The 57,671-nt window shown below is 71.0% G+C and carries 46 protein-coding genes and 2 tRNA genes (2 of these 48 only partly in view); 41 read left to right on the top strand and 7 right to left on the bottom strand.

The window, feature by feature from the left end:
• Nucleotides 1–760, bottom strand: partial view of a helix-turn-helix transcriptional regulator gene (locus AAFN69_RS06165; protein WP_347727241.1) — the 5' portion only. The gene continues 86 nt to the left of window position 1, outside the view; only the first 760 of its 846 coding nucleotides appear in the window; its start codon is at nucleotides 758–760; the stop codon falls past the left edge of the window.
• A gap of 152 nt (nucleotides 761–912) precedes the next feature.
• On the opposite strand from AAFN69_RS06165, the gene AAFN69_RS06160 reads away from it, so the two are divergent.
• From AAFN69_RS06160 to tgmC, 4 genes are all read left to right on the top strand, one after another.
• Nucleotides 913–1,317, top strand: a complete 405-nt coding sequence (locus AAFN69_RS06160; RefSeq protein WP_347727240.1) for an ATP-binding protein — start codon at nucleotides 913–915, stop codon at nucleotides 1,315–1,317.
• A 108-nt stretch (nucleotides 1,318–1,425) separates the two neighbouring features.
• The gene (gene tgmA / locus AAFN69_RS06155) at nucleotides 1,426–1,671 is read left to right on the top strand and encodes a putative ATP-grasp-modified RiPP (protein WP_347727239.1); all 246 of its coding nucleotides are present in this window, start codon (nucleotides 1,426–1,428) and stop codon (nucleotides 1,669–1,671) included.
• Nucleotides 1,671–2,654, top strand: coding sequence for an ATP-grasp ribosomal peptide maturase (gene tgmB / locus AAFN69_RS06150; protein ID WP_347727238.1), 984 nt, complete (start codon nucleotides 1,671–1,673; stop codon nucleotides 2,652–2,654). Before tgmA ends, tgmB begins: the two co-directional genes overlap by 1 nt.
• Nucleotides 2,644–3,762 (top strand): ATP-grasp peptide maturase system methyltransferase, encoded by a 1,119-nt coding sequence (gene tgmC, locus AAFN69_RS06145; protein WP_347727237.1) that lies wholly within the window; start codon nucleotides 2,644–2,646, stop codon nucleotides 3,760–3,762. Before tgmB ends, tgmC begins: the two co-directional genes overlap by 11 nt.
• Before the next feature lie 54 nt (nucleotides 3,763–3,816).
• Here the strand turns inward: tgmC and AAFN69_RS06140 are convergent, their stop codons facing one another.
• Entirely contained in the window at nucleotides 3,817–4,974 is a 1,158-nt protein-coding gene (locus tag AAFN69_RS06140; RefSeq protein ID WP_347727289.1) for a cation:proton antiporter, read from the bottom strand.
• Nucleotides 4,975–5,241: 267 nt separating this feature from the next.
• Here AAFN69_RS06140 and AAFN69_RS06135 point away from each other — a divergent pair, with 267 nt between their 5' ends.
• From AAFN69_RS06135 to AAFN69_RS06105, 7 genes are all read left to right on the top strand, one after another.
• Nucleotides 5,242–6,078 (top strand): ABC transporter ATP-binding protein, encoded by an 837-nt coding sequence (locus AAFN69_RS06135; RefSeq protein ID WP_347727236.1) that lies wholly within the window; start codon nucleotides 5,242–5,244, stop codon nucleotides 6,076–6,078.
• Nucleotides 6,078–8,516, top strand: a complete 2,439-nt coding sequence (locus AAFN69_RS06130; protein ID WP_347727235.1) for an FtsX-like permease family protein — start codon at nucleotides 6,078–6,080, stop codon at nucleotides 8,514–8,516. The genes AAFN69_RS06135 and AAFN69_RS06130 overlap by 1 nt, the downstream gene beginning before the upstream one ends.
• A gap of 274 nt (nucleotides 8,517–8,790) precedes the next feature.
• Nucleotides 8,791–9,126, top strand: coding sequence for a hypothetical protein (locus AAFN69_RS06125; protein WP_347727234.1), 336 nt, complete (start codon nucleotides 8,791–8,793; stop codon nucleotides 9,124–9,126).
• A gap of 626 nt (nucleotides 9,127–9,752) precedes the next feature.
• The gene (locus AAFN69_RS06120) at nucleotides 9,753–10,079 is read left to right on the top strand and encodes a hypothetical protein (RefSeq protein WP_347727233.1); all 327 of its coding nucleotides are present in this window, start codon (nucleotides 9,753–9,755) and stop codon (nucleotides 10,077–10,079) included.
• Nucleotides 10,080–10,169: 90 nt separating this feature from the next.
• Entirely contained in the window at nucleotides 10,170–10,502 is a 333-nt protein-coding gene (locus AAFN69_RS06115; protein WP_347727232.1) for a hypothetical protein, read from the top strand.
• A gap of 64 nt (nucleotides 10,503–10,566) precedes the next feature.
• Nucleotides 10,567–10,893: a hypothetical protein gene (locus AAFN69_RS06110; RefSeq protein WP_347727231.1), complete on the top strand. Its 327-nt coding sequence runs from the start codon at nucleotides 10,567–10,569 to the stop codon at nucleotides 10,891–10,893.
• Between the two features lie 93 nt (nucleotides 10,894–10,986).
• Nucleotides 10,987–11,445 carry an HD domain-containing protein gene (locus AAFN69_RS06105; RefSeq protein ID WP_347727230.1) on the top strand — a complete coding sequence of 153 codons (459 nt, stop codon included), beginning with the start codon at nucleotides 10,987–10,989 and terminating at the stop codon, nucleotides 11,443–11,445.
• Between the two features lie 116 nt (nucleotides 11,446–11,561).
• Here the strand turns inward: AAFN69_RS06105 and AAFN69_RS06100 are convergent, their stop codons facing one another.
• Both AAFN69_RS06100 and AAFN69_RS06095 read right to left on the bottom strand, forming a co-directional pair.
• Entirely contained in the window at nucleotides 11,562–12,884 is a 1,323-nt protein-coding gene (locus tag AAFN69_RS06100; RefSeq protein WP_347727229.1) for an acyltransferase family protein, read from the bottom strand.
• A 320-nt stretch (nucleotides 12,885–13,204) separates the two neighbouring features.
• Nucleotides 13,205–13,357 (bottom strand): hypothetical protein, encoded by a 153-nt coding sequence (locus tag AAFN69_RS06095; RefSeq protein WP_347727291.1) that lies wholly within the window; start codon nucleotides 13,355–13,357, stop codon nucleotides 13,205–13,207.
• Between AAFN69_RS06095 and AAFN69_RS06090 the strand changes: the two genes are divergently transcribed.
• Nucleotides 13,317–13,511 carry a hypothetical protein gene (locus AAFN69_RS06090; protein ID WP_347727228.1) on the top strand — a complete coding sequence of 65 codons (195 nt, stop codon included), beginning with the start codon at nucleotides 13,317–13,319 and terminating at the stop codon, nucleotides 13,509–13,511. The genes AAFN69_RS06095 and AAFN69_RS06090 overlap by 41 nt on opposite strands.
• Nucleotides 13,512–13,727: 216 nt before the next feature.
• Here AAFN69_RS06090 and AAFN69_RS06085 read toward each other — a convergent pair.
• Nucleotides 13,728–13,798 (bottom strand) — tRNA-Gly (locus tag AAFN69_RS06085).
• Nucleotides 13,799–13,990: 192 nt separating this feature from the next.
• Between AAFN69_RS06085 and AAFN69_RS06080 the strand changes: the two genes are divergently transcribed.
• The 5 genes from AAFN69_RS06080 to clpX all read left to right on the top strand — a co-directional run bounded on the left by AAFN69_RS06080 (nucleotide 13,991) and on the right by clpX (nucleotide 19,019).
• A tRNA-Pro gene (locus tag AAFN69_RS06080) sits at nucleotides 13,991–14,067 on the top strand.
• A 223-nt stretch (nucleotides 14,068–14,290) separates the two neighbouring features.
• On the top strand, nucleotides 14,291–15,706 hold the full coding sequence (tig, locus tag AAFN69_RS06075; RefSeq protein WP_347727227.1) for a trigger factor: 1,416 nt from the start codon (nucleotides 14,291–14,293) through the stop codon (nucleotides 15,704–15,706).
• Nucleotides 15,707–16,112: 406 nt separating this feature from the next.
• Nucleotides 16,113–16,718: an ATP-dependent Clp protease proteolytic subunit gene (locus AAFN69_RS06070; RefSeq protein ID WP_347727288.1), complete on the top strand. Its 606-nt coding sequence runs from the start codon at nucleotides 16,113–16,115 to the stop codon at nucleotides 16,716–16,718.
• A 169-nt stretch (nucleotides 16,719–16,887) separates the two neighbouring features.
• Entirely contained in the window at nucleotides 16,888–17,562 is a 675-nt protein-coding gene (locus AAFN69_RS06065) for an ATP-dependent Clp protease proteolytic subunit (protein ID WP_347727226.1), read from the top strand.
• Between the two features lie 173 nt (nucleotides 17,563–17,735).
• Nucleotides 17,736–19,019: an ATP-dependent Clp protease ATP-binding subunit ClpX gene (gene clpX / locus AAFN69_RS06060; RefSeq protein ID WP_347727225.1), complete on the top strand. Its 1,284-nt coding sequence runs from the start codon at nucleotides 17,736–17,738 to the stop codon at nucleotides 19,017–19,019.
• A gap of 77 nt (nucleotides 19,020–19,096) precedes the next feature.
• Here clpX and AAFN69_RS06055 read toward each other — a convergent pair whose 3' ends face one another.
• Complete coding sequence (locus AAFN69_RS06055; RefSeq protein ID WP_347727224.1) at nucleotides 19,097–20,158, bottom strand: hypothetical protein; 1,062 nt, start codon at nucleotides 20,156–20,158, stop codon at nucleotides 19,097–19,099.
• A 136-nt stretch (nucleotides 20,159–20,294) separates the two neighbouring features.
• Between AAFN69_RS06055 and AAFN69_RS06050 the strand changes: the two genes are divergently transcribed.
• The 20 genes from AAFN69_RS06050 (at nucleotide 20,295) to AAFN69_RS05955 (ending at nucleotide 51,625) form a co-directional block, all read left to right on the top strand.
• Nucleotides 20,295–22,916 (top strand): valine--tRNA ligase, encoded by a 2,622-nt coding sequence (locus tag AAFN69_RS06050; RefSeq protein ID WP_347727223.1) that lies wholly within the window; start codon nucleotides 20,295–20,297, stop codon nucleotides 22,914–22,916.
• A 189-nt stretch (nucleotides 22,917–23,105) separates the two neighbouring features.
• The gene (locus tag AAFN69_RS06045) at nucleotides 23,106–24,284 is read left to right on the top strand and encodes an ATP-binding protein (protein ID WP_347727222.1); all 1,179 of its coding nucleotides are present in this window, start codon (nucleotides 23,106–23,108) and stop codon (nucleotides 24,282–24,284) included.
• Nucleotides 24,285–24,524: 240 nt separating this feature from the next.
• Nucleotides 24,525–26,048, top strand: coding sequence for a folylpolyglutamate synthase/dihydrofolate synthase family protein (locus tag AAFN69_RS06040; RefSeq protein WP_347727221.1), 1,524 nt, complete (start codon nucleotides 24,525–24,527; stop codon nucleotides 26,046–26,048).
• A gap of 1 nt (nucleotide 26,049) precedes the next feature.
• Nucleotides 26,050–26,400, top strand: coding sequence for a DUF4233 domain-containing protein (locus AAFN69_RS06035; RefSeq protein ID WP_347727220.1), 351 nt, complete (start codon nucleotides 26,050–26,052; stop codon nucleotides 26,398–26,400).
• A gap of 113 nt (nucleotides 26,401–26,513) precedes the next feature.
• Nucleotides 26,514–26,927: a nucleoside-diphosphate kinase gene (gene ndk / locus AAFN69_RS06030; RefSeq protein ID WP_347727219.1), complete on the top strand. Its 414-nt coding sequence runs from the start codon at nucleotides 26,514–26,516 to the stop codon at nucleotides 26,925–26,927.
• Between the two features lie 252 nt (nucleotides 26,928–27,179).
• Nucleotides 27,180–28,199 carry a rod shape-determining protein gene (locus AAFN69_RS06025; RefSeq protein WP_347727287.1) on the top strand — a complete coding sequence of 340 codons (1,020 nt, stop codon included), beginning with the start codon at nucleotides 27,180–27,182 and terminating at the stop codon, nucleotides 28,197–28,199.
• A gap of 327 nt (nucleotides 28,200–28,526) precedes the next feature.
• Nucleotides 28,527–29,648, top strand: coding sequence for a rod shape-determining protein MreC (gene mreC / locus AAFN69_RS06020; protein WP_347727218.1), 1,122 nt, complete (start codon nucleotides 28,527–28,529; stop codon nucleotides 29,646–29,648).
• A gap of 13 nt (nucleotides 29,649–29,661) precedes the next feature.
• Nucleotides 29,662–30,330 (top strand): rod shape-determining protein MreD, encoded by a 669-nt coding sequence (gene mreD, locus AAFN69_RS06015; protein WP_347727217.1) that lies wholly within the window; start codon nucleotides 29,662–29,664, stop codon nucleotides 30,328–30,330.
• A gap of 40 nt (nucleotides 30,331–30,370) precedes the next feature.
• On the top strand, nucleotides 30,371–32,590 hold the full coding sequence (gene mrdA, locus AAFN69_RS06010) for a penicillin-binding protein 2 (protein ID WP_347727216.1): 2,220 nt from the start codon (nucleotides 30,371–30,373) through the stop codon (nucleotides 32,588–32,590).
• Between the two features lie 3 nt (nucleotides 32,591–32,593).
• Nucleotides 32,594–33,796 (top strand): rod shape-determining protein RodA, encoded by a 1,203-nt coding sequence (rodA, locus tag AAFN69_RS06005; RefSeq protein ID WP_347727215.1) that lies wholly within the window; start codon nucleotides 32,594–32,596, stop codon nucleotides 33,794–33,796.
• Between the two features lie 50 nt (nucleotides 33,797–33,846).
• Nucleotides 33,847–35,364: a CYTH and CHAD domain-containing protein gene (locus AAFN69_RS06000; RefSeq protein WP_347727214.1), complete on the top strand. Its 1,518-nt coding sequence runs from the start codon at nucleotides 33,847–33,849 to the stop codon at nucleotides 35,362–35,364.
• Between the two features lie 397 nt (nucleotides 35,365–35,761).
• A complete protein-coding gene (locus AAFN69_RS05995) occupies nucleotides 35,762–37,693 on the top strand; it encodes a TIGR03960 family B12-binding radical SAM protein (RefSeq protein WP_347727213.1) in 1,932 nt (643 codons plus the stop codon).
• 116 nt (nucleotides 37,694–37,809) lie between these two features.
• Nucleotides 37,810–38,871, top strand: coding sequence for a hypothetical protein (locus tag AAFN69_RS05990; protein ID WP_347727212.1), 1,062 nt, complete (start codon nucleotides 37,810–37,812; stop codon nucleotides 38,869–38,871).
• 138 nt (nucleotides 38,872–39,009) lie between these two features.
• Complete coding sequence (locus AAFN69_RS05985; RefSeq protein WP_347727211.1) at nucleotides 39,010–39,765, top strand: TIGR03936 family radical SAM-associated protein; 756 nt, start codon at nucleotides 39,010–39,012, stop codon at nucleotides 39,763–39,765.
• A 280-nt stretch (nucleotides 39,766–40,045) separates the two neighbouring features.
• Nucleotides 40,046–44,308, top strand: a complete 4,263-nt coding sequence (locus AAFN69_RS05980) for an Rne/Rng family ribonuclease (protein ID WP_347727210.1) — start codon at nucleotides 40,046–40,048, stop codon at nucleotides 44,306–44,308.
• Between the two features lie 378 nt (nucleotides 44,309–44,686).
• Complete coding sequence (locus tag AAFN69_RS05975; protein WP_347727209.1) at nucleotides 44,687–45,802, top strand: DegT/DnrJ/EryC1/StrS family aminotransferase; 1,116 nt, start codon at nucleotides 44,687–44,689, stop codon at nucleotides 45,800–45,802.
• Nucleotides 45,799–46,824, top strand: coding sequence for a Gfo/Idh/MocA family oxidoreductase (locus AAFN69_RS05970; protein WP_347727208.1), 1,026 nt, complete (start codon nucleotides 45,799–45,801; stop codon nucleotides 46,822–46,824). The genes AAFN69_RS05975 and AAFN69_RS05970 overlap by 4 nt, the downstream gene beginning before the upstream one ends.
• Before the next feature lie 281 nt (nucleotides 46,825–47,105).
• Entirely contained in the window at nucleotides 47,106–48,698 is a 1,593-nt protein-coding gene (locus AAFN69_RS05965) for a glycosyltransferase family 4 protein (protein WP_347727207.1), read from the top strand.
• A 1-nt stretch (nucleotide 48,699) separates the two neighbouring features.
• Nucleotides 48,700–50,337, top strand: coding sequence for a glycosyltransferase family 2 protein (locus tag AAFN69_RS05960; RefSeq protein WP_347727206.1), 1,638 nt, complete (start codon nucleotides 48,700–48,702; stop codon nucleotides 50,335–50,337).
• Nucleotides 50,338–50,341: 4 nt separating this feature from the next.
• Nucleotides 50,342–51,625 (top strand): nucleotide sugar dehydrogenase, encoded by a 1,284-nt coding sequence (locus tag AAFN69_RS05955; RefSeq protein WP_347727205.1) that lies wholly within the window; start codon nucleotides 50,342–50,344, stop codon nucleotides 51,623–51,625.
• A gap of 487 nt (nucleotides 51,626–52,112) precedes the next feature.
• Here AAFN69_RS05955 and AAFN69_RS05950 read toward each other — a convergent pair whose 3' ends face one another.
• Nucleotides 52,113–52,712: an acyltransferase gene (locus AAFN69_RS05950; RefSeq protein ID WP_347727204.1), complete on the bottom strand. Its 600-nt coding sequence runs from the start codon at nucleotides 52,710–52,712 to the stop codon at nucleotides 52,113–52,115.
• Nucleotides 52,713–52,990: 278 nt separating this feature from the next.
• Between AAFN69_RS05950 and rplU the strand changes: the two genes are divergently transcribed.
• The 4 genes from rplU to AAFN69_RS05930 all read left to right on the top strand — a co-directional run.
• Nucleotides 52,991–53,311: a 50S ribosomal protein L21 gene (gene rplU / locus AAFN69_RS05945; protein ID WP_347727203.1), complete on the top strand. Its 321-nt coding sequence runs from the start codon at nucleotides 52,991–52,993 to the stop codon at nucleotides 53,309–53,311.
• 14 nt (nucleotides 53,312–53,325) lie between these two features.
• The gene (gene rpmA / locus AAFN69_RS05940) at nucleotides 53,326–53,583 is read left to right on the top strand and encodes a 50S ribosomal protein L27 (RefSeq protein ID WP_347727202.1); all 258 of its coding nucleotides are present in this window, start codon (nucleotides 53,326–53,328) and stop codon (nucleotides 53,581–53,583) included.
• A 164-nt stretch (nucleotides 53,584–53,747) separates the two neighbouring features.
• The gene (gene obgE, locus AAFN69_RS05935) at nucleotides 53,748–55,187 is read left to right on the top strand and encodes a GTPase ObgE (RefSeq protein WP_347727201.1); all 1,440 of its coding nucleotides are present in this window, start codon (nucleotides 53,748–53,750) and stop codon (nucleotides 55,185–55,187) included.
• A 309-nt stretch (nucleotides 55,188–55,496) separates the two neighbouring features.
• Nucleotides 55,497–57,671 carry the 5' portion of a glycosyltransferase gene (locus AAFN69_RS05930; RefSeq protein ID WP_347727200.1) on the top strand. The gene runs 75 nt beyond the window's last position, so the window shows 2,175 of its 2,250 coding nt (coding positions 1–2,175); the start codon lies at nucleotides 55,497–55,499; its stop codon lies beyond the right edge, outside the window.

The following is a 57,671-nucleotide window of genomic DNA, read 5'->3' as shown; positions in this document are numbered from 1 at the left end:
AGAGCGCGGCGGCTTGCAGATGATCGTATCGGAGCGTGCCTTCTCTAATAGCGTCCGGATTGGCCGTCATATGCCCCTGGACGAAGTCCTCGGTATAGAGGATGTCCGGGTCGTCCGCGAACCGCAGAACGGTGAACTCGCCCATGAGCCCGGTGTGGGCACCAGCCTCGAAGGGCAGCACCTGAAGCTGCACCGACGGCAGATCCCGCAGACTCAACAAATGTGAGAGTTGATTCCGCATCACCTCCCTTCCACCGATCTCTTGATGGAGTACGGCCTCGCTCAGGATCACCCAGATCACTGGTGGATGCTCCCGGTGCAGGATCCGCTGCCTCTCCATCCTGGCCGCGACCTTGGCGTGCAACCCGTCCTTACCACGGGCTCCCAGCACCGCCCGTGCGTACTCCTCCGTCTGAAGCAGCCCGTAGACCAACTGCGGCTGGAATGAGGAGATGTACGTAGCCTTCGCTTCCATCTCCGCATATGGCTGGAACCAGGTCGGCAACTGGCTCCGCAGCACCAGCCCCACCAGCCGCGAGAAGTGCCCGTTGCCGCCCAGCGCGGCATCCGCGCGCTCCGAGAAGTCGCGGGTGGGCACCTTCTTCGCGGTCTCGATCTGCCCGACGAGGGACCCGGTGCAGAAGATGATGGATCCGAGCTGTGGCTGGCTGAGCTTGGCCTCGTCTCTCATCCGCCGTAATTCGGCGCCGTAGTAATCGAGCGGCGAAGCGCTCGGGTCCAGGTCCTTGAGGTGTTTCACGACTCACCCCCAACGGTGTCCAGGGTTCGCTGCTTATCGTCGCCAAGGCTAGTGACGAGGGTTCAAGCTGGGAGGGGAAACAACGAAGTTTTCCCGCCGCGCTGGGAGTTATCGTGCAATTGATCGATCCTGAATCCTCCACGATGTACCGGATGAGCCTGACCGCCGGAGACCATTCGGCGGGCCATGTCCGCCGGATCGTGCGCGCTTACCTGGAAGCGTGGCATCTCGAAGAAATGATCGATTCCATTCAATTGGGCACGACGGAACTCCTCGCGAATGTGGTCCGCCATGTTCCGGGCCGCCGCTGCGATTTCGCACTCCTCTGGCTCCCCTGGGGCGCCCGCGTCGAGGTGAGCGACGGAGCCGCCGCCATGCCCCGTATGCCCCAGCCGGCCGAGTTCGCGCCGCCGCAGGACACGGACGAGCTGGACGAGGGCGGACGCGGTCTGATCCTGATCGACGGCATCTCCAGGCGCTGGGGCGTCGTCCCTCTCAGCCCCCAGGGGAAGACCGTCTGGTTCGAGTGCGAGACCAAGCACACGGCACTTCCCTGAGGCGGCGATGTGCGGGTCCGGCTTTCGGCCGAATTCTCCGGTTTCCCCTCGTTCTCGCACTCGTTCCCACCACCCTGAGCTGTTCCAGCACGACTACTGGAGGAAGAGATGGCCGAAGGTTCCGCGATGCCCTGGGGGCTCACCAGGATGAGGCCCTTCCCTGAAGGTGAACCGACCGAGTGCACGACGGTCGTGCTCGACCCGGAGACGCAGATGGGCCGGTGGTTCGACGCCGACGGGGAGGCCGTTCCGGGCGAGGGCAAGCACAAGAAGCCCTCCACGTACCGGGAGACGAAACCCAGGACGAGCCTGGACGGCAACAGGGACGAGGGCCGCGATCAGGAGACCGACTGATGTCGGGCGATCCTGTGGTGTTGGTCGTCACCAAGCCGGACGACATCACTGCGGACCTGGTCGTCGGGGAGCTGAACGAGCGTGACGTTCCCGTGGCCCGCTTGGATCCCGGGGACTTCCCCGGTGCTCTGACACTGGCCGCCTGCCCGGACGCGAACGGCCTCGGCGGCACTGTGCGCACCTCTTCACGCGAGGTGGTTCTGGGCGAGGTGCGATCCGTGTACTGGCGTCGCCCGAACGCCTGCGCCGCGCCGGCTGGATTGTCCGAGCAGGACGCGCACTGGTGCGTGGAGCAGGGCCGGTACGGACTCGGAGGCGTCCTCGCGGCGCTTCCGGACGCGTTCTACGTCAATCATCCCTGGCGCAACCGGGATGCCGAGCACAAACCCGCCCAGCTCGCCGCTGCGGCGCGGAGCGGTCTGCGCGTACTCCCGACCCTGATCACCAACGACCCCGGAAAGGCCCGCCGATTCGCCTCGGAGTACGGGCCGGTGGTGTACAAGCCCGTGTGGAACAGCGACTACGCGGGTGCCGACGGACGCGGACTCACGGTGTGGGTCGAGGAGGTCACCCCGGAGGCCATGAGTGACGGTGGTATTGCCCTGACAGCTCATATGTTCCAGCGGAGGCTGAACAAAGCAGCCGATGTACGGCTGACGGCGGTCGGCGAGGAGCTGTTGGCCGTGCGTATCGACGGTGCGCCGGGACTTGACTGGCGTCAATATTATGAATCGCTGTCATACGCCGTGATCGACCCGCCTGCGGACGTGGTCAAGGGAGTCCGTGCTTACCTGGACGCCTTCGGGCTCACGTTCGGGGCATTCGACTTCGGCCTGGATTCCGACGGACGCTGGTGGTTCTACGAATGCAATCCGAACGGGCAATGGGCGTGGTTTCCGGACCCCATCACTCGGCGGATCGTCCACACCCTCGCCGATCGGCTGCAACACGGCTCTGAATCCGGGAAGTGCCATGACCACTGACACCGCACACCTCCGCCGGCGTCTCGCCGCGCGGTTCGGCCCGGAGTGGCGCGCGGCCGTGGAGGCCGTTCCCCGGGAGCTCTTCCTCGGCGCGGATGTCTTCCGGCCCGAGGAGGGCCGGTGGAATCCGGTGCGGCGGGCCGAGACCGGCGAGGAGACATGGTCGGCCCTGGCGTACTCCGACACGACCTGGGTGACTCAGGTGGACGGCGTACGGGCGGGAGATGCCCCGGGGCCGCTCGAAGGGCGGCCGACCTCCTCCTCCACGCTTCCCTCGCTGGTGGTCCGGACACTGGAGTTGTCCGGTGCGCGGCCGGGGGATGACGTCCTGGAGATCGGCACGGGCACCGGCTACTCCACCGCGATCCTCTGTCACCGGCTGGGGGACGAACACGTCACCTCCGTCGAGTACGACCCCGGTCTCGCGGCGGACGCCGCCGATCACCTGCGGGCGGCGGGGTGTGCGCCCACCCTCGTGGTCGGCGACGGGCTCCAGGGGCATGACAGGGGGCACGAGTACGACGCCCTGGTGGCCACCTGTTCCGTACGGTATGTCCCCCGGTCTTGGCTCTGGCAGGTCCGGGCGGGTGGTTCCATCACCACCACCATCAGCGGGTGGATGGTCGCCTCCGGGCTGATCCGGCTGGAAGTGGACGATGCGGGCGGGGCGTCCGGGCGCTTCGCCGCCGACCGCATTTCCTACATGCTCGCCCGGCCTCATGAGCGTCCGCCGCGTCCGCAGTTCCACCGGCTGCGCGGTGACACCCGCCGAAGCAGGGTCGACCCCGGAATTCTGGAGGAGTGGACGGCGCTTTTCGTCGCGCAACTCGCCGCGCCGTCCGCCGAATACTGGCTCGCGGGTGACGACGATGCGGTTCTCTCCGATGTCGCCACCGGGTCCCAGGCGTGGACGGAACGCATGGGCACCGGCTGGGTTGTCCATCAGCACGGGCCGCTCAGGCTCTGGGACCGGGTGGAGGAGGCCCTGCTGCTGTGGGAGGGGGCTGGATCGCCCGATCAGACGGCCTTCGGCATGACGGTGACCGACGAGAACCAGCGAGTGTGGATCGGTGATCAGTCCGGGCCGGGCTGGTCGCTGCCGGTCTGAGCCACGCATGCGGGCTGGTGACTCCCCCGGGGGAGTCACCAGCCCGTGCAGAGGTCACAGCCGCGCGGGCTCCGGTTTTCGCTCCGGGAGGATCCGGGCGAGCAGCTGCGAGCGGCCGGCGACCAGCGGGGCGAGGACGGCCAGGACCAGGACGTAACTGGCGATGAACGGGGAGAGCCGGTCGTCCAGGCCGGCCGCCGCCGCCATCGTCGCCAGGATGAGCGCGAACTCACCGCGCGCCAGCAGCGTGGTGGAGATGTTCGCGGCGGGGCCGGGGCCGAAGTCGTAGATACGGGCCGCCGCGAGTCCCGCCAGGACGTTCATCGCCAGGGTCACCGCGACGGCGGCGAGGACGGGCCACACCACGGTCGGCAGATCGCCGGGGTCGATCGAGAGGCCGAAGGCGAAGAAGAAGATCGCGCCGAAGGCGTCCCGGAGCGGATGGACGAGCTTCCGGATGCGGTCGCCCGAGGTCGTGCTCCCGAGCATCAGACCGACCATGAAGGCGCCGATCGCGTCGGCCACCCCGAACCATTCGGAGACACCCGCGAGGAATACGGCCGCGCCCAGGAATGAGATGACGAGAAGTTCATCGTCCCGGGTGTTGATGAGCCGGCCGATGACCCGGGTGCCGAAACGGGCGACGAGGGCGAGCAGCAGCAGGAAGCCGAATGCCTTTCCGCCGTCCATGACGGCGGCGGAGAGGCTGTCCGCGCCGGAGAGGATGGGCTGGAGCGCGGCGAGATAGAGGGCCAGGAAAATGTCCTCGACCACGATGATGCCGAGAATCGGCTTCGTCTCCGGATTGCCGATCCGGCCCAGATCGACCAGCACCTTGGTGACGATCGCCGACGACGAGATGCCGAGCACTCCGGCGAGTACCAGCGCCTCCGAGGTGCCCCAGCCCAGCGCGAAGCCGAAGCCGAGGCCGGCGCCGACATTGAGCAGCAGATAGGCGCCGCCCGCCAGGGCCATCTTCCGGCCGCCGGTCTTCAGGTCGTCGAGGTGGAATTCAAGGCCCAGATAGAAGAGGAGCAGGACGAGCCCGAGCGCGGAGAGCATCTCCAGCTCGTGCGGGTCGTCCACCAGGACGATCCCGGGGGTGTGGGGGCCGAGCAGGATCCCGGCCAGGATGAAGAGAGGGATGGTCGGCAGGCCGATCCGGCCCCCGACACGGGCGAGAAAGGCGGCGGCGAGAAACGCGCCGCCCATGGCTATGAGGGTGTCTGCGTGTCCGATGGGCTCGTCCTCCGTCAACGTCGTCAAGATGGCGTCAAGGAACCGTCAGTAATTAGTTTACCAAATGGTTGTCGTGCGCAACTATATAGGGGTGGCCCCGGGGTTCCGGTGGGGTTCTCCCCACCCCCGGTCCGCCAGCGGGCGCCATGGTCGCGATCACCGCCTCATCCGTACGTTTGAGCCACTGACCAGCGCTGATACCAGTGCGGGCACAAGGCGACACCGGCGGAGGAACACACCATGGGGCTGCGACGCGGCAAGCAGCGGATCGAGCACCGGACGTACGCGGACGGCACGTCCGCGTACCAGGGCGCTCGGGCTGCGGTCGAACTCCGGGGTGTACGACGTCAGTACGGCAAGGGCTCCGGCGCCGTCCACGCGCTGCGCGGCATCGATCTGAGCCTCCCGCACGGCAGCTTCACCGCCGTGATGGGACCGTCCGGCTCCGGCAAGTCGACCTTCCTCCAGTGCGCGGCCGGACTCGACCGGCCCACCGACGGCTCCGTCCGTCTCGGCGGCACCGAGATCACCGGGATGAGCGAGAACAAGCTCACCCTGCTGCGCCGCAGCCGGCTCGGCTTCGTCTTCCAGGCGTTCAATCTGCTGCCGTCGCTGACCGTCGAGCAGAATGTGCTGCTCCCGATGCGGCTGGCGGGCGAGCGGCCCGACCGCCGCCGGGCCGCCGAAGTCCTTGCCGAGGTCGGCCTCGGGGACAAGGGCGCCCGCCGTCCCTCCGAGCTCTCCGGCGGCCAGCAGCAGCGGGTCGCCCTCGCCCGCGCCCTGGTCACCCGGCCCGATGTGATCTTCGCGGACGAGCCGACCGGAGCGCTGGACACCACCACCGCGTCCGAGGTGCTCGCACTGCTGCGGTCCGCCGTGGACACCCTCGGCGCCACCGTGGTGATGGTCACCCATGACCCGGTCGCCGCGACCTACGCCGACCAGGTCCTCTTCCTCGCCGACGGATCCATCGCGGACAGCGCGGTGCGGGCCGACGCCCGGGAGATCGCGGCCCGGATGGCCGCCCTCACCGCCCCCACCCGGCAGCACTTCGCCGGAGCCGGAGCGGTCGCCTGATGCCCGCCAACGGCCTGGCGCGCGCCGCCGTCAAGTTCAAACCGTCCTCCTTCGCCGGTACCTTCGTCGCCCTCTTCATGACCGCGCTGATCGTCTCGGCCTGCGGCATCATGCTGGAGAGCGGACTGCGGGCCTCCGTCCCGCCCACCCGGTACGCGAACGCGCCGGTGGTCGCCGCCGCCGACCAGCAGATTCGTTTCACCACCGGCAGCGGCGAGGACCGGACCACCGAGTACATCCAGATCCCGGACAAGGCGCGGCTGGATGCCGGACTGGTCCGTACCGCCGCCGCCGTACCGGGCGCGGCAGCCGCGATTCCGGATGTCGGCTACCCCGTACGGGGGGAGAAGGGGCCGCTCACCGCACAGGGCTGGGGCTCGACCGCCTTCACCGGCGTCACGCTCACGGAAGGCACCGAGCCGGGCAGGGGCGAGGTCGTCCTCGGCGGCGGCGCCGCCGCGACCGGCGACCGGGTGAGTCTGGAAACCCCCGGCGGGAAGCGGGAATTCCAGGTCTCCGGCATCACCTCGGCGCCGGGTGCGTGGTTCGCCGACCGCGACGCCATCGCCCTCTCCGGCCACCCCGGCACCGTCGACGCCATCGCCGTGCTGCCCGCGAAGGGCACGGACACCGGCGAGCTCGCCTCGCGGGTCAACGCCGCGCTCGACGGCAAGGCCAAGGTCCGCACCGGCGACGACCGGGGCGGCATCGAGAACGCCGGCCTGGCGCGGGCGAAGGAGACGCTGATCGCGCTCGGCGGATCCTTCGGCGGAATCGCGACCATGGTCGCGGTCTTCACCGCCGCCGGCACCGTCGCGCTCTCCGTGGGTCTGCGCCGCCGTGACTTCGCCCTGCTCCGCGCGATCGGCGCCACCCCCGCCCAGATCCGGCGCACCATCACCACCGAAGCGCTGCTGATCGCCCCGCTCGCGAGTGCGCTGGGCACCCTGCCCGGCATCGGCCTCGCGGTCTGGTGGACCGGACAGCTGAAGGAGAAGGGCGCGGTCCCGGACGCGGTCGACCTGGCCGTCGGGCCCATCCCGCTCGCGGTCGCCGTCGTCACCGGAGTGCTCACCGCCGTACTCGCCGGACGGATGGCCGCCCGCCGGCCCGCGAGGATCAAACCGGGCGAGGCACTCGCCGACGCGGCCGTCGAGCGGATCGGCTTCGGCAAGGTCCGTACGCCCCTGGGCATCGCGGCCGTCGCCGGCGGCGCGGCGCTGGCCGGGGTCTCCGCGAACATGACGGGCCCCGACGCGGCCAACACCGCCTCCGGCGTGGTCATGTGCTTCATGCTCGCCGTCGCGCTGCTCGGTCCGCAGCTCGCCCGGTTCTGCGCCGGACTCTTCGGGCTGCCGCTGCGGGCCGCCGGTGCCGCCGCCTCGCTCGCCGCCGCCAACTCCCGCGCCAACGCCCGGCGGCTGGCCTCCGCGATCACACCCATCGTGCTCGCCATGTCCTTCTCCTGCGTACTGATCTTCCTGCACAGCAATGTGGACCGGGCGACCGAGCGGCAGCAGCGGGAGGGTCTCACCGCCGACCACATCGTCGGCGGGCCCGGCGGTCTCACGGCCGACGCGGCGCGCCGCGCGGCGGACGTCCCCGGGGTCTCGGCCGCCGTCTCGCTGATCCGCACCGGCGTCCTCGTACCGTCGAGCACGGGCCTTCAGCAGGCGTCCGCCCAGGGTGTGGACGGCGGCCCGGCGGCACTGGCGAAGGTGCAGGACCTCGGTGTGCGCGAGGGCTCCCTGGCCGGGCTGCGCACCGGCACGATCGCCCTCGACGCGTCCGTCGCCGACGCGGCCGGGGCCGGGGTGGGCGAGCGGATCGACATCCGTCTGCCGGACGGCGCGAAGGCGTCCCCCGAGGTCGTCGCGGTCTACGGCCGGGGTCTCGGACTGGCGGAGGTCACCCTGCCCGCCGCCGCGCTGAAGGGGCACATCAGCTCACCCTTCCCGCAGGAACTGCTGGTCAAGGCGGGCCCGGAGGCGGCCGGCGGGCTCGCGGCACTGGGCGCGGTCCAGGACCGGGACGGCCACGCCGCCGCACAGAGCGTGGACCGCGAGATCAACGCCTGGGGCAATCGCACCATGGCCGCCGTCCTCGGCGGATTCGCGGCCCTCGCCGCCGCCAACACGCTGGTGATGACGGTCCTGGACCGCCGCAGGGAGCTGGGAATGCTGCGGCTGATCGGCTCCACGCGCCGCCAGGTGCTGGGCATGATCCGCTGGGAGGCGCTGCTGGTCACCGGTGTGGGGGTGGTGCTGGGCACCGCCATCGCGCTGGCCACGCTGGTGCCGATGGTCCGGGGGATCACCGGAGGGGCCGTGCACATTCCGCCGGCGGTGTACGGATCGTTCGTCGCCGGAATCGTGGCCCTGGGGCTGACGGCCTCGCTCCTCCCGGCACGGGCGGCGATCCGGGCCGAACGGGTCTGAGGAGCCTGCCGGGGAGTGCGGGGGCGGGGGCGCGGATTCCGCGCCGCCGCCCCCCGCCGCTGTCTTCGCCGTCCGCCGTCCGCCGTGCAGACAGAAAGCGGATTCCATCGGCACACTGCCGAACGTGGCTTCGGGCCGCCGGGGGAGTGCACCGTGCTGCCCCGGGCCTCGCGCGCCCGCCCGGGTTCCGCCGCCGCCCACGCGGCCGGGGAGCCCCGGCCGGCCGGCCCGGCCTCCGCACCAGACGGCAATGAGAGCCCACTGAAGGAGAGTTGTGCCCACACCGAAGAAGATCTCCGCGTTAGCCGCGGTGGCGGTGCTCGGACTCGGCGGCCTCGCCGCCACGGCCGCCCCCGCCACGGCGGCTCCGGCGGGCCCGGAGCGGGTCCGGATCAGCTGTACCCCGCAGAACGTCGACGGATACACCGGTCAGACCCAGTGCACCAACCTGGGCACGGTTTCCGGCTACCGCGTCCGGGTGACCTGTCGACGCGTCAGCAACGGCACGCTCTTCACGATCTACGGGGCATGGCGCGTCGCGGGCTGGTCGGTCGCGGTCTGCTCCACGACCGGGGCGTCGACGGTCTGGAGCGTCGGCTCCGACTACTGACCGGACGCGCGGGACAGGAGAGGGAGCCGGGCGGTGCGCCCGGCTCCCTTCTCCGTGTCTCCTGCTCATCTGTGGGCCCCGCGCCGCACAAGAGGCCGGAGTGGCGCGGGGTGCCCAGCGGACATGCCGGGGAAACTCACACCCCGTATATCTCTTCGTGATCACCCTGTCGCGCGCGGTGGTGACTCACGGCCCCGGGCGCCGATGCGTTCCCGGCCGCGTATTTCCGGACACCCGCAGGGCCCCGCAGGGCCTCGATAGCCCCTCGCACGCCGCTGACCTGCGATGTGTGCCCGTGTTCCGAACGGGTGCAAGTGATAGGGAGACTTCGAGCGGACCCCGGGGCAGACTCTTTTCCATGGCCACGGGCCGCCCCGGGGGATCCGGAACTCTCCCCCGCCGGGCTGCTCGTGCACGGTGAGGACATACGCACGGCGGACACCCCTGCGGCGATCCCGCGGGTACTCCGACGCGCCCTTCACCCGATTCCCGGCAGGTGCCCGCCGACGGGCGACGCACCGGCCGCTCCCGTCACCTCCCTTCCCTCCCCGGGACGATCCACGGCAGCCCCCGGGGCTCCGCCACGCGCCTTCCCGCACAGCTCGCACCCGATCCCAAGGAGAGCCATGTCCGCGCTGAAGTCCCTGTCCTCGCTGGGCGCCACCGCCGCACTCATCCTCGGCGGCACCCTGGCCGTCACAGCCCCGGCCGCAGCCGCACCCGCCGCCCCGGAGCAGGTGCGGAGCAGCTGTACGACGAGCGTCGTCGGTGCCACGGGCCGTGTTCAGTGCACTCTCACCAGCCCGCACTCGGGCTACCGCGCCCGGGCGGTCTGCGGGACCCCCGGCGGCACCACGTACAACGAGTACGGCCCGGTCCGCAGCTCCGGCTGGTCCGTTGCCAACTGCTCCCCGAACACGGTCGTCAGCGTCCACCCCCAGCTGTTCGTCTAGCAATCGCCCGGGTCCCGCCCTCCGGACGGGCGGGACCCGCGCTCCATCCCCGCCCGCGCATCCCGTCCGTCTCCCTCCCGAAGGAGAGCCATGTCCGTACGGAAGACCCTGACCGCGATCGGTTCCACCGCCGCGCTCACCCTCGGCGGCCTCACCGTCGCGACGGCCCCCGCCATGGCCGCCCCCGCCGGCCCCGAACAGGTCCGGGCCACCTGCACCGCCGAGTACTGGGGCTTCGGCGGCCGGGCCAGGTGCACCAACGCCCCCGGCCAGAAGTGGCGCGTCAAGGTCGGCTGCACCAGCGCCGGCGGCGGCCCCGTGTCCACGATCTACGGCTCCTGGCGCACTTCCGGCTGGTCCGAGGCGATCTGCCACCCGTCCGGCGGCCGAGTCCCGGTCAGTGTCACCTACCAGCTCGAATAGAGCCTCTCCACCGGATAGAGCCTCTCCACCGGACCGCGGAACACCGAGCTCTCAGAGGAGAACGATGAAGACGGCACAAGCGATTTCCGGGCTGGGCCTGGCGGCGGTTCTCGCGCTCGGCGGTCTCACCGCCGGAGCGGGCACCGCGACGGCGGCACCCGGTGACGGTGCCCGGCTCGCGCCGGTGTGCCAGTCACAGGTCATCGGCGACACGTTACGTGTCAACTGCCTCAGCCTGACCCCGTACACGCAGTACCGGGTCCGCGTCGTGTGCACGACCCCCAGCGGCTCGTCCTTCGTCATATTCAGCCCCTGGCGTGGCCCGGGCGTGACCACCGTCTCGTGCGGCCCCGGGAACACTCCCGCCTCCTACTCCATCCAGTTCGCCTAGCGGACAGCCGTCCGGCGACGTCCCGGGCGCGTCCCCGCACACAGGGGACGCGCCCGGGGAGCCGGACGGCCGCCCCCGCCGTACAGTCGCCCTATGTCGCAGCTCATGACCCTCGCCGAGATCGAGGCGGTCGCCCGCCGGGCCCACGCGGGCCAGACCGACAAATCCGGACGGCCGTACGCGGAGCACATCGCCGCGGTCGCCGAGGGCGTACGCGCCCGGGGCGGCAGCTTCGAGCAGATCGCGGCGGGGTGGCTGCACGACGCGGTCGAGGACGACGCCCTCTCCCTGGAATGGCTCCAGACCGCCCCGCTGCCGCAGGCCGTGAAGGACATCGTCCTCGCCCTCACCCGGGGCGCGGACGAGGAGCTGGAGTCCTACACCCGCCGGATCCTGGCCACCCCGGGCGCGCTGCTGGTCAAGGAGTCCGATCTGGCGAGCAATACCGACCCCGCCCGGCTTTCCGTGCTCGACTCCGCCACCCGCGACCGCCTGACCGCGAAATACGCCCGCACCCGAACCCTCCTCGGCCTGCCCGAGCCCCCGTCCTGACTCTCCCGGCCCACCGGCCGCGCCGCGCGGTCCGGGCGGGGCCTTCCCCGCCGGCCGCCACCGGGCCGGTACGGGAAGGACGGCCACCGCCCCACCCGTACCCGCGCCCGGGCGGCTCAGCGCTTCGGGCCCAGTTCCGCCGCGTCGCGGCGGAAGGCCCATTCCATGTCCGGCTCCGTCGCCCAGCGCAGCGCCCGCCGCACCGGGGGAGTGCAGAGCACCGTCACCACAACGGCGGTGAAGAGGGTCAGCAGGATCAGCCCCGCCGGATCGCCCAGCCAGGTGTGCGTCTCGAAGAATCCGGCGTACTCCGCCGCCTGGAGCGGCAGGCCGTGCAGCAGATAGCCGCAGATGGTGCCGAGCCCCAGCACGGTGAACCAGGTCCGGCGGCGCGGCACCCACGCCAGGAATCCGGCCGTGAGCAGCAGCCCGACGCCGAAGAGCACCAGGGTCGCGGTCACGCCGGCCCACCAGGGGGCGTCGATCTCCTGTGCGCTGGTGGAGCGGAAGAACCAGTCCAGCCGGATCGCGGGCGCCGCCCAGTAGGCGAGCCCGAGCGCGCCGGCGAAGAGCGGCAGTGACAGCAGCCGGATCTCCCGCCGCCGTACGAGCTGGAAGTGCTCGGGACGGAGCACCAGGCCCAGGACGAAGAACGGCAGGAACTGGAGTACCCGCTGGAGATTGAGATCGTCCCCGATACCCGGCGTCATCGAGGCGAGCGCGGCGACCGCGAGCGCCACCGGCACCGGGTACCGGATCAGCCGCCACAGCGGGGTGGTCAGCCGCCAGATGAACAGCGCGGCGAGGAACCACGTCAGATAGAACGGATCGAGCAGGCTGATCGGCTGATCGGGGTTGGCGTCGTCGGCCCACCGCCGGAAGAGCGAGTACATGACCTCGAAGAGGACGTACGGCAGCGCGATGCCGGTGACCAGCCGTCTCAGCTGATGCGCGCGCCCGCTGTAACTCCGTGAGAAGTAACCGGAGATGATGATGAACGCGGGCATGTGGAAGGTGTAGACGACCATGTAGAGCGCCCGCGCGGCCCGGCTGTCCGCCATGACCGGCTCCCAGGCGTGCGCTATCGCCACCAGCACGATCGCCAGGTACTTCGCGTTGTCGAAGTACGCGTCCCGCCGGTCGTCCGCCGCCGCGGCACCGGGGGCGTTCCGCTCCGCCCCGGCCGCCGCGCGGGACTGCGGAGCCGAGGGCCGACCCGTGTCACCCGGTGTGGCGGCGGGCCCGGCATCCCGCGCCGGAGGACGAGCCGGAGCCGTCGGAGTCACCCGGCCCGGAGCCGTCCGTGTCTCCGGCGCCGCCGCCGGTGCTTTTGTCATTCGTGCCGCCGGGGCCGGCGGAGCTGTCGTGGTGGGGGTGAGGTCCGGCTCCCGCGCCTGGGGGCGCGGAGCCCTGCGATATCCATGCGGAGCGTGGAACATTCGAGGCACCCTAGCCGTGCGGATTGGAATTCGTAAAACCCGCTCCTATCCCCGTTTTCGCATCTCAAACCTCAGCAAACATGACTACTATGCCCCATTTAATCCCTCTTAAAGAGGGCATATCGCCACGCGATTGTGAGTGTGTGAATTACCCGGCCACTCGGGTTTGAATTTCTCGTGGCCGACGTGTGTCGGCATGGAAATGATCGAGCCGAATTCGATCCGGTATTTCACCCGCCCGAGCACCGCCGGGGCCGCCCGCGCTGCGCCGACGGCGGTTCCGGGCGCCCGGATGGCGGGATTCCGCCCTCGACGAACTGTCAGGAAGCGGCATGGAAGCGCTCGTTGGTGGCACGATGGTCTTGGGCAGGGGTGTGCAGGGTCGCACGATCCCCGGCCGGCTGGGTGAACCGACCGAGGATGTGATCAGTTGTGGCCATTTCACTGTCTGTGGTGGTGCTGTTGGGGATCATCCTTGTGATCATGATTCGCTCGGGGTCCATCAAGGGCGGCCCCGCCGTCGTCCCCATCCTCTTCGGTTTCTTCCTCGCCTCGTCGGGCATGGCACCGTCGATTCAGCGGTTCCTCAACTCGATAGCCGAGACGATCAACGACATCAGTTTCTGAGGCTCTTGAAGCCTCCGGGCGCTCCCCGCGAGCCCCGTCGCGGCCCGGCCGTCACACTCGTACGAGCGTGGCGGCCGGCGTGCGAGAAGGCACCGGTCGCGGACGGGCGCGGACGGCGTGCGGGCAGGGCATGGAAAAGACCCCGGGCCCGGCTCGAATGGCTGACCATCCGCACCGGACCCGGGGCCCTGAATTCACCGCGCCTGAATCGCGCAGAGCGGGCGACGGGAATCGAACCCGCGTAGCTAGTTTGGAAGACTAGTGCTCTACCATTGAGCTACGCCCGCGTGCACCACAGGTCGCGCGGCTGAGCGCCGACTGCGGTACGAGAAGCATCGTAGCGGGTCCCGGACGCGCGTCGCACACACCGCCCCCTCCGACCGCCCCGCCGTCGTGCCCGTGTGCGGCACTCCGCCGCCTGCGCCCCGAAATGCGGCAGCCGCAGCGCCACTGAACATGTACCCTACGTGTCGCACCGACGGGGTGTGGCGCAGCTTGGTAGCGCGTCCGCTTTGGGAGCGGAAGGTCGTCGGTTCGAATCCGGCCACCCCGACCACGATCGACTTCGCCCGCACAAGATCACATTGTGGGGCTCATCCGGCGTGCGGCTACTATGCAAGCTGCGTGCCCGTGTGTCCGACGAAGAGTCCGACCGGGCCGGCCGACTGAAGTCGGCCGGTCAAGAAGACCGACTGCCATGATCCGGGCCGATCAGCTGAGCCGCCGCTGGAGCGGCGGATGCGGCAAACCCAAGAATCAGCCATCAAGGAGACCGAACCGTGAAGAGCGCCGTGGAGACCCTGAACCCGACCCGGGTTCGGCTCACTGTCGAGGTGCCCTTCGAGGAGCTCAAGGACAGCCTCGACGCGGCGTACAAGAAGATCAACCAGCAGGTCACGGTGAAGGGCTTCCGCAAGGGCAAGATCCCGGCCCGAGTCATCGACCAGCGGTTCGGCCGCGGTGCGGTGCTGGAGGAGGCCGTCAACGACGCCCTCCCGAAGTTCTACACCGAGGCGGTCAACGAGGCGGACCTCAACCCGCTGGGCCAGCCGGAGGTGGACATCACGGAGCTGAAGGACGGCGAGACGCTGAACTTCACCGCCGAGGTCGACATCCGTCCGGCCATCGAGATCCCGGACTACTCCGGTATCGAGGTTGTCGTGGACGCCATCGAGGTCACCGACGAGGACGTCGAGAAGTCGGTCGAGCAGCTGCGCGAGCGCTTCGCCTCCACCTCCCCGGTCGAGCGGGCCGCGCAGGACGGCGATGTCGTCACGCTCGACCTGGAGGCCAAGGTCGAGGGCGAGGTGCTGGAGGACGGCGTCGCCGAGGGCGTCTCCTACACCATCGGCTCCGGCGAGCTGCTGGAAGGCATCGACGAGGCCGTGACCGGCCTGGAGGCCGGTGGCGAGGCCACCTTCACCTCTCAGCTCAAGGGCGGCTCCGCCGAGGGCAAGGACGCCGAGGTCACCGTGAAGGTCACCGCCGTCACCGCCCGTGAGCTCCCCGAGCTCGACGACGACTTCGCCCAGCTGGCGAGCCAGTTCGACACCCTTGAGGCGCTGAAGGCCGACAGCCGTGAGCGGCTGGCGAACATGAAGCAGTACGACCAGGCCACGCAGGCTCAGGAGCGCGTGCTGGAAGAGCTGCTGAAGCTGGTCGACGTCCCGATGCCCGAGAAGCTGCTCGCGGACGAGATCAACACCCGCAAGCACAACCTGGAGCACCACCAGCTCGGCCAGATGGGTCTCGACCTCGCGAAGTACCTGGAGATCCAGGGCAAGACCGAGGAAGAGTTCGACGCCGAGACCCGCGAAGCCGCGGTCAAGGGCATCAAGACCCAGTTCATCCTCGACGAGCTCGTCAACAAGGAGAAGCTGAACGTCAACCAGGAGGAGCTCACCGAGCACCTCATGCGGCGTGCGGCTTCCTCCAACATGAGCCCGGACCAGTTCGCGCAGGCCGTGGTCGAGGGCGGCCAGGTCCCGATGCTGGTCGGCGAGGTCGCGCGCGGCAAGGCGCTCGCCCTGGTCGTGGAGTCCGCGAAGGTCACGGACACCAACGGTGAGATCGTCGACCTGGACGAGGACGACGAGGAGGCCGCCGAGACGGTCGCCGAGGTCACCGACGCCGACGCCGGCGCCGAGCAGGCCGACGCCGCCGAGGACAAGGGCGAGGAGAAGGCGGGGGCCTGAAGCCCCGGCCCCACCTCCGGCCCGGCCTCCCGCTGAGCCCCGCCGCCGGCCGGCCCGACCCGCCGCACCGGTGAAGGACCCCGCACCCCCGTGGTGCCGCACTCAGGGCCCGGACGCGTCAAGCGTCCGGGCCCTGAGCCGTCCCGTGTGCGGGCCCTGAGCCGTCGCGCGGGCGGGGCCCCGGAGGTCCCCCGGGCGGGGCTCCGGAAACCGACCCGCACCCCGAGTAACCCCCGCCCCACACCTTGCGCTCCGAGCGAACAGTTCGGGAACCGGGATGGCGTTGTCCGACCTGCGCGTTAGGGTCCATGAATACGGGGGCAGGGGAGTACCCACCCCCGGGTACGAAGACGCTGAGACGGCAGGCAGCCGTCAGAGACGAGCAGGTGGATACGTGACGAATCTGATGCCTTACGCCGCCGGTGAGCCGTCCTTCGGTGGTGGCCTCGGCGACCAGGTCTACAGCCGGCTGCTCGGCGAGCGCATCATCTTCCTCGGTCAGCAGGTCGACGATGACATCGCCAACAAGATCACCGCACAGCTGCTGCTCCTTGCCGCCGACCCCGACAAGGACATCTACCTGTACATCAACAGCCCCGGTGGCTCGGTGACGGCCGGTATGGCGGTCTACGACACCATGCAGTACATCCCGAACGACGTGGTGACCATCGGCATGGGCATGGCGGCCTCGATGGGCCAGTTCCTGCTCACCGGCGGCGCCGTCGGCAAGCGCTTCGCGCTGCCCAACACCGACATCCTCATGCACCAGGGCTCGGCCGGGCTCGGCGGCACCGCCTCCGACATCAAGATCCAGGCCGAGTACCTGCTCCGCACGAAGCAGCGGATGGCGGAGATCACCGCCCGTCACTCCGGCCAGACCGTCGAGGCGATCATCCGCGACGGCGACCGCGACCGCTGGTTCACCTCCGAGGAGGCCAAGGACTACGGCCTCATCGACGAGATCATCACCGCCGCATCGGGCGTTCCGGGCGGCGGCGGCACCGGAGCCTGAGCCGCCGGGCGGCGGACCGCACCCGGCGCCGCCCGCCTCCGGCCCGTACCGGTCCCCCCGACCGGCCCGGCACCGGCCGCCACCCCTCCCAGCCACCCCAGCCCGCGGGGCACCCGCGCAGGCACCACCCGCGAACAGCCCCGCGATACGCCCGCAGAACGCCACCAGGATGGTGAACACCCACATGAGCAACTTCACCGCGAGCGGCCTCTACACCGGCCCGCAGCCGGACAACCGCTATGTCGTCCCGCGCTTCGTCGAGCGCACCTCCCAGGGTGTGCGCGAGTACGACCCGTACGCCAAGCTCTTCGAGGAGCGCGTGATCTTCCTCGGCGTGCAGATCGACGACGCCTCCGCCAACGACGTCATGGCACAGCTGCTGTGCCTGGAGTCGATGGACCCGGACCGGGACATCTCCATTTACATCAACAGCCCCGGTGGCTCCTTCACCGCGCTGACCGCGATCTACGACACCATGCAGTTCGTCAAGCCCGACATCCAGACGGTCTGCATGGGCCAGGCGGCCTCCGCCGCGGCCGTGCTGCTCGCCGCCGGCACCCCCGGCAAGCGGATGGCCCTGCCGCACGCGCGCGTCCTGATCCACCAGCCGTCCTCGCAGACCGGCCGCGAGCAGCTCTCCGACCTGGAGATCGCGGCCAAGGAGATCCTGCGGATGCGCGAGCAGCTGGAGGAGATGCTGGCCAGGCACTCCACCACCCCGCTGGAGAAGGTCCGCGACGACATCGAGCGCGACAAGATCCTCACCGCCGACGAGGCGCTGGCCTACGGTCTTGTCGACCAGATCGTCTCCACCCGCAAGAGCACGGCCGCTGCCGCGGCCTGACCGGTACGACAACCCTTGGCGCGGTGCCCCCGTTGGGCGCACGGCGAGCGGTGCACCACAATGGGAACCGCGCCAAGGGGGGCCCGAACGAGGGCCCCGGCAAGGTACCGTCGGATATGAGGCACCAGGAGTCGGCTGAACCAAGCCGCTCCCAGGCGAAGGGGAAGCACCTCGTGGCACGCATCGGTGATGGCGGCGACCTGCTCAAGTGCTCGTTCTGCGGAAAGAGCCAGAAGCAGGTGAAGAAGCTCATCGCAGGCCCCGGTGTGTACATCTGCGACGAGTGCATCGATCTCTGTAATGAGATCATCGAGGAGGAGCTGGCCGAGACCTCCGAGGTGCGGTGGGAGGAGCTCCCCAAACCGCGCGAGATCTATGAGTTCCTCGAGGGCTATGTCGTCGGGCAGGAGCCCGCGAAGAAAGCTCTCTCCGTGGCGGTCTACAACCACTACAAGCGCGTCCAGGCGGGGGAGAACGGCGGCGGCACCGGCCGCGACGACGGCATCGAGCTGTCGAAGTCGAACATCCTTCTCCTCGGCCCCACCGGCTCGGGCAAGACCCTGCTGGCGCAGACCCTGGCGCGGATGCTCAATGTGCCCTTCGCCATCGCCGACGCGACCGCGCTCACCGAGGCGGGCTATGTCGGCGAGGACGTCGAGAACATTCTCCTGAAGCTCATTCAGGCGGCCGACTACGACGTCAAGAAGGCCGAGACCGGCATCATCTACATCGACGAGATCGACAAGGTCGCCCGCAAGAGCGAGAACCCGTCGATCACCCGCGATGTCTCCGGCGAGGGCGTCCAGCAGGCCCTGCTGAAGATCCTGGAGGGCACCACCGCCTCCGTGCCGCCGCAGGGCGGACGGAAGCACCCGCACCAGGAGTTCATCCAGATCGACACCACCAATGTCCTCTTCATCGTGGGCGGCGCGTTCGCCGGCCTGGAGAAGATCATCGAGTCCCGCGCGGGCGCCAAGGGCATCGGCTTCGGCGCCACCATCCGCTCCAAGCGGGAGATCGAGGCCAGCGACCAGTTCCAGCAGGTCATGCCGGAGGACCTGGTGAAGTTCGGGATGATCCCCGAGTTCATCGGCCGTCTCCCCGTCATCACCTCGGTCCACAACCTCGACCGCGAGGCCCTGCTCCAGATCCTCGTCGAGCCGCGGAACGCCCTGGTCAAGCAGTACCAGCGGCTCTTCGAACTCGACGGTGTGGAGCTGGACTTCGACCGCCCGGCCCTGGAGGCCATCGCCGACCAGGCGATCCTGCGCGGCACCGGAGCCCGCGGGCTGCGCGCCATCATGGAGGAAGTCCTCCAGTCGGTGATGTACGAGGTCCCGTCCCGCAAGGACGTCGCCCGGGTCGTCATCACGGCGGACGTGGTCCGCAACAACGTCAACCCGACGCTGGTGCCCCGGATCGTGAAGAACGACGGACGGCACGAGAAGTCCGCGTAGCGGCGGGCCGTTGGAGACACACGAGATGAGGGGCGCCCCCGGCCGGGGGCGCCCCTCATCTCGTGCCGCTGTGAGTGTCAGACCTTCGTACGGGAGGTCTTGTAGAGCTTCGCGGCCAGTTCGGCCACCTTCTCCTGGCTGACGCCCTTGCCGTCGCCCTTGCCCATGATGGTCTTGAAGTCCATCGCCATCACGGCGGTGACGGTGCTGTAGTCGGCCCAGACGCAGATCGGGATCCGGAAGCTCTGCGGACCGGGGCCCTTCGGCTCCTTGGTCGAGCTGATCTTCGCGTCCTGGCACTTCAGCAGCGCGCCCTCGAACCCGGCCGGCTTGTAGTCCTTCGCCGAGCCGAGCAGTTCGAACTTGGTGTTGTCGTCGCTGCCGAGCGCCGCCTTCTCGGCGGTGTCGAAGAAGCCGTCGATGGTCTTCGCCGGGTCGTCGATCTCGCCCCAGAGCCCGTTGAACATCAGCATCTGCTGCGACATCGGGTCGGACGAGCTGCCGGACTGGTACTGGGCGCTGACCTCGTTCGGGTTCTTGACGCCGATCGCCTCGGCCTTCTTCGCGTCCTCGCCGGTCGACTTCTTCGACGCCGGCGCGGCGCCGTCCCGCTTGAAGTCGTCGACCGACTCCGCCGGGGTCAGCTTGTACCCCTTGGTCTCGGCCGCGACCGCGCCGTTGCCCTCGGAATCATCGGCGAGCAGGAAGAAGGCGCCACCGGCGATCAGCGCGAGGGCCACCACGGCGGCACCGATGATCAGACCGGTCTTCTTCTTGGGGCCGGGCGCCTGCGGCGGCACCTGGCCCGGCTGGCCGGGATAGCCGTAGCCGGGCTGCCCGCCCTGCGGCTGGGCGGCGTACGGGCCCGGCTGCTGTGCCTGGCTCCACTGGCCGGGCTGCTGGGCATAGGGGCCCGCCTGACCCGGCTGGGCCGGAGTCTGCTCGGGGCCGCCGTACGGTCCGGGCTGCTGCGGGTAGCCGTACCCGGGCTGCCCGGGCGCCGCCGCCGGGTCGGGCTGACCCGGATAGCCGTGGCCGGGCTGCGGGGCCTGCGGCGGCTGGCCGTAGGGACCCGGCTGACCATACGGTCCGGGCTGCTGAGGCTGTCCGTCGTACGGGCCCGGCTGGTTCTGGCTCATTCCTGGGTTCCCCTCCAGATGCTTGTGTGATGCCGACATCCTCACCCAGGGAGCCGATCACGCGGCGCCGGGGTCCCCAACCGTTACCGAACAATCCCGTTTCAGTACGGCCCCGTGACACCCCTAAACTGAGTCCGTGACCGAGAACGCTCAGACGCAGCCAGCCGCCAACCCCGAACTGCCGACCCAGTACGCACCGGCCCAGGTAGAGGGACCGCTGTACGAGCGCTGGGTGGAGCGGGGTTACTTCACGGCCGACGCGCGGAGCGAGAAGCCGCCGTACACCATCGTCATCCCGCCCCCGAATGTCACCGGCGCCCTCCACCTGGGCCACGCCTTCCAGGTGACCCTCATGGACGCCCTCACCCGCCGCAAGCGGATGCAGGGGTACGAGGCGCTCTGGCTCCCCGGGATGGACCACGCCGGTATCGCCACCCAGAACAAGGTCGAGCAGCAGCTCGCCGAGGAGGGCAAATCCCGCCACGACCTCGGCCGTGAGGCGTTCACCGAGCGGGTCTGGCAGTGGAAGGAGGAGTACGGCGGCCGGATCCTCGGCCAGCTCCGCCGCCTCGGCGCCGGTCTCGACTGGAGCCGTGAGCGCTTCACCATGGACGAGGGCCTCTCCCGCGCCGTCCAGACGATCTTCAAGAAGCTCTACGACGACGAGCTGATCTACCGCGCCGAGCGCATCATCAACTGGTGTCCCCGCTGTCTCACCGCGATCTCCGACATCGAGGTCGAGTACCAGGACGACAACGGCGAGCTGGTCTCCCTGAAGTACGGCGAGGGCGAGGACACGCTGGTCGTCGCCACCACCCGGGTCGAGACGATGCTCGGTGACACCGGTGTCGCCGTCCACCCCGACGACCCGCGCTATGCCCATCTCATCGGCAAGATGATCAAGCTCCCGCTGACCGACCGGATGATTCCCGTCGTCGCGGACACCCATGTCGACCCCGAGTTCGGCACCGGCGCGGTCAAGGTGACCCCCGCCCACGACCCCAATGACTTCGCCATCGGCCGGCGCCACGGCCTGGAGTCCCTGACGGTCATGGACGAGCGGGCCGTGATCACGGTCCCCGGCCCGTTCCAGGGGCTGGACCGCTTCGAGGCCCGGTCCGCGATCGTCGCCGCCCTGCGCGAGCAGGGCCGGGTCGTCGCCGAGAAGCGCCCGTACGTCCACTCGGTCGGCCACTGCTCCCGCTGCAAGACCACCATCGAGCCCCGGCAGTCCCTCCAGTGGTGGGTCAATGTCGACCCGCTGGCCAAGGCCGCCGGTGACGCCGTCCGCGACGGCCGCGTCGCCATCCACCCGGCCGACATGTCGAAGCGCTACTTCGACTGGGTCGACAACATGCACCAGTGGTGCATCTCCCGCCAGCTCTGGTGGGGCCACCGCATCCCCGTCTGGTACGGCCCGGACGGCGAGATGGTCTGCGTCGGCCCCGACGAGCAGCCGCCCGCCGGCGAGGGCTGGACCCAGGACCCCGATGTCCTGGACACCTGGTTCTCCTCCGGGCTCTGGCCCTTCTCCACTCTCGGATGGCCCGAGCGGACCCCGGACCTGGAGAAGTTCTACGCCACCGACGTCCTGGTCACCGGCCACGACATCATCTTTTTCTGGGTCGCCCGGATGATGATGTTCGGTCTCTACGCGATGGACGGCGAGGCGCCCTTCCACACCGTCGCGCTCACCGGACTCGTCCGTGACGAGACCGGCAAGAAGATGTCCAAGTCGAACCCGAATTCGGTGGACCCGCTGGACTGGATGGACGCGTACGGCTCCGACGCCGTCCGCTTCACCCTCGCCAAGGGCGCCAACCCGGGCGCGGACGTCCCGATCGGCGAGGACTGGGTCCAGGCGTCCCGCAACTTCGCCAACAAGCTGTGGAACGCCACCCGCTTCGCCCTGATGAACGGCGCCACGGTGGAGGGCGATCTGCCGCCCGCCGAGCAGCTCTCGGCGGCCGACCGGTGGATCCTGTCGCGGCTCAACAAGACCGTGGCCGAGGTCGACGCGTACTACGACGACTACCAGTTCGCCAAGCTGGCCGACAACCTCTACCACTTCGCGTGGGACGAGGTCTTCGACTGGTACGTCGAGCTCTCCAAGACGACCTACTTCGCGGGCGGCGAGCAGGCCAGGGTGTCGGCCCGGGTCCTCGGCGAGGTCCTGGACGTCACCCTGCGGCTGCTCCACCCGGTCGTCCCCTTCGTCACCGAGACGCTCTGGACCACGCTCACCGGCGGGGAGTCGCTGGTCATCGCCGACTGGCCGGGTGACAGCGGCTTCCGCGACGAGGCCGCCGAGCGGGAGATCGAGCTGGTCCAGCGGGTCGTGACCGAGGTCCGCCGCTTCCGCAGCGACCAGGGCCTCCAGCCGGGCCAGAAGGTCCCGGCCCGGCTCGGCCTGGAGGGCACGGCGCTCGCCCCGCACGAGGCCGCCATCCGCCAGCTGCTCCGCCTCCAGCCGGCGGGCGAGGGCTTCCACGCCACCGCCACCCTGCCGGTCGCCGGCTGCACGGTCGCGCTCGACCTCTCGGGCACCATCGACGTCGCGGCGGAGCGCAAGCGCCTCGCCAAGGACCTCGCCGCCGCCGAGAGCGAGCGCAAGCAGGCCGAGGCCAAGCTGGGCAATGAGGCATTCCTGGCGAAGGCCCCCGACCAGGTGGTGGAGAAGATCCGCACCCGGCTCGCCAAGGCCGGCGAGGACATCGCCCGGATCACCGGCCAGCTGGACGCCCTGCCGGAGGCGTGATCCCGGCGCGAAGGCGTGCGTGAGTGAGGCCCCGGGTGACCGCCCGGGGCCTCACCCGTGCGCGGCGCGGGGCGGGATCACGCCTCCGGCAGCCCCCCGGCCCGGGGCGGCTCGTCCGGAATCACCTGGTCGTGGCCTGAACCCGCCCCCCGGGGCGGCGCCGGAATCCGCCCCTGGATGATGGAAGTCATGCCGTTCCCCGCCGTCGCCCACGCCATCCGCCGCCGCCTCCGCGCGCCCGGCACGGCCGAGCGGGGGCAGGTGCGGTGGACCGCCTCGCCCCTGGCGGTGGACGCGATCACCGCCCTGAGCTGCTTCTCGCTCATGGTGCTCGACGTCCCCGGGCTGGCCGAGGCCGAGAACTCCCTCACCGGCCTCACCGCCACCCTGGTCCTGGCCGCCGGAGCCGCGACCCTCGTCGCCCGGCGGCACCTCCCCTGGATGCCCTATCTCGTCGCCCTGCTCTTCCTCGGCTGGCTGCACGAACTGACCCTCATACAGTTCGCGCTCTACTCCCTGGGCCGCTTCCGGGGCCGCTGGGCCGGGGTGCTGGCCACCCTCGGCTACCTCGCCGTCGCCTACGCCCTCTTCAACCTCCCGGGCTGGCCGGACCACCACTCGGGCTCGCTCAGCGTCTTCCTCGGCCTCGTCGTCCCGATCGGGGTGCTCGCCTCCGGCGTCGGCATCGCCGCGTACCGCCAGGACCTCGTCCGCGAACTGGAGCTCCGGCGTGCCGAGACCGCAGCGCTCCAGGCCGTCCAGGACGAGCGGACCTCGGTCGCCCGCGATGTGCACGACCTGGTCGGCCGGGAGCTCACCGTCCTGGCCGTGCGCGCCGAGGTCCTGGCGGTGCGCGCCCGGGGCACCGCCCACCACCAGGACTTCGCGGAGCTCGCCGACACCGCCCGCCGCGCCCACCACATGCTCAACGACACGATCGTGCACCGCGCCGACGAACGCACCGCGACCCCGGGCCTCGAAGGGCTGCCCGCGCTGGCCGCCGAGAGCGAACGGATGGGCAGCCCGGTCACCCTGGAGATCGCCGCCGCCGCGCGCGGCGTCTCCCCGCTGCGCCAGACGGCGGTCTACCGGGTCGTCCAGGAGTGTCTGACCAATGCGGCCAAACACGCGCCGGGGGAGCGGATCACCGTCACCATCGGCCTGGACGGCGCCCGGCTGCGGGTCTCCGCGCGCAACCGGCTGCCCTCCTCCGCCCCGTCCACCGCACCCGTCTCCAGCGGCACCGGCACCTTCTCCATGCGCGAACGGGTCCGCTCGATGGGCGGCACCCTGACCGCCGGAGCGGCGGACTGTGTGTACGAGGTGGTCGCCACCCTGCCCGCCGGCCGCCGGCCCCCACGCCGCTGACCTGCCACTCCCCGGCCGCACCCGCCGCCCGCGCGGCCCGGCGAGTCCGGCGATCGGCCGGAGCCCAGGTCGTTTCTTTCGGATCAGGCTGGGTGAGTGAGCGGGGTCTGGTGCCGTGGATCGCAAGGCGGAGGATTGAGCCACTGCGGAGCATTGGTGATTGACGACAACGCGGCGAGGCGCGGTGCCAGGGCACGCGAGCCCAGCAAGATCCGTAAGAGACGGCCTAGACTGGACCCCGTGAGTGAGCAGCCCCCGTACGACCCGGATGAGTCCGCCGACCCCGACGCGCGGTTCGACGAGATCGTCGACGCCGAGACCGACCGCGACCCCGACCTGGCGGTGATCGAGGCAGGGAGCCGGACACTGCGCGCCCGGGCCGGCGGTCCCGCCGGTGACGCCGTGCCCGCGCGGCCCGCCGACCCCGAGGTCGACGCCGCCCTGCGCGCCGTCGAGACCGAGCTGGCCGGCCGCTGGGGTGAGACCAAGCTGGAGCCCTCGGTCACCCGGATCGCCGCCCTGATGGACGTTCTGGGCGAGCCCCAGCGCGCCTATCCCTCGATCCACATCACCGGCACCAATGGCAAGACCTCCACGGCCCGCATGATCGAGGCCCTTCTCTCCGCCTTCGAGCTGCGCACCGGCCGCTACACCTCGCCGCATGTGCAGTCGATCACCGAGCGGATCAGCCTGGACGGCGCGCCGATCAGCGCCGAGGGCTTCATCTCCACCTATGAGGACATCAAGCCCTATGTGGAGATGGTGGACGCGGCACAGGAGTACCGCCTCTCCTTCTTCGAGGTGCTGACCGGCATGGCGTACGCCGCCTTCGCGGACGCGCCCGTCGATGTGGCCGTGGTCGAGGTCGGCATGGGCGGCACCTGGGACGCCACCAATGTGATCGACGCGTCGGTCGCCGTGGTCACCCCCATCTCGCTGGACCACACCGACCGGCTCGGCTCCACCCCCGCCGCCATCGCGGGGGAGAAGTCCGGTGTCGTCAAGCAGGACGCGACCGTGATCCTGGCCCAGCAGCCGGTGGACGCGGCGCAGATCATGCTGAAGAAGGCGGTCGAGGTCGACGCGACCGTGGCCCGGGAGGGCATGGAGTTCGGTGTCGTCTCCCGCGAGATCGCGGTCGGCGGCCAGCAGCTCACCCTGCGCGGGCTCGGCGGCGAGTACCCCGAGATCTTCCTTCCGCTGTACGGGGCCCACCAGGCTCATAACGCGGCGGTGGCGCTCGCGGCGGTCGAGGCGTTCTTCGGCATCGGCGCCGAGCACACCCGCACGCTCGACCCCGACACCGTGCGCAAGGCGTTCGCCCAGGTCTCCTCGCCGGGGCGGCTGGAGGTCGTGCGCCGTTCGCCCACCGTGGTGCTGGACGCGGCGCACAATCCGGCGGGCGCGCGGGCCACGGCGGACGCGGTCGCCGAGGCGTTCGGCTTCTCCCGGCTGATCGGGGTGGTCGGGGCCAGCGACGACAAGGATGTGCGCGGCCTGCTCGAAGCCTTCGAGCCGATCTTCGCCGAGGTGGTCGTCACCCGGAACTCCAGCCATCGCGCGATGGACGCGGACGCCCTCGCGGCGGTCGCGGTGGAGGTCTTCGGCGACGACCGCGTCGTGGTGGAACCCCGGCTGGACGAGGCGCTGGAGGCGGCGATCACCCTCGCCGAGGAGGAGTCGGAGTTCGCCGGCGCCGGTGTGCTGGTGACCGGCTCGGTGATCACGGTCGGCGAGGCCCGGCTGCTGCTGGGGAGGGGCTGAGATGCGTACGCTCTGCGCGTCCACACTGATCGGCGAGTTCTTTCTGCTGGGCTTCGCCGGGCTGGTCGCCATGAAGGACCCCGACCTCTCCATGACCCAGGTCTGGACGGTCTGCGGGGTGGCCATGGTGTTCTCCCTGCTGCTCTGCGGGATGCTCACCCGGCCGGGCGGGATCCAGCTCGGCTGGGTGCTCCAGGCCGGGCTGGTGCTGAGCGGTTTCGTGGTGCCGCTGATGTTCTTCCTGGGCGCCGTGTTCGCGGCGCTGTGGTGGGCGTCGGTCCACTACGGCCGCAAGGTCGACGCGGTGAAGGCGCGCTGGGAAGCCGCGCAGGAGGCGGAGCCCGCGCGGTAGGCGCGCCGTGCGCGGTGGTGCCCGGATTCCGGCCGGATCCGGGTGCCGCCCCCCGAATGGCCCCCTGTACCCTCGCCTCACCGCGTCCGTATGTCTGCAAGGAGCCGCACACCATGACCCAGCGCACCCTCGTCCTCCTCAAGCCCGACGCCGTGCAGCGCGGACTGGTCGGCGAGATCATCGGCCGGATCGAGGCCAAGGCGGGCTGGACGCTCTCCGCGCTGGAGCTGCGCACGCTGGACCAGGAGACCCTGGAGCAGCACTACGGCGAGCACAAGGGCAAGCCGTTCTACGAGCCGCTGGTCGCCTTCATGGCCTCCGGCCCGGTCGTCGCCCTGGTCGTCGAGGGCGAGCGGGTCATCGAGGGCGTACGGCAGCTGGCCGGCCCCACCGACCCGATCGCCGCCGCGCCCGGCTCCATCCGCGGTGATTTCGGCACCGTCGTCCGGGAGAACCTGATCCACGCGTCGGACTCCGAGGAGTCCGCCATTCGAGAGCTGAAGATTTTCTTTCCGGGACTTTCCTGATCGGGTGTCAGCCATACAGCGCTCATGACCTGGGGCGACCGAAGGAATTCGGTCGCCCTTCGGCATATGCGAACGCAATGCGGGAACGGATCGCAACGACACGACGTCACATTGAGAAGAGGTGGACCACCGCGCCGTCTCCGCGGAGGCGGCATTACGATGGAAGCCTCGCGCCACAGCACCCACTCGCCATCCTGAAAAGTCGTCAACGCTCGATTTGGGAAGGCCAGACGCATCCTCATGGGGTACAACATGTCGTTCATCGGCCGTGATATGGCTGTCGACCTCGGGACCGCCAACACGCTGGTGTACGTCAGGGGGAAGGGGATCGTTCTCAACGAACCGTCCGTCGTCGCCATCAACACCAACACCGGCGGTATTCTCGCGGTCGGCTCCGAGGCCAAGAAGATGATCGGCCGGACACCGGGCAACATCGTTGCCGTCCGGCCGCTGAAGGACGGCGTCATCGCCGACTTCGAGATCACCGAGCGGATGCTCCGCTACTTCATCCTCAAGATCCACAAGCGCCGCTATCTGGCCCGCCCCCGGGTGGTCGTCTGTGTGCCCTCCGGTATCACCGGGGTCGAGCGCCGTGCCGTCATCGAGGCGTCCACCCAGGCCGGCGCGCGCCAGGTGCACATCATCGAGGAGCCCATGGCGGCGGCCATCGGCTCCGGGCTCCCGGTTCACGAGGCCACCGGCAATATGGTCGTGGACATCGGTGGCGGCACCACCGAGGTCGCCGTCATCTCCCTCGGCGGAATCGTCACGGCACAGTCCATCCGGGTCGCCGGCGACGAACTGGACAACGCCATCATTCAGCACATCAAGAAGGAGTATTCGCTCCTTCTCGGCGAACGCACCGCGGAGAACATCAAGATCACCATTGGTTCCGCGTATGACATGGACCAGGACGAACACACCGAGATCCGCGGCCGTGACCTTGTCTCCGGACTGCCCAAGACCGTGGTCATCTCGGCCGCCGAAGTCCGCAAGGCGATCGAGGAGCCGGTCAATTCCATCGTGGATGCCGTCAAAACCACCCTCGACAAGTGCCCGCCGGAGCTCTCGGGCGATGTGATGGACCGGGGAATCGTGCTCACCGGCGGCGGCGCCCTGCTGCGCGGCCTCGACGAACGGCTGCGCCGCGAGACCGGGATGCCCATCCACATCGCCGAGAACCCGCTGGACTCGGTCGCGCTCGGCTCCGGCAAGTGCGTGGAGGAGTTCGAGGCGCTCCAGCAGGTCCTGGACGCCCAGCCGCGCCGCTAGCGCGCCCACGCGGTTCAGTGCCATGCGACACGGCCCCGCCCCCGCCGTCCGGGTCACTTCGGTCACCCGGCCGGCCGGGTGCGGTCGCGCACCGGCACCGGCTCCGCCTCACTCGTGTCCGTACCCGCACCCGTACCCGCGACGCCGTTTCCGGGACTCCGGTGATCTTCCCCGGGAGACGGCGCGTACGGTACGGGTGGGGCGGTCCGCCGCCCGGCGCGGGCACACCGCCGGCGACCTCCGCGGTCCGGGTGCCTGCCCTCCCGCGGGGAAGATCGTTGATATACAGACATCCCCATTCCTATGAGGAAGGCACGGCCGTCGCACGTGAGGGACACACGAGAGAGCCGGCTGCTCCTGGTGCTGCTGATCGCGATCGCGTTCGCGCTGATCACGGTGGACATCCGCGCGGGTGAGGACTCCCCGGTCGACGGTGCCCGGCAGGCTGCCGCCACGGTCTTCGGACCGGTCGAGAACGGCGTCGCGGCGGCGGTCGACCCCATCGGCAACGCCATCGGCGCGGTACGGGACTCGGGCGAGCGCCACGACCGCATCAGCGTGCTGGAGCGCGAGAACGCCGAACTCAAGGCCAGGCTCGGCAGCGACGACCGCACCCGCAGCCGCGCCCGCGAGCTGGACAAGATGCTCAGGACCGCCGGGGCCGGGCAGTACGGCATCAAGGGCGCCGAGGTCATCGCCATAGGAGCGGCCCAGGGCTTCTCCTGGACCGTCACCATCGACATCGGCTCCCGCGACGGCATCCGGCGCGACATGACGGTGCTCAACGGCGACGGACTCGTCGGCCGGGTCACCACCGTCGGCCCGCACACCGCCACCGTGCTGCTCGCCAACGACCCCGACTTCACCGTCGGCACCCGGATGGAGAAGAGCGACGAACTCGGCTTCGCCACCGGCCAGGGCGACCGCTCCCTCTCCGTCCAGCTCCTCAACGGCAAGGCGAAGGTGAAGAAAGGCGACCGGCTCGTCACCTTCGGCTCCCAGGCCAACCGGCCCTTCGTCCCCGGGGTCCCGATCGGCGAGGTCGTCCGCGTCGACCCGTCCGGCGGCGACCTCACCCGTACCGTCTACGTCCGCCCCTATGTCGGCTTCTCCAAGCTCGATGTGGTCGGCGTCGTCGTCCAGGCACCGCGCACCGACCCCCGGGACACCGTGCTGCCGCCCAAGCCCGCCGGGCCCAAGCCCACCCCGACCGTCACCGTCACCGTGAACCCGAGCGCCCCCGGCACCAACCCGGACGGCACCGAGGCACAGGGCGACAGCGGCACCCCGGTCCCGGACAGCGCCCGCTCCGGCGCCCCCCTGGCGCCCCTCCCGGGTCGCTCGCCGGCCGCCGCCGCGACCGGCGATCCGTCCCCGGACCCGGACACCGGCACACCCGACCCGGATGAACCGGACGACCCGGACGCCACCACCAACGAGCAGCGGTAGGGACTGACCCGTCATGCGTTTCAACCGGATGCTTCTCTCCACGACCCTCGTCGTGGTCGCCCTCGTCGTCCAGGTCTCCATCCTCGCCCGCCTCCAGCTCCCCGGCGCGGTCCCCGATCTGCTGCTGCTGACCGTCCTCGGACTGGCACTGGTGTACGGGCATGTCGCGGGCGCCTTCATCGGCTTCGGCGCCGGGCTCCTCGCCGACCTCGCCCCGCCCGCCGACCACGCGGCCGGACGGTACGCCCTGGTCCTCTGCGTGATCGGCTACCTCGCCGGTCTCGCCCGCCCCGAGAACGGCAAGCTCAAGTCCGCCACCGTCCCCATGCTGGTGGTCGTCGCGGCGGCCATCGGATCCACCCTGCTCTACGCGGGCGTCGGCGCCCTGGTCGGCGACACCGCCGCCCGCCATGTCGGCATCACCGGCCTGCTCTTCACCGCCGCCGTCTACGACCTGCTGCTCGCGCCCTTCACCGTGCCCTTCATCATGGCGCTCGCCCGCCGCTCGGAGAGCGACCCGGTCGCCGACAGCCAGAGCACCGGCTCGGGCGATGTCTCGTCCGGCTGGCTGGCCTCCGGCACCGGACTGCGGATCGGCACCCAGCGCGGCGGGCTGCGGATGCGGACGGCACGCTCCAGAGCCTCCAGGGCCGGACGGATCAAGGGCGTCAAGCGACTGTGACCGGGCGTCAAGCGACTGCGGCCGAGGGGGCGCGCACACCATGAGCAACATCCCCGAGACCGGGCGGACCCCCCGGGTCCAGATCCGGCTCGTCATCATTCAGGTACTGGTCTTCTCCCTTCTCCTCACCCTCGGCGGACGGCTCTGGTATCTCCAGATCCGCAACGGCGACGGATACACCGACGCGGCGAAGAACAACGGCGTCCAGCGCGTCGTGCAGCCCGCCGTCCGCGGCGCGATCCTCGACGCCCGCGGCGTACCGCTCGCCGACAACGAGACCCGGCTGGTCGTCTCCGCCTCCCGCACCGAGCTGATGAAGATGGAGGACGACGGCAAGGCCGTCCTCACCCGGCTCGCGGGCGTTCTCGGCATGGCACCCGACGAGGTCCGCAACAAGGTCCGGCTCTGCGACTCCAAGACCCCCCAGCCCTGCTGGAACGGCTCCCCGTACCAGCCGATCCCGGTCACCGACGAGGCCACCACCCAGCAGGCCCTCCAGATCCGCGAGCGCACCGAGGACTTCCCCGGCATCACCGCCGAGCCGACCGCCGTCCGCCGCTACGCCGCCCCCGGCAAGGCCAACACCGCCCAGGTCCTCGGCTATCTCTCGCCCGTCACCGACGCCGAGATCCAGAAGGCCAAGGACAGCGAGTCGCCCTACCTCCGCTCCGACCAGGTCGGCCGCTCCGGGCTGGAGCGCACCTACGACAAGGCGCTCCGCGGCAAGGCCGGCATCACCCGGTACGAGGTCGACAACCTCGGCCGGGTCATCGGCGAGGCCGACCACGACAAGGCCCAGCCCGGCGCCAACCTCGTCACCTCCATCGACGCCCGCGTCCAGGCGGTCGCCGAGTACGAGCTCCACGGGGCGATGAAGGAGGCCCGGAAGGTCTTCGACAAGAACACCGACCGGAACTACAAGGCCGACGCCGGCGCCGTCGTCGTCATGGAGAACAAGACCGGCCGGATCATCTCCATGGCCTCCCAGCCCACCTATGACCCCAATGCCTGGGTCGGCGGCATCTCCAGCAAGGACTACACCAAGCTCACCAGCAAGAAGTCCAACTTCCCGCTGCTGAACCGGGCCATCCAGGGCCAGGCCGCGCCCGGGTCCGTCTTCAAGGTCATCTCCTCGGCCGCCGCCGTCCGCGCCGGATACGAATTCGACGGCAACTACCCGTGCCCCTCCTCGCTCTCCTTCGGCGGCCGGGAGTTCAAGAACTTCGAGTCCCGCGGCTACGGCAGCATCACCCTCGGCCGCGCCCTGGAGGTCTCCTGCGACACCGTGTACTACGGCCTCGCCCACCGGGAGTGGCTGAAGGACGGCGGGATCACCCCCAAGAAGAAGCCCAAGGACTGGTTCTACAAGACCGCCCACCAGTTCGGTCTCGGCAAGGAGACCGGCGTCGACCTCCCCAACGAGGTCCCCGGCCGGATCCCCGACCGCCAGTGGAAGCAGAACTTCTGGGAGGACAACAAGGACTACTGGTGCAAGTCCGGCAAGCGTGACGGCTCGGAGATCCAGCGCATCGCCTACGAGAACTGCCTGGAGGGCAACCGGATGCGCGCCGGTGACTCCGTCAACTACTCCATCGGACAGGGCGACATCCTCGTCACCCCCATCCAGATGGCGACCATCTACGCCGCCATCGCCAACGGCGGCACCCTGTACAACCCGACCGTCGGCAAGGCCGTGATCAGCGCCGACGGCAAGAACATCGACGAGATCAAGCCGGAATCCCACGGCAGGCTCCCGATGGACAAGCGGACCAGGAACCAGATAGACGAAGCACTGGCGGGCGTCGCCACCGTCGGCTCGGCCGGCTGGCGCTTCGGCGGCTGGCCCCACGACCGCATCCCGATACACGCCAAGACCGGCACCGCCGAGGTCTACGGCAAGCAGACCACCTCGTGGTTCGCCTCGTACACCGGCGACTACACCATCGTGATGACGATCTCCCAGGGCGGTACGGGCTCCGGCGCCTCCGGACCGGCCGTGCGGAAGATCTACGAGGCCATGTACGGACTGGACGAGAAGGGCGGCCAGGACCTCAAGCGCGCGCTGCTGCCCAAGCCCCAGAAGGCCCTGCCGAAGATCGCCCCGGACGGCCAGATCGACGCCCCCGGGATCAAGCCCTACAAACCGCGCAAGCCGGCCGCCTCGCTCCAGCCGGTGAGCGCCGGCAGCCGCCCGGACGGCGTCCCGGCCGAACACCGGAACGACCAGCAGCTCGCGGTCGCACCCGCGCGGAGGGACTGACGCATGTCCGGCACCAATGGCTTCTCGGTCTCCGGCTACGGCCCCCGGCGCGACGGACTCTGGTCCACCCTCTCCGCCCGCGACTCCGTGGTCCGGCGTCTCGACTGGCCCCTGCTCCTGTCCGCGCTGGTCCTCTCCGGCATCGGCGCCCTGCTGGTCTGGTCCGCCACCCGCGGGCGCACCGAGCTCACCGGGGGAGACCCCTACAACTTCCTCTTCCGCCATCTGCTCAACACCGGCATCGGCGTCACCCTGATGATCGGCACCATCTGGCTCGGCCACCGCACCCTGCGCGGAGCCGTCCCGGTGCTCTACGGAATCTCCGTCCTCCTCATCGTGCTGGTGCTCACCCCGGTCGGCGCCACCATCAACGGCGCCCACGCCTGGATCGTCATCGGCGGCGGCTTCTCCATCCAGCCCTCCGAATTCGTGAAGATCACGATCATTCTGGGGATGGCGATGCTGCTCGCCGCCAGGGTCGACGCGGGCGACCAGCTCCACCCCGACCACCGCACCGTCGTCAAATCCCTCGGTATCGCCGTCCTGCCCATGGCCATCGTCATGCTGATGCCGGACCTCGGATCCGTCATGGTCATGGCCGTGATGGTGCTCGGCGTACTCCTGGCCTCCGGCGCCTCCAACCGCTGGGTGCTCGGCCTGATCGGCAGCGGAATCGCCGGAGCCTTCCTGGTCACCGCGCTCGGACTGCTCGACGAGTACCAGATCAACCGCTTCGCCGCCTTCGCCAACCCGGAACTCGACCCCGCGGGCGTCGGCTACAACACCAACCAGGCCCGGATCGCGATCGGCTCCGGCGGACTCACCGGCACCGGCCTCTTCAAGGGCTCCCAGACCACCGGACAGTTCGTCCCCGAACAGCAGACCGACTTCGTCTTCACCGTCGCCGGCGAGGAACTCGGCTTCGTCGGCGCCGGACTCATCCTCGTCCTGCTGGGCGTGGTCCTCTGGCGCGCCTGCCGGATCGCCCGCGAGACGACCGAGCTCTACGGCACCATCGTCGCCGCCGGAATCATCGCCTGGTTCGCCTTCCAGTCCTTCGAGAACATCGGCATGACCCTCGGCATCATGCCCGTCGCCGGACTGCCGCTGCCCTTCGTCTCCTACGGAGGATCCTCGATGTTCGCGGTCTGGGTCGCGGTCGGACTGCTCCAGTCCATCCGGGTCCAGCGGCCGATAACGGCATAGGAGCCGGTCAGGGGCTGCCGCCGGCCGCCCCGGCGGACTAGATTCGGTTCATGGCGGACACCAAACGAGAAATCGAGCGGAAGTACGAAGCCACCCCCGACACCCGGCTGCCGGATCTCTCCCGTGTAACCGGGGTATCGGCCGTCCTCGACCTGGGCACGGCCGAGCTGGACGCGGTCTACCACGACACGGCCGATCTGCGGCTCGCCGCGGCCTCCATCACCCTGCGGCGCCGCACCGGCGGCGGCGACGCCGGCTGGCACCTCAAGCTCCCCGTCGCCCCCGGTGTGCGCGACGAGATCACCGCGCCCCTCTCCGACAGCCTCCCGCGCGCCCTCGCCGCGCTCGTCCGGGCCCGCGTCCGGGGCGCCGGGATCGGCCCCGTCGTACGGCTCCGCTCCTCCCGCGCCGTCCACCATCTCGTGGACGCCGACGGCACCCTGCTGGCCGAGGTCAGCCGGGACGCCGTCCGCGCGGAACGCCTCACCGGCCCCGACCGGCCCACCGCGGCCTGGGACGAGATCGAGATCGAACTCGGCGACGACCGGGACCCGGCCTTTCTCGACCTGGTCGCCAGGAAATTCCGCAAAGCCGGGATCCAGCCCTCGGCCGCCCCCTCCAAACTGGCCCGCGCCCTCGCCGAAACCGGTCTGGAACCCCCCGTCCGCCCCACCCCCGAACCCCACGACGCGGGCGGCCACCTCCTCGCCTACCTCCGCGAACAGTCCGAGGCGCTGCTCTCCCACGACCCCGCCGTCCGCCGCGACCTGCCCGATTCCGTCCACCAGATGCGGGTGGCCACCCGCAGGCTGCGCAGCGCCTTCCGCTCCTACCGCAGGCTGCTCGACCGGTCCGTCACCGACCCGATCGGCGAGGAGCTGAAATGGCTCGCCGGGGAGCTGGGCGTCGCCCGCGACCAGGAAGTCCTCACCGAACGCCTCCGCGCCGGGCTCGACGCCCTGCCCCGCACCCTGCTCCTCGGCCCGGTCCGGGGCCGGCTCCGGATCTGGTCCGCCGCGCACGGCTCCGGCGCCCGCCGCAGGGCCCTCACCACCCTGGACAGCCGGCGCTACCGGGCCCTGCTGGACTCCCTGGACGCGCTCCTCGCCGACCCGCCCCTGCTGAAGCCCGCCGGCGCCCCCGCCGAGCGCGCCCTCCCCCGGGCGATCCGCAAGGACTTCGACCGCCTCGCCGCCCGGATCGACCACGCCCTCGCCCTCCCGCCGGGCCCGGACCGCGACCTCGCCATGCACGACGCCCGCAAGGCCGCCAAACGGGTGCGGTACGCGGGGGAGGCGGCCGTCCCCGCCCTGGGGAAGCCGGCGAAGCGCTTCGCCAGGCGGATGAAGTCCGTGCAGAGCCTGCTGGGCGACCACCAGGACAGTGTGGTCGCCCGTGACACGCTGCGGGACCTGGGCATCCAGTCGCATGCGGCGGGGGAGTCGGCCTTCACCTGGGGCCTGCTCCACGCCCGGGAACAGTCCGCGGCGGATGCGCGCGAGGCCGAACTCCCGGCGACGTGGTCCCGCGCCGCGGACCCCGCCCTGCGCGCGGCCCTGGGCGAGTAGCTTCGCCCTCTCCCCTGGCGGGGCGCGCGACCGTGCCGCCCCGCCGGGCGGTGGCTTTTCCCGGGCGGGGTGCGCAAACGTGCCGGTTTCACCCCGTCCTGTGGTGACCCTTCCCGCGAGGGTGCGCAAAATCAGCCCGTCCGGCGATTGAGGACATGCCCGCAGGGTGTGCGCGTAAGCCGTCGGAGCCGCGGCCGGGCGGCAGGGCGGAACCCTTCCGTTCCGTCCGGCGTGCTGACGCGCACGGCCTCCGGCCGTGTCCTCAATCGCCGGACGGGCTGGAATTCGGGCACCTCGCCCAGGCGAGGCGGGCCGGGGCACCCGTCCGTACCCTTCACCCGCCCGGAGGGCGTTACGCTGGAGAGTCACTCCCCTGCCAGCCCACGAAAGCCCCGAGATGCCTGCCGCTGAATCGGTCTTCCCACAGCTCGAAGCTCTGCTCCCGCATGTGCAGAAGCCCATCCAGTACGTCGGCGGTGAGCTCAACTCCACCGTCAAGCCCTGGGACGAGTGCGATGTCCGCTGGGCGCTGATGTACCCCGACGCGTACGAGGTCGGTCTCCCCAACCAGGGCGTCATGATCCTTTACGAGGTGCTCAACGAGCGCGAGGGCGTACTCGCCGAGCGCACCTACAGCGTCTGGCCCGACCTCGAGGAGCTGATGCGCGAGCACCGCGTACCGCAGTTCACCGTGGACAGCCACCGCCCCGTCGGCGCCTTCGACGTGTTCGGCCTGAGCTTCTCCACGGAGCTCGGCTACACCAACATGCTCACCGCACTGGATCTCGCCGGCATTCCCCTGGAGGCCCGCAACCGCACCGTCGACGACCCGATCGTCCTCGCGGGCGGCCACGCGGCCTTCAACCCGGAGCCCATCGCCGAATTCATCGACTGCGCGGTCATCGGCGACGGGGAGCAGGCCGTCCTCGACATGACCGAGATCATCCGCGCCTGGAAGGCGGAGGGCCGCCCCGGCGGCCGCGAGGAGGTGCTCTTCCGGCTGGCGCGGACCGGCGGCGTGTACGTCCCCGGCTTCTACGACGTGGAGTATCTGCCGGACGGCCGCATCGGCCGCGTCGTCCCCAACAGATCGGGCGTCCCGTGGCGGGTGTCGAAGCACACCGTCATGGACCTGGACGAGTGGCCCTACCCCAAGCAGCCCCTCGTCCCGCTCGCCGAGACCGTCCACGAGCGGATGTCCGTGGAGATCTTCCGCGGCTGCACCCGCGGCTGCCGTTTCTGCCAGGCCGGCATGATCACGCGTCCCGTACGGGAGCGAAGCATCACCGGCATCGGCGAGATGGTGGAGAAGGGCCTCAAGGCGACCGGCTTCGAGGAGGTCGGCCTGCTCTCGCTCTCCAGCGCCGACCACAGCGAGATCGGCGACATCGCCAAGGGCCTCGCGGACCGGTACGAAGAGGACAAGATCGGCCTCTCGCTGCCCTCCACCCGGGTCGACGCCTTCAATGTCGACCTGGCCAATGAGCTGACCCGCAACGGCCGCCGCTCCGGTCTCACCTTCGCCCCCGAGGGCGGCTCCGAGCGGATGCGCAAGGTCATCAACAAGATGGTCTCGGAGGAGGACCTGATCCGTACCGTCTCCACGGCGTACGGAAACGGCTGGCGGCAGGTGAAGCTGTACTTCATGTGCGGCCTGCCCACCGAGACCGATGACGATGTGCTCCAGATCGGTGACATGGCGGTCAATGTCATCGCCAAGGGCCGCGAGGTCTCCGGCTCCCAGGACATCCGCTGCACCGTCTCCATCGGCGGTTTCGTGCCCAAGCCGCACACCCCCTTCCAGTGGGCGCCGCAGCTCAGCGCGGAGGAGACGGACGCCCGGCTGGGCAAGCTCCGCGACAAGATCCGCGGCGACAAGAAGTACGGCCGCTCGATCGGCTTCCGCTACCACGACGGGAAGCCGGGCATCGTGGAGGGACTGCTCTCCCGCGGTGACCGCCGGGTCGGCGCCGTCATCCGCGCCGTCTACGAGGACGGCGGCCGGTTCGACGGCTGGCGCGAGCACTTCAGCTACGACCGCTGGATGAAGTGCGCCGAGCAGACCCTCCCCGACACCGGGGTGGACGTCGCCTGGTACACCACCCGCGAGCGCACCTACGAGGAAGTCCTGCCCTGGGACCACCTGGACTCCGGTCTGGACAAGGACTGGCTCTGGGAGGACTGGCAGGACGCCCTCGACGAGACCGAGGTCGAGGACTGCCGCTGGACGCCCTGCTTCGACTGCGGTGTCTGCCCTCAGCTCGACCTGGACATCCAGATCGGCCCGACGGGCAAGAAACTGCTCCCCCTGAGCGTCGTCAACAAGTAGCGGCACCCGCGCGGGCCCGGTCACCCGCGGAAAGGTGACCGGGCCCGCTCGCGTCCGGCCGGAAAACAGTGGCCGGATCTGGGATCCGTACAGATGTCCGAAGCGTCATGAGTGACATGGCCGATTCGCACAGCGCGGTACCCCCGTCCCCGCCCGCCCGGCGTGCCGACCCCGGCGGGCAGGGCGGGGGATGCCTCGCCGCCGCGGTCCGGATACCCGTACGCGTCGTGGTGCTGGTCATCGTCGTCCCCGTACGGATCGTCTGGGATCTCCTCGCGGTCGCGGGCCGGGCGCTCGGCCGCGTACTGCTGCGACCGCTGGGCCGCGCCGCGGGATGGGCGTACGAACAGCTCCTCGTCCCCGTCGGCCGCGCCCTGATGTGGACGCTCCGCGTCACCGCGAAGCTGATCCTGGTCTGGCCGTGGGCCGGCCTCTGGCGCCATCTGCTGGTGCCCCTGTGGACCCACGGTGTGGTCCTGCTCTCCTGGACCCACCGGCATCTCCTCGCCCCGTGCGGCCGGGGGATCGCCCGGCTCGCCGGGAACGCCCTGCTCCCCGTCCTGCGGTACCTCCTCGTCATCCCGTCCGTCTGGTTCCTCCGGCAGGTCCTCGTCCCGCTCCAGCGGGGCTTCACCCGGCTGATGGAGCGGCTCTTCGACGTGCTGTGGGCCGGACTGAGCTGGTCCGCCGTCAATCTGCTGTGGAAGCCCGCCGCATGGGTCGTGCGGCAGGTCCTCGCCCCGCCCCTGAGACTGCTCTGGCGGTACGTCCTCAAACCCCTCGGCCGGGAGACCCTGGACGCCCTCGAGGTGACCTGGCGCATCGCGGGGAAGCTCTCCCACGCCCTCGCCGCCGCGCTCGCGTGGCTCCTGCTGCGCCCCGCCCGGTGGTTCTACCGGAACATCTGCACCCCCGTCGGGCACATCGTCCGCGATCAGCTGTGGCGGCCCGCGAAACAGGCCGCGATCGAAGCGGGCCGGGCCGGCCGCTCCGCACTGCGGGCGGCCCGCGAAACCGTCCGCCGGGCACTGCGGACGGCCCCGTGGCGACCGGGCGGCGAGCCCGCCGGCTCCCCGCCCGTGGAACCGGCGGCGCGCGCGGAGCGTACTCTGGGTAGTACAACGACTGTCCCCGGCGCGACGGCCGGGCCCGAGATCTCCCTCCGGAAGCGGGGCTGAGCCGGGCAGGCCCGCACGGGGCACCCCGCGTTTCGCATAGTCAGACAGCCAGAGGGCAGGCGCGTGCGCGCCGCCCCGCACCGAGGAGAAGAACCACTGGGCAAGCGACAGCCCGAAGGCCCGCCGCCCGCACCCGCGGTGCAGCGCATCCGACTGCGCTACACCAAGCGCGGCCGCCTCCGGTTCACCAGCCACCGTGACTTCCAGCGCGCCTTCGAGCGGGCGCTGCGCCGCGCCGATGTGCCCATGGCGTACTCGGCGGGCTTCACCCCGCACCCGAAGGTGTCGTACGCCAATGCCGCACCCACCGGCACGGGCAGCGAGGCCGAGTATCTGGAGATCGCCCTCACGGCCCACCGCGACCCCGCCGAGCTGCGCGACCTGCTCAATGAGTCACTGCCGGACGGGCTCGACATCACCGACGCCGTGGAGGCCCGCACCACGGGACTCGCCGACCGGCTGACCGCTTCCGTCTGGGAGCTCAGGCTCGACAAGGTCGAGAGCGAGGACGCGGAGAAAGCCGCCGCCGCCTTCCTCGCGGCCGAGACCGTCGACGTCCAGCGCAGGACGAAGAACGGCATGCGCACCTTCGACTCGCGTGGAGCCGTGGTGGAGCTCCGGGTGCTTCCGCCGCAGCCTGATAGGCCCGGGGCGGGCCCCTGTGCGATACTGCGCCTGGTTGTTCGGCACGTAACGCCTGCCGTGCGACCCGACGACGTCCTGTCCGGTCTCCGCGCTGTGGCCGACCTGGCGCCGCCGGTCCCCGCAGCGGTGACCAGGCTGGCGCAGGGGCTCTTCGACGAGGAGTCCGGCACGGTGACCGACCCGCTCGCGCTCGACCGCGAGGCAGTTCCGGCCGCTGCACCCACAGCCGCCGGTACGCCTTCCCCCTAGCTCAGCCAGGGGAAACCCCGCGACGGCGCCGGATGGTCCCGCCGCGCTCACAGGCAGTCGTTGCAGCGCAGCCCTGGCACTCGGGAGCCACCTGGGTCGGGCCGCGCCCAACCACACAAGACTTTCGCCAGGCCGTGCGTACATCGCGTACGGAACCGGCGAGCCAGACACCAGAGCTCCCGTGCGGCGGCCGCGCCCCGGACAGCGGGCCCGCACATCAGCGGGCCAGGCTGGACCGTGAGCGCGTACGCCCGGGAGCGTGACGGGAGAACCGCCCGCAATGCACGCGTCCACTGAACCCGGTACGTCCGGGGACATCCCCGCAGAGAACACCTCCCCCAGCGACACCCTGCCGCCGCGCCGCCGCCGCAGGGCCGCGTCGCGTCCGGCCGGTCCGCCGGGCGGGGCCGTCCAGGCCGCCGAGCCGGAGACCGCGCCGGCCGCCGCATCCACTTCCTCCTCCGCTTCCGACGCTTCCGAGGAGACGCCGGCCGAGGCGCCGGCGCCGCGTGCCCGTCGCCGGGCGACGCGTGCGGTGAGTGCTCCGGAGGCCGTGGAGACCGCCCCGGCCGCCGAGACCGCCGAGGCTCCGGCCGTGGAGGAGGCTCCCGCGCCGCGCAAGCGCCGTCGTGCCTCCGCCCCCGCCGGTGCGCCCGCCGCCGAGACCGCCCCGGCCGCCGAGACCGCCGCCGAGGAGGCCCCCGCTCCGGCCACCCGCCGCCGGGCCACCCGCAAGACCGCTGCCGCCGCCGAGGCCCCCGCCCCGGCCGGCACTCCCGTGCCCGAGGAGACACCGGCCGAGGCGCCGGCGCCGCGTGCCCGTCGCCGGGCGACGCGTGCGGTGAGTGCTCCGGAGGCCGTCGAGGCCGCCCCGGCCGCCGAGGCTCCGGCCGTGGAGGAGGCTCCCGCGCCGCGCAAGCGCCGTCGTGCCTCCGCCCCCGCCGGTGCGCCCGCCGCCGAGACCGCCGCATCCACTTCCGCTTCCGTTTCCGGGCAGGCGACCGAGCGGGCAACCGAGCCGGTGGCCGCACAGGCCCCCGTACAGGCACCCGCCGAGACGCCCGCGGAGACCTCCGCCCCCCGTGCCCGCCGCCGCGCCACGCGCGCCGTCAGCGCACCGGAGCCGGCCGCCGCCGAGGCCCCCGCCGCCGAGGAGAGCGCCGAGACCGCGCCCGAGGAGGCGCCCGCGCCGCGCTCCCGCCGCCGGGCCACCCGCAAGACCACCGCGTCCGCCCCGGCCGGCACGGGCGAGAGCCTGCCCCGCGACACCGTCACCGAGATCGCCTCCGAGCAGGCCGAGGACGACGTCGCCGCCGCCGAGAAGGCCGCCACCCGCGGCCGCGGCCGCCGCCGCGCCGTCTCCACCCCCGAATTCACCGCCAAGCGCAGCGACGACACCAGCCCGCGCCGCGCCGCGCGGCCCGCCGTCGCCGTCTTCCAGGCCCCGGTCTTCACCGAGCCGATGTTCCAGACCCCGGAGACGGCCGCCGCCGCTGCCGCCGCCGCGGCGGACGCGGAGGACGACCTCGACGAGGACGGTTACACCGACAGCGCCGACTACACCGCCGTCGAGCCGGCCGCCGGGGCCCCCGCCCCGGTGGAGACCCCCGAGGCCCCCGCGGCCGAGGCGCCCGCCGCGCAGGGCGGCCGTCGCCGTCGCCGCCGCCGGGGTGAGCAGGCCGAGCCGGCCGAGGCCGCCCCCGTGCGCACCGCCGAGGTCCCGGCCGCCGAGCCGGAGGCCGAGCCCGAGCAGGCCGAGCTCCACGAGGCCGAGGACCAGGACGAGCAGGACGGCGACCGTCCCTCGCGCCGCCGCCGCCGAGGTGGCCGCCGCCGTCGCCGCGGCGAGGCCGCCGACAGCGACGAGGGCTTCGAGGAGAGCACCGAGGAGCCCGCGGCCGCCGCCGCCGAGCCCCGCGGTGAGGCCGACGACGACGCCGACGACGACCACGACGAGGACGGCCACGGGGCCCAGGACGAGGCCGGCGGGAGCGGCAGCTCCAGCAGCCGTCGCCGCCGTCGCCGCCGCCGTCGCAGCGGTGAGCCCGCCGCCGAGGACGAGCAGAGCACCGGGGACCCCGAGCGCACCGTCGTGAAGGTCCGCGAGCCGCGCGCCGCCCGGGTCCGCGGCGACGAGGCGTCCGACTTCCAGGACGCCGTCCAGTCCATCAAGGGCTCCACCCGCCTGGAGGCCAAGAAGCAGCGCCGCCGCGAGGGCCGCGAGCAGGGCCGCCGCCGCGTCCCGATCATCACCGAGGCCGAGTTCCTCGCCCGCCGCGAGGCCGTCGAGCGCGTCATGGTCGTACGCCAGAGCGGCGAGCGCACCCAGATCGGCGTCCTCGAGGACAACGTGCTGGTCGAGCACTACGTCAACAAGGAGCAGTCGACGTCCTACGTCGGCAATGTCTACCTGGGCAAGGTGCAGAACGTCCTCCCCTCCATGGAGGCCGCGTTCGTCGACATCGGCAAGGGCCGCAACGCCGTCCTGTACGCCGGTGAGGTCAACTTCGAGGCCCTCGGCATGGCCCACGGGCCGCGCCGGATCGAGGCCGCGCTCAAGTCCGGCCAGTCCGTCCTCGTCCAGGTGACGAAGGACCCGATCGGCCACAAGGGCGCCCGCCTCACCAGCCAGGTCTCGCTGCCCGGCCGCTACCTGGTCTATGTGCCCGAGGGCTCGATGACCGGTATCAGCCGCAAGCTGCCCGACACCGAGCGCGCCCGGCTGAAGACCATCCTCAAGAAGATCGTCCCCGAGGACGCGGGCGTGATCGTGCGCACCGCCGCCGAGGGCGCCAGCGAGGACGAGCTGCGCCGCGATGTGGAGCGCCTCCAGTCGCAGTGGGAGGACATCCAGAAGAAGGCGGGCAGCGGCAACGCCCCGACGCTGCTCTACGGCGAGCCGGACATGACCGTCCGGGTCGTCCGCGACATCTTCAACGAGGACTTCTCCAAGGTCATCGTCAGCGGTGACGAGGCGTGGCAGACCATCCACGGCTATGTCGCGCATGTCGCGCCGGACCTGGTCGACCGGCTCAGCCGGTGGACCAGCGAGGTGGACGTCTTCGCGACGTACCGCATCGACGAGCAGCTGATCAAGGCGCTGGACCGGAAGGTCTGGCTGCCCTCCGGCGGCTCGCTGGTCATCGACAAGACCGAGGCCATGATCGTGGTCGACGTCAACACCGGGAAGTTCACCGGCCAGGGCGGCAACCTGGAGGAGACCGTCACCAGGAACAACCTGGAGGCGGCCGAGGAGATCGTGCGCCAGCTGCGGCTGCGCGACCTCGGCGGGATCGTCGTGGTCGACTTCATCGACATGGTCCTGGAGTCCAACCGCGATCTCGTCATGCGCCGGCTGCTGGAGTGCCTCGGCCGGGACCGCACCAAGCACCAGGTGGCCGAGGTCACCTCGCTCGGCCTGGTCCAGATGACCCGCAAGCGGGTGGGCCAGGGCCTGCTGGAGTCCTTCTCCGAGACCTGTGTCCACTGCAACGGCCGCGGTGTGATCGTCCACATGGAGCAGCCGACGTCCATCGGCGGCGGTGGCGGTGGCGGCAAGCGTTCGAAGAAGCGCGGCCGGGGCGGCTCCGAGCAGCCGCACGAGCACGACCACGACCACGAGCTCACCGACTCGGCCCGGGCCGAGACGGAGGCCGAGGTGGCCGCCGAGGCCGCCGCGCCCGTCGCGCTGGAGGAGCCCGCGTTCGTACCGGACGAGGAGCTGTACTCCAGCGCCGCCGAGGCGGAGGCCGCCGCGACGCGTGGCCGCGGCCGTCGCCGGGCGACCCGCCGGGTCTCCGCGCCGAGCGGCGCGCCGAGGTCCGCACGGGACGGGTCCGGCGCGGAGCGCGCGGCGGAGTCCCGGACCGCGCCCGAGCCGGAGCCGGTGGCCGTCGAGGCCGCCCCGGAGCCGGCGGCGGAGACCGCCCCCGAGGCGCCGGCCGCCGTGTCCGTACCCGAGTCCGAGCCGGAGGCGGCCCCCGCGGGCCGCACCCGCCGCCGGGCCACCCGCAAGGCCACGGCCCCGGCCGGCGCGCCGAAGGCCGCCGAGCCCGTCGTCCTGGTGGAGCCGGAGGCGCCCGCCGCGGCCGAGCAGGCACCCGAGGCACCCGCCCCGGAGCCGGAGACCGAGCCGGAGGCGCCGTCCGCGGCGCCGCCGAGGGCCCGTCGCCGGGCCACCCGCAAGGCGACGGCCCCGGCCGGTTCGCCGGCGGGCGCGGAGGACACCACGGTCGTCGTGGTGACCGCCCCGGAGCCGGAGCCGGCCGCCGAGGCCGCCGAGGCTCCCGGCACCCCGGAGGAGGCGGACGCCGAGCCGGCCGCGAAGCCGGCCCGCAAGACCGCCAGGAAGACGGCGGTCAAGAAGACGGCGACCGCCAAGAAGGCACCCGCCAAGGCCGCCGACAAGGCTCCGGCCAAGGCCGCCGCGACCAAGACGGCGGCGAAGAAGACCGCCGCCAAGAAGGCGACGGCGAAGAAGGCACCCGCCAAGAAGACCGCGGCGAAGAAGACCGCCGCATCGGAACCGGCACCGTCGGTATAGGTTCCGCGGCGAACGGGTGAACTGAATATCGTGTGAGGCTTCGGTGAACGAACAACCGATCGCCTCGTAATAAAGCCGTGTCCCATCCCACATCTCCGGGATGGGACACGGCTTTGTCGCAGAACTGATGCAAAAGAGCGTTAACCAGTCCGAAATCGGCCAACAAATCCCTGATAATGTGACGGGCGGTCGCTGCCGGGGGGAGGATTGTATTCCGGACGCTGCGGTGGATGACCGGACCGGTCCGGAACACGACCGGTCCCATCCTCGGTAGGGCGTTGGGCATTGCGCCGACGGGGTGAGCACGGCCTCGCAAGACGCCCGCCACTCCGAACCTCCTGCCACAGACAGCTTTCGCGGTGTTCAAGGAGGACGTCCATGACGACGAGTCAGCAGCCCATTCCCGCTGCCCGCCCGGTCATCGGTGAAGAAGAGATCGAAGCAGCCGTACGGGTGCTGCGCAGCGGCCGGGTCGTACAGGGCCCCGAGGTCGCCGCCTTCGAGGAGAGCTTCTCGGAGCTGGTCGACGGCCGTCACTGCGTCGCGGTGAACTCCGGCACCTCCGCCCTCCACCTCCTGCTCCTGGCCCTCGGCATCGGCCCCGGCGACGAGGTGATCGTCCCCTCCTTCTCCTTCGCCGCCACGGCCAATGTCGTCCGGCTGGTCGGCGCCGACGCCGTCTTCGCCGACATCGAGCCCGACAGCTTCGGTCTCGACCCGGCCGCCGTCGAGGCCGCCATCACCCCGCGCACCGCCGCGATCATGCCCGTCCACCTCTACGGCCACCCCGCCGCGATGGACAAGATCATGGCCATAGCCGCCAAGCACAAGCTCGCCGTGGTCGAGGACGCCTGTCAGTCCCACGCCGCCTCCCTGAACGGAACCCCCGTCGGAGCCTTCGGCGCGGGCGGCACCTTCAGCTTCTACCCGACCAAGAACATGCACTCCCTCGAGGGCGGCATGGTCTCCACGGGTGACGCCGAGATCGCGCGCACCCTGCGCCTGCTGCGCAACCAGGGCATGGAGCAGCGGTACGCCAACGAGATCATCGGTATGAACATGCGGCTCACCGACGTGGCCGCGGCCATCGGGCGGGTACAGCTCTCCAAGCTGAACGGCTGGACCGAGCAGCGCATCGCCAACGCCGCCTACCTCACCGAGCACATCAGCGCACCCGCCGTGACGACCCCCACCGTCGCCGAGGGCGCCCGTCACATCTTCCACCAGTACACGATCCGTGTCCGCGGGGACCGCGACGCCGCCATGGCCGCGCTCACCGAGGCCGGCATCGGCAACGCCGTCTACTACCCGACCCCCATCCACCGGCTGAAGCCGTTCTGGGAGCCGGACCAGAAGGCGGGCCGCAACTGGGACCTGCCCGAGACCGAGAAGGCCGCCGCCGAGGTCGTCTCGCTGCCCGTCCATCCGTCGCTGTCGGCCGCTGACCTGGACCGCATCGTCGCCGCCGTGAACGATCTTGGAGAGAACCTGTGACCACCGGGGGAGCCCAGCAGCTGCGGGCCGGCCTGATCGGCCTCGGCTCGATGGGCCGGCACCACGCCCGTGTCCTCGCCTCGCTCGACGGTGTCCACTTCGTGGGCGTCGTGGACCCGATGGGCGACAAGAACGGCTGGGCGCAGGGCGCCCCCGTCCTGTCGACCGTGGACGAGCTGATAGCGCTCGGCATCGACTACGCGGTGGTCGCCTGCCCGACCGCGCTCCACGAGGAAGTCGGCCTCCAGCTCGCGGACGCCGGTATCGGCGCCCTGATCGAGAAGCCGGTCGCCGACACCGTCGAGGGCGCCCGCAAGCTCGTCGACGCCTTCGAGTCCCGCGGCCTGGTCGCCGGAGTCGGCCACATCGAGCGCTGCAACCCCGCGCTGCGCTCGCTGCGGCAGCGGCTGGAGGCCGGCGAGCTGGGCGACGTGTACCAGATCGTCACCCGCCGCCAGGGCCCCTTCCCGCACCGGATCGCCGATGTCGGCGTGGTCAAGGACCTCGCCACCCACGACATCGACCTCACCGGCTGGGTGACCGGCCAGACCTACACCTCCATCGCGGCACGCACCGTCTCGAAGTCGGGCCGCCCCCACGAGGACATGGTCTCCGCCGTCGGCCAGCTCTCCGACGGCACCATGGTCAACCACCTGGTGAACTGGCTGAGCCCGCTCAAGGAGCGGTTCACCTCGGTCACCGGCGAGCGCGGCTGCTTCATCGCCGACACCCTCACCGCCGACCTCACCTTCTACTCCAACGCCGCCCAGGCCACCGAGTGGGAGGCCCTCCAGGCGTTCCGCGGGGTCGCCGAGGGCGACATGATCCGGTACGCCATCCCGAAGCGCGAGCCGCTCCTCGTCGAGCACGAGCTCTTCCGGGACGCGATGCTCGGCAAGTCCGACGAGATCTGCACCCTGCGCCAGGGTCTGCGTACAGTCGAGGTGGCGGCGGCGGTACTGCGTTCCGCGGCCGAGGGAACCACCGTCCGTCTCGACGACCGCGACGGCGGAGCTGCCTGACCCACGGCGACGGCAAGGCCGTACGGATTGCCCGCGATCAGAGGGCATCCGTACGGCCCGCTCATTCGTCTAGTTGACGGGTCGGGTACCCACCGCGGAAGCGGTGGAGCCGTACCGGGCCCGTCCCCGGGCCTCCGCGAGGGGGCGAAGGGGAAGCCCAGCTCTGTGTTCCATCCGAAGGGAAGTACGCGAGGGGAGACCTTCCCCGCGTACCACGACGGAAACCGGACCGCGCGGGTCTGGGTGACTTCCTCAAGTGATTGGTTCCAGAAAGGCTGTTCATGGAAATGCAGAGTGCGGAGACGCCCCGCCCGACCAAGGGCCGGGTCGTCATGCTCGTGGCCAACAAGGTCGAGGGCGACTCGCGCGTGCAGAAGACCGCCGAGTCCGCCGCGGCGGCGGGCTGGGACGTCGTGCTCATCGGGTTCGTCCGCACTGCCGCGCAGGCCCGCACCTGGAAGCTCGGCGACGCCGAGGTGCGGCTCATCCCGATGAAGACGCCCCTCTCCCGGCGCCACGCCGAGCGCCACCGCTCGCTGCTGCGCAAGCCGCTGGCGTACCCGCCGGGCCCCATGGCCGCCTATCGCCGCCAGTGGGCCAAGGCATGGCGTGCCGACATCGCCACCCGCAAGGCCGCCCTCCGCGTCCTGCCGCAGGCCGTCGGCTCCCCCCTCTTCCGCAAGACCGAGAAGGCCCGGCTGGTCGTCGCCGGACCGGTCTCCCGCATCGTGCAGAAGTGGATCAGCGTCCGCAGCAAGCAGACCGCCGAGGCCCGCAAGGCCGGACGCGCGCTGCGCGGACCCGTGGACCGCGCCTTCACCTCCTCCTGGACGGCGCTCAAGGGCAACCGCGCCTGGCGCCGGCTGGAGCCCTCGCTGTGGGACTTCGAGCTCGCCTACTGCAAAGAGATCGACTCGCTCGAACCCGACATCATCCACGCCCACGACTTCCGCATGATCGGCGTCGGCGCCCGCGCCACCGTCCGCGCCCGCGCGGCCGGCCGCCAGGTCAAGCTGGTCTGGGACGCCCACGAGTACCTCCCCGGTGTCCGCCCCTGGCAGGACAACGGCCGCTGGCTCCCGGGCAACATCGCCCAGGAGGCCGAGTACGTCCCGTACGCGGACGCCATCGTCACCGTCTCCGAGGGCCTGGGGGACTGGCTGGTCGACCGGCACGGCCTCAAGGAACAGCCGACGGTCGTCCTCAACGCCCCGTACAAGCCCATCGCGCCGGGCGAGACCTCCGTCGTCGCCGGTGACACCGAGCCCGTCCCGGACCTGCGCGAGCTGTGCGGCATCGGCCCGGACGTCCCGCTGGTCGTCTACAGCGGTGTCCCCGGACCCCAGCGCGGTCTCGGTGACATGGTGGAGACGCTGCCGCTGCTGGACGATGTGCACATGGTGTTCGTCGCGCCCAACCCGCCGCCGGCCTATGTCGTCGGCCTCCAGCAGCGCGCCGAGGAGCTCGGCGTGGGGGACAGGCTGCACGTGGTGCCGTATGTGCCGCACTGGCAGGTGGTCCGCTTCCTGTCCGCCGCCGACATCGGCTGCATCCCGATCCACCACTGGCCCAACCACGAGATCGCGCTGATCACCAAGTTCTTCGAGTACTCGCACGCCCGGCTGCCGCTGGTCGTCAGCGATGTGAAGACCATGTCCGAGATGGTGAACACCACCGGTCAGGGCGAGGTCTTCACCGCGGAGGACCCCGCCGACCTGGCGCGCGCGATCCGCAGAGTGCTGGCCGACCCCCAGCGCTACAAGGCCGCCTACGACAAGCCGGGCCTGCTCGACGACTGGACCTGGGAAGCCCAGGCCGAGGTGCTGGACAAGCTCTACACCCGGCTGATGCCGGGTCGTGGCCCCGGGGCGTGACATGACGACCACCCCGGATGTCACCGTCGTCGTCGCCGTCTACAACACGATGCCCTACCTGACGGAGTGCCTGAACTCCCTCGTCGGGCAGAGCATCGGCCTGGACCGGCTGGAGGTCGTGGCCGTCGATGACGGATCCACCGACGACAGCGGTGCTGAGCTGGATCGTTTCGCCGAACGCCACCCCGGCGTCTTCAAGGTCGTGCACCAGCCGAATTCGGGTGGTCCGGCCGCGCCGAGCAACCGGGCTCTGGAGCTGGCCACCGGCCGCTATGTCTATTTCATAGGGTCCGACGACCATCTGGGCCCGGAGGCACTGGCCCGGATGGTCGGCTACGCCGACGAGCACGGCTCCGACATCGTCGTCGGCAAGATGGTCGGCACCAACGGCCGCTATGTCCACCAGGCGCTCTACAAGGAGTCCGCCCCGGACATCAGCCTCTTCGACTCGGCGCTCCCCTTCACGCTGGCGAACACCAAACTGTTCCGCCGGCAGCTCGTCGAGCGGCACAAGCTGCGCTTCCCGGAGGACATGCCGGTCGGCAGCGACCAGCCGTTCACCATCGAGGCGTGTGTCCGGGCCCGCAAGATCTCGGTGCTCGCCGACTACACCTGTTACTACGCGGTCAAGCGCGGTGACTCCAGCAACATCACCTACCGCGCCGACCATCTGGCCCGGCTGCGCTGTGCCGCGCGGATCATGCACCACGCGGCCGAGCTGGTCGAGCCCGGCCCCGACCGGGACACCCTCTTCGAGCGCCACTTCACCTGGGAGCTCGCCAAGCTGGTGCAGGACGACTTCCCCGCACTGGACTCGCTGACCCGGCACCGGGTGTGCGCCGGGATCGCCGAGCTGGCCGACAAGTACCTCACCGACCCGCTGCGCGCCAAGCTGCCGGTGCAGCGCCGGGTCAGGCTGAGCCTGGCCCAGCTCGGGGCGGTCGACCAGCTCGTCCGGGCGATCGAGGACGAGACGTCGAACGGTCCGGTCTTCCTGCTGGAGGGCGACCGGGCGTACATCCCGTACGCGGGCTTCCGCGAACCGCTGGTCAATCTCCCCGACACCGTCTTCGAACTGGCCGGCGAGTCGGTCCCGGGCCGGCTGGCCGCCGGTACCCGGCTGCTGGACTCCCGGTGGGAGCAGAACGGCGACGATCTGTTCCTCTCCATGGCGATACGGGTGCCCGTCACGGAGCCGGCCGGGACCGGCGGGGACTCCGTCGCCCTCGTCCGGCTGATGAAGGACACCTTCCCCAAGTCCGGCAACAAGGCGGGCGCCCGCCGGCTCCCCGCCGGCCATGAACTGCCCCCGGCCGTGGGCGAGTTCACCCGGGAGCCCGAGCCCGGCGGCGGTACGGGTACGGTGGTGAGGGCCCGCATCCCCATCGCGGCCCGCACCGCCTCACTCGCGGTGCGCGTGTATCTGGAGGTCGCGGGATCGGTGTACGAGATCCCCGTGCCCGCCCGCGGCGAGCCGATGCCGCTCGCCCGGCGCTGGCGCAGCGCCATCCCGTACCGGGTGGCCGCGCGTGTCAATGGCAAGGGCCGGATGGTCATCGTGACCAGTGTGCTGTTCCCGCCCCAGAAGCGATGGTGGCCGCGGGTGCGGTCCCGTCTGGTCCGTGTGAAGAGGAAGTAACCCGTTGAATATCTGTGTAGTAGCGCTCGGCAAGATCGGGCTTCCGCTGGCCGTGCAGTTCGCGGCCAAGGGCCACAAGGTCATCGGCGCCGATGTGAACGAGAAGGTCGTCGAGCTGGTCAACGCCGGCACCGAGCCCTTCCCCGGTGAGCACGACCTGGACCGGCTGCTCAAGGAGACCGTCGGCGCGGGCCTGCTGAGCGCCACCACCGACACCGCCGCGGCCGTCGCGCAGTCCGAGGCCGTCGTGGTCGTCGTCCCGCTCTTCGTGGACGCCGAGGGCACCCCCGACTTCGGCTGGATGGACTCCGCCACCAAGGCCATCGCCAAGGGCCTCAAGCCCGGCACCCTGGTCTCCTACGAGACCACCCTGCCGGTCGGCACCACCCGCACCCGCTGGGCGCCGATGCTGGAGGAGGGCTCCGGCCTCACCGCGGGCGAGGACTTCCACCTGGTCTTCTCCCCGGAGCGGGTCCTCACCGGCCGGGTCTTCGCCGACCTGCGCCGCTACCCCAAGCTGGTCGGCGGCATCGACGACGCGTCCGCGCGCCGCGGTGTCGACTTCTACGAGCAGGTGCTCGACTTCGACGAGCGCGAGGACCTGCCGCGCGCCAATGGCGTCTGGGACCTGGGCACCGCCGAGGCGTCCGAGCTGGCCAAGCTCGCCGAGACCACCTACCGCGATGTCAACATCGGTCTGGCGAACCAGTTCGCCCGGTTCGCCGACAAGAACGACATCGATGTGAAGAAGGTCATCGAGGCCTGCAATTCGCAGCCCTACAGCCACATCCACCAGCCCGGTATCGCGGTCGGCGGCCACTGCATCCCGATCTACCCCCGGATGTACCTGTGGAACGACCCCGAGGCCACCGTGGTCCGCTCGGCGCGCGAGGCGAACGCCGCGATGCCCGAGTACGCCGTCGACCTGCTGGCCGCCGCGTACGGCGACCTCACCGGGGTCGAGGTGCTGGTGCTGGGCGCCGCCTACCGCGGCGGGGTGAAGGAGACCGCGTTCTCCGGCGTCTTCCCGACCGTCGAGGCGCTGGCCGCGCGCGGGGCGATCCCCTTCGTGTCGGACCCGATGTACACCGACGAGGAGCTGACCGCGCACGGCCTCACCCCGCACCGGGGCGAGAAGGTCACCGCGGCGATCCTCCAGGCCGACCACGCCGAGTACCGCGAGCTGGCCGCCGCCGACCTCCCGGACGTCACCGTCCTGGTCGACGGCCGCCGCACCACGGACCCGGCCCGCTGGGAGGGTGTCCGCCGCGTCGTCATCGGCGGCTGACCTTCCTGTCTTCCATACGCCGATGCCCCGGCCGCCCCGAAAGGCGGCCGGGGCATCGGCATGAAGATCGCCGACCTCTCCGAAGCATGAGGCGCGGGGCCGGAATGTCAGCCCCGCCGGCGCTCGGCAGCGAATCCGGTCGCTCTGGTACTGAGGCGCGGGGCGGGAAAATCGTCAGTCCCTCCGGCCTGTGAGGCGGGAGGCGCGAATCCAGCCCCGCCGGAGTGAAGGCGCGGAGCGTAAAAATCAGCCCCGCCGGAGTGAAGGCGCGGGGCCGGAATGTCACCCCCGCCGGAGTGAAGGCGTGGGCCCGGAAAATCAGCCCCTCCGGCGTTTGAGGAGCGGGGTCCGGGGCGGAGCCCCGGGAGGGCCCGCGCCCGGCGGAGAATCCAGCCCCGCCGGCGATTGAGGCGCGGGGCTCGGGGCGGAGCCCCGCAACGCACCCGCACCCGCACCCGCACCCGGCGCCCCCGCCCCCGCCCCACCCCTACGCCCGCAACCCCAGCACCCCGTCCCTCTCCTCGTACACCTCACCCGTCCGCGGGCACTCCCACACCCCCGCCTCACCCTCCCGCTCGACCAGCCGCACACCCGACCGCCCGACCCACCCGATCCGCCGCGCCGGCACCCCGACGACCAGCGCGAAGTCCGGGACGTCCCGGGTCACGACCGCACCCGCGGCGACCATGGCCCAGCGGCCGATCTCCAGCGGGGCGACACAGACCGCGCGGGCGCCGATGGACGCGCCGTCGGCGATCCGCACCCCCACGGCCTCCCAGTCGCCGCCGCGCTTCTGCTGGCCGGAGGGGTCGACCGAGCGGGGGTTGTGGTCATTGGTGAGGACCACCGCGGGGCCGATGAAGACACCGTCGCCGAGCTCGGCGGGCTCGTACACCAGGGCGTAGTTCTGGAGCTTGCAGTTGTCGCCCATCCGCACACCGGTGCCGACATAGGCGCCGCGGCCGATGACACAGCCCTCGCCGAGCCTGGCCTTCTCACGGATCTGGGCGAGCTCCCAGACGCTGCTCCCGGCGCCGATCTCGGCGCTGTCGTCGACCTGGGCGGTGGGCTGGACCCTGTAGTTCACTTCTCTGCCTTCCGGTGCGCGGCTTCGCCCGCTCAGCGTACGGCCCGGTGCTCACGGGCCCGTGAGCAGCCGCCCGGTCGAGCCGGTTTGACCCTCCGCAGTGGGCCCCGTAACCTGGCTCACCGGTGTGTGTCCATACGCGCCCACCCCTGAGCACCTCCCTCCCGGCGGCGTTTCCGCCACGGGAGAGGCCGCTCATCCTCCCGGATCGCCGCAGGCTCGGCCTGTGCGAGCGGCTGGCATCAGGGGGTCCGTTTACGAGCGAGAGTGAGATCCGCGTGTACGCCATCGTGCGCAGCGGTGGCCGCCAGCACAAGGTTGCTGTCGGTGACATCGTTGAGGTTGACAAGATTCCCACCGCCAAGGTTGGCGACACGGTAGAGCTCTCTACCCTGCTCGTTGTCGACGGCGACGCCGTGACCAGCGACCCGTGGGTGCTGGCCGGCATCAAGGTCACGGCCGAGGTCGTGGACCACCACAAGGGCGCGAAGATCGACATCCTTCGCTACAAGAACAAGACCGGCTACCGCCGTCGCCAGGGTCACCGTCAGCAGTACACGGGGATCAAGGTCACCGGCATTCCCGCGGCCGCGAAGTAAGGGACTGAGGAGACATGGCACACAAAAAGGGCGCATCGTCCACCCGGAACGGTCGCGACTCCAATGCCCAGCGGCTCGGCGTGAAGCGCTTCGGCGGTCAGGTCGTCAACGCTGGTGAGATCCTGGTCCGCCAGCGCGGCACCCACTTCCACCCCGGCGCGGGCGTCGGCCGCGGCAGCGACGACACGCTGTTCGCGCTGAACGCCGGTGCGGTCGAGTTCGGCCGGCACCGCGGCCGCAAGGTCGTGAACATCGTTCCGGTCGCCGTCTGATCAAGGACCTTTCGGTCCGGGGCCGTATTCGGCCCCTCACGGCAACCGCGCAATGATTTCTGCGGGTTTTCTGCGGAGGCGGATCTCACTTCCCTCATCGGGAAGCGGGTCCGCCTTCGCTGTGTTACACGTAAAACAATTCCGTGAAAAATGGAGGCACACCCATGACCACCTTCGTGGACCGCGTCGAGCTGCATGTCGCCGCGGGTAACGGAGGCCACGGCTGCGCCTCCGTTCACCGGGAGAAGTTCAAGCCGCTCGGCGGCCCCGATGGCGGCAACGGCGGCCGTGGCGGCGATGTGATCCTGGTCGTCGACCAGTCCGTCACCACCCTGCTCGAGTACCACCACAGCCCGCACCGCAAGGCCACCAACGGCCAGCCCGGCGCCGGCGACAACCGCTCCGGCAAGGACGGCCAGGATCTGGTCCTTCCCGTCCCGGACGGCACCGTGGTGCTCGACCGCGAGGGCAATGTCCTCGCCGACCTCGTCGGCCAGGGCACCACCTTCATCGCCGGCCAGGGCGGGCGCGGCGGCCTCGGCAATGCCGCGCTCTCCTCCGCCCGCCGCAAGGCCCCCGGCTTCGCCCTGCTCGGCGTGCCCGGCGAGGCGCGCGATGTCGTGCTGGAGCTGAAGACCGTCGCCGATGTGGCCCTGGTCGGCTACCCGAGCGCCGGCAAGTCCTCGCTGATCTCCGTCCTCAGCGCCGCCAAGCCGAAGATCGCGGACTACCCCTTCACCACCCTGGTCCCGAACCTGGGCGTGGTCACCGCCGGATCCACCGTCTACACCATCGCGGACGTCCCCGGCCTGATCCCCGGCGCCAGCCAGGGCAAGGGCCTCGGCCTGGAGTTCCTGCGCCATGTCGAGCGCTGCTCGGTCCTGGTGCACGTCCTGGACACCGCGACCCTGGAGTCCGACCGCGACCCGCTCACCGACCTCGATGTGATCGAGGACGAGCTGCGGCAGTACGGCGGGCTCGACGACCGGCCCCGGCTGGTCGTCCTCAACAAGGTCGACATCCCCGACGGCCTGGACCTCGCCGAGATGATCCGCCCCGATCTGCTGGCCCGCGGCTACCAGGTCTTCGAGGTCTCCGCCGTCGCCCGCACCGGGCTGAAGGAGCTCTCCTTCGCCCTCGCCGGGATCGTCGCCGAGGCGCGCGCCGCCAAGCCGGTGGAGGAGTCCACCCGGGTCGTCATCCGGCCGAAGGCCGTCGACGACGCGGGCTTCACCGTCAATCAGGAGGAGGACGGCATCTATCGGGTGCGCGGCGAGAAGCCGGAGCGCTGGGTGCGCCAGACCGACTTCAGCAACGACGAGGCGGTCGGCTACCTCGCCGACCGGCTCAGCCGCCTCGGTGTCGAGGAGGCGCTGATGAAGGCCGGCGCCCGCGGTGGCGACGGCGTCGCCATCGGCCCCGAGGAGAATGCCGTGGTGTTCGACTGGGAGCCGACCGTGATGGCCGGCGCCGAGATGCTCGGCCGCCGCGGCGAGGACCACCGCCTCGACGAGCCCCGCCCCGCCGCCCAGCGCCGCCGCGACCGCGACGCCGCCCGCGACGACGCCCAGCGGGAGTACGACGAGTTCGACCCCTTCAAGTAGGGGGTGCGGGTCCCGGCCGAGGGACCGCGCGATCTCACCGGGCCCGGCGGTTTCCCGCCGGGCCCGTTCGCGTTCCCGGAACCGCTCTCCGCCCGGGGCGCACCCATCGCGGGCGGCCGTTCGAGTGACATTGGGTCACGGAACGTACACGCTCCGGCGTGTCCGCTCGCCTGGCGGGGGAATTTTGCCCACCATGATGTTTTTGTCTGGTATCGGCATACTCCTCCTCGGTCCCTCCCTCCCCCCGCGCCGCTCCGCCGTCCGGACGGTGCCGGACGAGGCGGACCGCAGCGGGCGAGCGGAGCACTGGTGAAGATCTCTTTACTCATTCACACCGTTTACGGCATCGGCGGGACCATCCGCACCACACTGAATCTCGCGGAGGAACTCGCCGCCCGGCACGACGTCGAAATCGTCTCCGTATTCCGGCACCGCGAAATTCCGCTGTTCGCCATCGACCCGAGAATCACCGTCGTCCCCCTGGTGAACACCTGCGCGGGCTCCCCGGAGAATGAGGAGACCCACCCCGCCCACCGCGAACCCGCCGAGTTCTTCCCCCGCAATGAGGCCCGGCACCGCGAATACAGCCGGCTCACCGATGAACGCGTCCGCGCCCACTACGCGGCATCCGACGCCGATGTCGTCATCGGCACCCGGCCCGGACTCGTCGCCTACGCCGCCCGGTTCGCCCCCGCCCGCGCCGTGGTCATCGGCCAGGAACACATGAGCCACAACCACCACCGCGCCGCGCTCCGCGAGGAACTGCGCCCCAGCCTCGAACGCATCGACGCCCTGGTGACCGTCTCCGAAGGGGACGCGGCCGTGTGGCGGGAGAACCTGCCCCTGCCCGGCACCCGGGTCCTCGCCATCCCCAACAGCGTCCCCGCACCCGTCGTCGCCCCCTCCGACCTCGCCGGGAACATCGTCGTCGCGGCCGGCCGGCTCTCCGCCGAGAAGCAGTACGAGGTACTGATCAGGGCCTTCGCCTCCGTCGTCGCCACCCACCCGGAGTGGACTCTGCGGATCTACGGCTGGGGCACCGTCAAGGCCGGACTCCGCCGCTGCATCGAGAAACACCGCCTCTACAACAGCGTGTATCTGATGGGCCCGCGTTCACCCATCGAACCCGAGTGGGTCAAGGGCGCCATCGCCGTCTCCACCTCGCGCCACGAATCCTTCGGGATGACCCTGGTCGAGGCGATGCGCTGCGGACTGCCCGTCGTCAGCACCGACTGCGACTACGGCCCGCGCGAGATCATCAAGGACGGTGTCGACGGGCTCCTCGTACCGGTCGGCGACACCGAGGCGATCGCCGGGGCCATCCGCGGACTCATCGACGACCCGGCCCGCCGCCGCGCCCTGGGCTCCGCCGCCATCGAGAACGCCCGCCGCTACGACCCGGCCGCCATCGCCGGTCGGTACGACGCCCTCTTCGCCGAACTCCGCACGGGCGCCGCGCGCAGGGCGGCGGAGGCCGCGGTACCGGCCCTGGCCCGCACCCCCGACCCGGCCCCGATCCCGGACGCGGACACCGGCGCGGCCACGGCCGCCGGGCCGCCCGCCCGCTCCCGTACCACCCCGGCATCCGCCCCCGGCCCGGTGCCGCCCGGTTCCGGCCCCGACACCGGCCCCGATCCCGGTGCCGTCGCCGACTGTGTCGCGGAGGAGGACGGCTCCCTGACCGTCACCCTGATCGCCACCGCCCCGCCGCCCGACGGCGCGCGGCTCGTCTGTGCTCTCACCGGCCCCTCCGGCGGAAAGACCCCGGAGCGGAGCTATCCCCTCACCCCGGAGGGCACCGCCGTGATCCCGCCCGGCGAGGACTTCGTCGAGGGCGAGTGGCTCTGCCGGGTCGAATCCGCCGACGGTCCGCGGCGCGCACCGCTGCTCGCCCGCGCCGTCGACCAGCGCGGCTCACTGCGTCCCGCCGGCCGGCTCGACCCCGGCTCCGGGGTGCGCCATCTCGTCCCCTTCCGGCGCACCCCGGGGGCCGAGCTGGCCCTCCGCTCCTGGGTGCGCCCCGTCCACGCGGAAGCGGGCGACATCCGGGTCTCGGGCCGGGAGCTCATCCTCACCGGCAGACTGATCGGCCCGGCCGAACCGTCCGGGCCCCCGGCCCTGCTGCTCCGCCGGGGCCGTACCGAGCTCGCCTTCCCCGCCGGCCCCCACGGCGAGAACCCCGCCGCCACCCCCGCCGGAACTCCTCTCGGCGCCTCCGCCGCCAACCCCGCCGGACCCCTCACCGGGACCCGCGCCTTCACCGCCGCCGTGAACTGCGATCTCCTCGCCGCCCACCGCGAGAGCGAGCGCGACCGCTGGAGTCTGTGGCTGCGGTACGCCCCCGACCGGGCCCCCGTCCGGGTCGCCAGGCTGCTCGACGACGTGGTCCGGAAGAGTGACGTCCATGTCTACCCGGGCAAGCTCGCGCAGAAGCGGAGACCGCTGCTCCTCGCCCGCCGGGTGCTGCGGAAGCTCACCCGCCGC

The organism is Streptomyces sp. CAU 1734, from assembly GCF_039888735.1.
GTDB lineage: Bacteria > Actinomycetota > Actinomycetes > Streptomycetales > Streptomycetaceae > Streptomyces.
The sequence above is the reverse complement of the archived record's forward strand: the minus strand, read 5'-3'. Positions and strand labels throughout refer to the sequence as shown.

What these genes read in the sequence shown, in the direction of transcription:
- AAFN69_RS06160 (WP_347727240.1), top strand. Translation starts at nt 913, where the DNA reads ATGAGCCTGACCGCCGGAGACCATTCGGCGGGCCATGTCCGCCGGATC.
- tgmA (WP_347727239.1), top strand. Translation starts at nt 1,426, where the DNA reads ATGGCCGAAGGTTCCGCGATGCCCTGGGGGCTCACCAGGATGAGGCCC.
- tgmB (WP_347727238.1), top strand. Translation starts at nt 1,671, where the DNA reads ATGTCGGGCGATCCTGTGGTGTTGGTCGTCACCAAGCCGGACGACATC.
- tgmC (WP_347727237.1), top strand. Translation starts at nt 2,644, where the DNA reads ATGACCACTGACACCGCACACCTCCGCCGGCGTCTCGCCGCGCGGTTC.
- AAFN69_RS06140 (WP_347727289.1), bottom strand. Translation starts at nt 4,974, where the DNA reads ATGGGCGGCGCGTTTCTCGCCGCCGCCTTTCTCGCCCGTGTCGGGGGC.
- AAFN69_RS06135 (WP_347727236.1), top strand. Translation starts at nt 5,242, where the DNA reads ATGGGGCTGCGACGCGGCAAGCAGCGGATCGAGCACCGGACGTACGCG.
- AAFN69_RS06130 (WP_347727235.1), top strand. Translation starts at nt 6,078, where the DNA reads ATGCCCGCCAACGGCCTGGCGCGCGCCGCCGTCAAGTTCAAACCGTCC.
- AAFN69_RS06120 (WP_347727233.1), top strand. Translation starts at nt 9,753, where the DNA reads ATGTCCGCGCTGAAGTCCCTGTCCTCGCTGGGCGCCACCGCCGCACTC.
- AAFN69_RS06115 (WP_347727232.1), top strand. Translation starts at nt 10,170, where the DNA reads ATGTCCGTACGGAAGACCCTGACCGCGATCGGTTCCACCGCCGCGCTC.
- AAFN69_RS06110 (WP_347727231.1), top strand. Translation starts at nt 10,567, where the DNA reads ATGAAGACGGCACAAGCGATTTCCGGGCTGGGCCTGGCGGCGGTTCTC.
- AAFN69_RS06105 (WP_347727230.1), top strand. Translation starts at nt 10,987, where the DNA reads ATGTCGCAGCTCATGACCCTCGCCGAGATCGAGGCGGTCGCCCGCCGG.
- AAFN69_RS06100 (WP_347727229.1), bottom strand. Translation starts at nt 12,884, where the DNA reads ATGTTCCACGCTCCGCATGGATATCGCAGGGCTCCGCGCCCCCAGGCG.
- AAFN69_RS06095 (WP_347727291.1), bottom strand. Translation starts at nt 13,357, where the DNA reads ATGATCCCCAACAGCACCACCACAGACAGTGAAATGGCCACAACTGAT.
- AAFN69_RS06070 (WP_347727288.1), top strand. Translation starts at nt 16,113, where the DNA reads ATGCCTTACGCCGCCGGTGAGCCGTCCTTCGGTGGTGGCCTCGGCGAC.
- AAFN69_RS06065 (WP_347727226.1), top strand. Translation starts at nt 16,888, where the DNA reads ATGGTGAACACCCACATGAGCAACTTCACCGCGAGCGGCCTCTACACC.
- AAFN69_RS06055 (WP_347727224.1), bottom strand. Translation starts at nt 20,158, where the DNA reads ATGAGCCAGAACCAGCCGGGCCCGTACGACGGACAGCCTCAGCAGCCC.
- AAFN69_RS06045 (WP_347727222.1), top strand. Translation starts at nt 23,106, where the DNA reads ATGCCGTTCCCCGCCGTCGCCCACGCCATCCGCCGCCGCCTCCGCGCG.
- AAFN69_RS06035 (WP_347727220.1), top strand. Translation starts at nt 26,050, where the DNA reads ATGCGTACGCTCTGCGCGTCCACACTGATCGGCGAGTTCTTTCTGCTG.
- ndk (WP_347727219.1), top strand. Translation starts at nt 26,514, where the DNA reads ATGACCCAGCGCACCCTCGTCCTCCTCAAGCCCGACGCCGTGCAGCGC.
- AAFN69_RS06025 (WP_347727287.1), top strand. Translation starts at nt 27,180, where the DNA reads ATGTCGTTCATCGGCCGTGATATGGCTGTCGACCTCGGGACCGCCAAC.
- mreD (WP_347727217.1), top strand. Translation starts at nt 29,662, where the DNA reads ATGCGTTTCAACCGGATGCTTCTCTCCACGACCCTCGTCGTGGTCGCC.
- mrdA (WP_347727216.1), top strand. Translation starts at nt 30,371, where the DNA reads ATGAGCAACATCCCCGAGACCGGGCGGACCCCCCGGGTCCAGATCCGG.
- rodA (WP_347727215.1), top strand. Translation starts at nt 32,594, where the DNA reads ATGTCCGGCACCAATGGCTTCTCGGTCTCCGGCTACGGCCCCCGGCGC.
- AAFN69_RS06000 (WP_347727214.1), top strand. Translation starts at nt 33,847, where the DNA reads ATGGCGGACACCAAACGAGAAATCGAGCGGAAGTACGAAGCCACCCCC.
- AAFN69_RS05995 (WP_347727213.1), top strand. Translation starts at nt 35,762, where the DNA reads ATGCCTGCCGCTGAATCGGTCTTCCCACAGCTCGAAGCTCTGCTCCCG.
- AAFN69_RS05990 (WP_347727212.1), top strand. Translation starts at nt 37,810, where the DNA reads ATGGCCGATTCGCACAGCGCGGTACCCCCGTCCCCGCCCGCCCGGCGT.
- AAFN69_RS05980 (WP_347727210.1), top strand. Translation starts at nt 40,046, where the DNA reads ATGCACGCGTCCACTGAACCCGGTACGTCCGGGGACATCCCCGCAGAG.
- AAFN69_RS05975 (WP_347727209.1), top strand. Translation starts at nt 44,687, where the DNA reads ATGACGACGAGTCAGCAGCCCATTCCCGCTGCCCGCCCGGTCATCGGT.
- AAFN69_RS05965 (WP_347727207.1), top strand. Translation starts at nt 47,106, where the DNA reads ATGGAAATGCAGAGTGCGGAGACGCCCCGCCCGACCAAGGGCCGGGTC.
- AAFN69_RS05960 (WP_347727206.1), top strand. Translation starts at nt 48,700, where the DNA reads ATGACGACCACCCCGGATGTCACCGTCGTCGTCGCCGTCTACAACACG.
- rpmA (WP_347727202.1), top strand. Translation starts at nt 53,326, where the DNA reads ATGGCACACAAAAAGGGCGCATCGTCCACCCGGAACGGTCGCGACTCC.
- obgE (WP_347727201.1), top strand. Translation starts at nt 53,748, where the DNA reads ATGACCACCTTCGTGGACCGCGTCGAGCTGCATGTCGCCGCGGGTAAC.